General features: G+C 64.2%; 55 protein-coding genes and 3 tRNA genes (1 of these 58 cut by a window edge). 33 read left to right on the forward strand and 25 right to left on the reverse strand.

Features of this window, described 5'->3' with window-relative positions; genetic code table 11:
• Positions 1–89: 89 nt before the first annotated feature.
• From IEV62_RS08785 to secA, 3 genes are all read left to right on the forward strand, one after another.
• Positions 90–713 (forward strand): energy transducer TonB, encoded by a 624-nt coding sequence (locus IEV62_RS08785; protein WP_188446598.1) that lies wholly within the window; start codon positions 90–92, stop codon positions 711–713.
• A gap of 60 nt (positions 714–773) precedes the next feature.
• Complete coding sequence (locus tag IEV62_RS08790) at positions 774–1,034, forward strand: hypothetical protein (RefSeq protein ID WP_188446600.1); 261 nt, start codon at positions 774–776, stop codon at positions 1,032–1,034.
• Between the two features lie 87 nt (positions 1,035–1,121).
• On the forward strand, positions 1,122–3,854 hold the full coding sequence (gene secA / locus IEV62_RS08795) for a preprotein translocase subunit SecA (protein WP_188446602.1): 2,733 nt from the start codon (positions 1,122–1,124) through the stop codon (positions 3,852–3,854).
• Positions 3,855–3,902: 48 nt separating this feature from the next.
• Here secA and IEV62_RS08800 read toward each other — a convergent pair whose 3' ends face one another.
• Positions 3,903–4,310, reverse strand: coding sequence for a hypothetical protein (locus IEV62_RS08800; protein WP_188446604.1), 408 nt, complete (start codon positions 4,308–4,310; stop codon positions 3,903–3,905).
• Positions 4,311–4,424: 114 nt separating this feature from the next.
• On the opposite strand from IEV62_RS08800, the gene IEV62_RS08805 reads away from it, so the two are divergent.
• Positions 4,425–5,303: a LysR family transcriptional regulator gene (locus IEV62_RS08805; RefSeq protein WP_188446606.1), complete on the forward strand. Its 879-nt coding sequence runs from the start codon at positions 4,425–4,427 to the stop codon at positions 5,301–5,303.
• 22 nt (positions 5,304–5,325) lie between these two features.
• Here the strand turns inward: IEV62_RS08805 and IEV62_RS08810 are convergent, their stop codons facing one another.
• Positions 5,326–5,937: a CC0125/CC1285 family lipoprotein gene (locus tag IEV62_RS08810; protein ID WP_188446608.1), complete on the reverse strand. Its 612-nt coding sequence runs from the start codon at positions 5,935–5,937 to the stop codon at positions 5,326–5,328.
• Between the two features lie 240 nt (positions 5,938–6,177).
• Here IEV62_RS08810 and IEV62_RS08815 point away from each other — a divergent pair.
• Positions 6,178–6,252, forward strand: a tRNA-Asn gene (locus IEV62_RS08815).
• 21 nt (positions 6,253–6,273) lie between these two features.
• Here IEV62_RS08815 and IEV62_RS08820 read toward each other — a convergent pair.
• Both IEV62_RS08820 and moaA read right to left on the reverse strand, forming a co-directional pair.
• Positions 6,274–7,053, reverse strand: a complete 780-nt coding sequence (locus tag IEV62_RS08820) for an NAD kinase (RefSeq protein ID WP_188446609.1) — start codon at positions 7,051–7,053, stop codon at positions 6,274–6,276.
• The gene (gene moaA, locus IEV62_RS08825) at positions 7,050–8,045 is read right to left on the reverse strand and encodes a GTP 3',8-cyclase MoaA (RefSeq protein ID WP_188446611.1); all 996 of its coding nucleotides are present in this window, start codon (positions 8,043–8,045) and stop codon (positions 7,050–7,052) included. Before moaA ends, IEV62_RS08820 begins: the two co-directional genes overlap by 4 nt.
• A 115-nt stretch (positions 8,046–8,160) precedes the next feature.
• Between moaA and IEV62_RS08830 the strand changes: the two genes are divergently transcribed.
• Both IEV62_RS08830 and IEV62_RS08835 read left to right on the forward strand, forming a co-directional pair.
• Positions 8,161–10,149 (forward strand): putative bifunctional diguanylate cyclase/phosphodiesterase, encoded by a 1,989-nt coding sequence (locus IEV62_RS08830; protein ID WP_188446613.1) that lies wholly within the window; start codon positions 8,161–8,163, stop codon positions 10,147–10,149.
• Between the two features lie 220 nt (positions 10,150–10,369).
• The gene (locus IEV62_RS08835; protein ID WP_188446615.1) at positions 10,370–10,717 is read left to right on the forward strand and encodes a hypothetical protein; all 348 of its coding nucleotides are present in this window, start codon (positions 10,370–10,372) and stop codon (positions 10,715–10,717) included.
• Positions 10,718–10,730: 13 nt separating this feature from the next.
• Here the strand turns inward: IEV62_RS08835 and mfd are convergent, their stop codons facing one another.
• Both mfd and IEV62_RS08845 read right to left on the reverse strand, forming a co-directional pair.
• Positions 10,731–14,183: a transcription-repair coupling factor gene (mfd, locus tag IEV62_RS08840; RefSeq protein ID WP_188446617.1), complete on the reverse strand. Its 3,453-nt coding sequence runs from the start codon at positions 14,181–14,183 to the stop codon at positions 10,731–10,733.
• 137 nt (positions 14,184–14,320) lie between these two features.
• A complete protein-coding gene (locus IEV62_RS08845; protein WP_188446619.1) occupies positions 14,321–14,587 on the reverse strand; it encodes an FAD assembly factor SdhE in 267 nt (88 codons plus the stop codon).
• A gap of 72 nt (positions 14,588–14,659) precedes the next feature.
• On the opposite strand from IEV62_RS08845, the gene recG reads away from it, so the two are divergent.
• Positions 14,660–16,720 (forward strand): ATP-dependent DNA helicase RecG, encoded by a 2,061-nt coding sequence (gene recG / locus IEV62_RS08850; RefSeq protein ID WP_188446621.1) that lies wholly within the window; start codon positions 14,660–14,662, stop codon positions 16,718–16,720.
• Positions 16,721–16,780: 60 nt separating this feature from the next.
• Here the strand turns inward: recG and IEV62_RS08855 are convergent, their stop codons facing one another.
• The 6 genes from IEV62_RS08855 to IEV62_RS18235 form a co-directional block, all read right to left on the reverse strand.
• The gene (locus IEV62_RS08855) at positions 16,781–17,101 is read right to left on the reverse strand and encodes a PilZ domain-containing protein (protein ID WP_188446622.1); all 321 of its coding nucleotides are present in this window, start codon (positions 17,099–17,101) and stop codon (positions 16,781–16,783) included.
• Between the two features lie 125 nt (positions 17,102–17,226).
• Positions 17,227–18,453 (reverse strand): tyrosine--tRNA ligase, encoded by a 1,227-nt coding sequence (gene tyrS / locus IEV62_RS08860; protein ID WP_188446624.1) that lies wholly within the window; start codon positions 18,451–18,453, stop codon positions 17,227–17,229.
• A 120-nt stretch (positions 18,454–18,573) separates the two neighbouring features.
• Complete coding sequence (locus IEV62_RS08865) at positions 18,574–19,683, reverse strand: M23 family metallopeptidase (protein ID WP_188446626.1); 1,110 nt, start codon at positions 19,681–19,683, stop codon at positions 18,574–18,576.
• A gap of 11 nt (positions 19,684–19,694) precedes the next feature.
• Positions 19,695–20,459, reverse strand: coding sequence for a 5'/3'-nucleotidase SurE (gene surE / locus IEV62_RS08870; protein ID WP_188446628.1), 765 nt, complete (start codon positions 20,457–20,459; stop codon positions 19,695–19,697).
• Between the two features lie 124 nt (positions 20,460–20,583).
• Positions 20,584–21,867, reverse strand: coding sequence for a serine--tRNA ligase (gene serS / locus IEV62_RS08875; protein WP_188446630.1), 1,284 nt, complete (start codon positions 21,865–21,867; stop codon positions 20,584–20,586).
• Between the two features lie 107 nt (positions 21,868–21,974).
• On the reverse strand, positions 21,975–22,286 hold the full coding sequence (locus IEV62_RS18235; protein ID WP_229732968.1) for a hypothetical protein: 312 nt from the start codon (positions 22,284–22,286) through the stop codon (positions 21,975–21,977).
• On the opposite strand from IEV62_RS18235, the gene IEV62_RS18240 reads away from it, so the two are divergent.
• The 3 genes from IEV62_RS18240 to IEV62_RS08890 all read left to right on the forward strand — a co-directional run bounded on the left by IEV62_RS18240 (position 22,252) and on the right by IEV62_RS08890 (position 24,507).
• Complete coding sequence (locus IEV62_RS18240) at positions 22,252–22,857, forward strand: hypothetical protein (protein ID WP_229732971.1); 606 nt, start codon at positions 22,252–22,254, stop codon at positions 22,855–22,857. The two genes, IEV62_RS18235 and IEV62_RS18240, sit on opposite strands and share 35 nt — an antisense overlap.
• Before the next feature lie 727 nt (positions 22,858–23,584).
• Entirely contained in the window at positions 23,585–24,046 is a 462-nt protein-coding gene (dksA, locus tag IEV62_RS08885; RefSeq protein ID WP_188446634.1) for an RNA polymerase-binding protein DksA, read from the forward strand.
• 80 nt (positions 24,047–24,126) lie between these two features.
• Positions 24,127–24,507, forward strand: coding sequence for a PilZ domain-containing protein (locus IEV62_RS08890; protein WP_188446636.1), 381 nt, complete (start codon positions 24,127–24,129; stop codon positions 24,505–24,507).
• Between the two features lie 43 nt (positions 24,508–24,550).
• On the opposite strand, the gene IEV62_RS08895 is transcribed toward IEV62_RS08890, so the two are convergent.
• The gene (locus tag IEV62_RS08895) at positions 24,551–24,706 is read right to left on the reverse strand and encodes a YdcH family protein (RefSeq protein ID WP_188446638.1); all 156 of its coding nucleotides are present in this window, start codon (positions 24,704–24,706) and stop codon (positions 24,551–24,553) included.
• 177 nt (positions 24,707–24,883) lie between these two features.
• Here IEV62_RS08895 and IEV62_RS08900 point away from each other — a divergent pair, with 177 nt between their 5' ends.
• Together IEV62_RS08900 and IEV62_RS08905 are read left to right on the forward strand one after the other, a co-directional pair.
• Positions 24,884–25,081, forward strand: coding sequence for a YdcH family protein (locus IEV62_RS08900; protein ID WP_188446640.1), 198 nt, complete (start codon positions 24,884–24,886; stop codon positions 25,079–25,081).
• Positions 25,082–25,204: 123 nt separating this feature from the next.
• Complete coding sequence (locus IEV62_RS08905; protein ID WP_188446642.1) at positions 25,205–25,642, forward strand: DUF1465 family protein; 438 nt, start codon at positions 25,205–25,207, stop codon at positions 25,640–25,642.
• A 25-nt stretch (positions 25,643–25,667) separates the two neighbouring features.
• Here IEV62_RS08905 and IEV62_RS08910 read toward each other — a convergent pair whose 3' ends face one another.
• Positions 25,668–26,627, reverse strand: a complete 960-nt coding sequence (locus tag IEV62_RS08910) for an NAD(P)H-dependent flavin oxidoreductase (protein ID WP_188446643.1) — start codon at positions 26,625–26,627, stop codon at positions 25,668–25,670.
• A 131-nt stretch (positions 26,628–26,758) separates the two neighbouring features.
• On the opposite strand from IEV62_RS08910, the gene IEV62_RS08915 reads away from it, so the two are divergent.
• The gene (locus tag IEV62_RS08915; protein ID WP_188446645.1) at positions 26,759–29,350 is read left to right on the forward strand and encodes a M1 family metallopeptidase; all 2,592 of its coding nucleotides are present in this window, start codon (positions 26,759–26,761) and stop codon (positions 29,348–29,350) included.
• Here the strand turns inward: IEV62_RS08915 and IEV62_RS08920 are convergent.
• A complete protein-coding gene (locus tag IEV62_RS08920; protein ID WP_188446647.1) occupies positions 29,347–29,871 on the reverse strand; it encodes a gamma carbonic anhydrase family protein in 525 nt (174 codons plus the stop codon). The two genes, IEV62_RS08915 and IEV62_RS08920, sit on opposite strands and share 4 nt — an antisense overlap.
• A gap of 123 nt (positions 29,872–29,994) precedes the next feature.
• On the opposite strand from IEV62_RS08920, the gene IEV62_RS08925 reads away from it, so the two are divergent.
• Together IEV62_RS08925 and IEV62_RS08930 are read left to right on the forward strand one after the other, a co-directional pair.
• Positions 29,995–30,447: a YaiI/YqxD family protein gene (locus IEV62_RS08925; RefSeq protein ID WP_188446650.1), complete on the forward strand. Its 453-nt coding sequence runs from the start codon at positions 29,995–29,997 to the stop codon at positions 30,445–30,447.
• Positions 30,448–30,565: 118 nt separating this feature from the next.
• A tRNA-Val gene (locus tag IEV62_RS08930) sits at positions 30,566–30,640 on the forward strand.
• A gap of 96 nt (positions 30,641–30,736) precedes the next feature.
• On the opposite strand, the gene IEV62_RS08935 is transcribed toward IEV62_RS08930, so the two are convergent.
• The 3 genes from IEV62_RS08935 to IEV62_RS08945 all read right to left on the reverse strand — a co-directional run bounded on the left by IEV62_RS08935 (position 30,737) and on the right by IEV62_RS08945 (position 36,169).
• Positions 30,737–33,499, reverse strand: coding sequence for a TonB-dependent receptor domain-containing protein (locus IEV62_RS08935; RefSeq protein ID WP_188446652.1), 2,763 nt, complete (start codon positions 33,497–33,499; stop codon positions 30,737–30,739).
• Positions 33,500–33,577: 78 nt separating this feature from the next.
• Positions 33,578–35,311 carry a beta-helix domain-containing protein gene (locus IEV62_RS08940; protein ID WP_188446654.1) on the reverse strand — a complete coding sequence of 578 codons (1,734 nt, stop codon included), beginning with the start codon at positions 35,309–35,311 and terminating at the stop codon, positions 33,578–33,580.
• A 192-nt stretch (positions 35,312–35,503) separates the two neighbouring features.
• A complete protein-coding gene (locus IEV62_RS08945) occupies positions 35,504–36,169 on the reverse strand; it encodes a prolyl hydroxylase family protein (RefSeq protein ID WP_188446655.1) in 666 nt (221 codons plus the stop codon).
• Positions 36,170–36,306: 137 nt separating this feature from the next.
• Here IEV62_RS08945 and IEV62_RS08950 point away from each other — a divergent pair, with 137 nt between their 5' ends.
• The 14 genes from IEV62_RS08950 (at position 36,307) to IEV62_RS09015 (ending at position 48,738) form a co-directional block, all read left to right on the forward strand.
• Positions 36,307–37,173: a type II secretion system protein N gene (locus IEV62_RS08950; RefSeq protein ID WP_188446656.1), complete on the forward strand. Its 867-nt coding sequence runs from the start codon at positions 36,307–36,309 to the stop codon at positions 37,171–37,173.
• Positions 37,170–39,395 (forward strand): type II secretion system secretin GspD, encoded by a 2,226-nt coding sequence (gene gspD, locus IEV62_RS08955; RefSeq protein WP_188446657.1) that lies wholly within the window; start codon positions 37,170–37,172, stop codon positions 39,393–39,395. Before IEV62_RS08950 ends, gspD begins: the two co-directional genes overlap by 4 nt.
• 164 nt (positions 39,396–39,559) lie before the next feature.
• On the forward strand, positions 39,560–41,113 hold the full coding sequence (gene gspE / locus IEV62_RS08960; RefSeq protein WP_188446794.1) for a type II secretion system ATPase GspE: 1,554 nt from the start codon (positions 39,560–39,562) through the stop codon (positions 41,111–41,113).
• The gene (gene gspF, locus IEV62_RS08965) at positions 41,106–42,332 is read left to right on the forward strand and encodes a type II secretion system inner membrane protein GspF (protein ID WP_188446658.1); all 1,227 of its coding nucleotides are present in this window, start codon (positions 41,106–41,108) and stop codon (positions 42,330–42,332) included. Before gspE ends, gspF begins: the two co-directional genes overlap by 8 nt.
• An 8-nt stretch (positions 42,333–42,340) precedes the next feature.
• Positions 42,341–42,787 (forward strand): type II secretion system major pseudopilin GspG, encoded by a 447-nt coding sequence (gene gspG / locus IEV62_RS08970; protein WP_188446659.1) that lies wholly within the window; start codon positions 42,341–42,343, stop codon positions 42,785–42,787.
• Positions 42,762–43,259 (forward strand): GspH/FimT family pseudopilin, encoded by a 498-nt coding sequence (locus IEV62_RS08975; RefSeq protein ID WP_188446660.1) that lies wholly within the window; start codon positions 42,762–42,764, stop codon positions 43,257–43,259. The genes gspG and IEV62_RS08975 overlap by 26 nt, the downstream gene beginning before the upstream one ends.
• Positions 43,222–43,632, forward strand: a complete 411-nt coding sequence (gene gspI / locus IEV62_RS08980; RefSeq protein WP_188446661.1) for a type II secretion system minor pseudopilin GspI — start codon at positions 43,222–43,224, stop codon at positions 43,630–43,632. Before IEV62_RS08975 ends, gspI begins: the two co-directional genes overlap by 38 nt.
• Positions 43,629–44,267: a type II secretion system minor pseudopilin GspJ gene (gene gspJ / locus IEV62_RS08985; RefSeq protein ID WP_229732972.1), complete on the forward strand. Its 639-nt coding sequence runs from the start codon at positions 43,629–43,631 to the stop codon at positions 44,265–44,267. Before gspI ends, gspJ begins: the two co-directional genes overlap by 4 nt.
• Entirely contained in the window at positions 44,251–45,240 is a 990-nt protein-coding gene (gene gspK / locus IEV62_RS08990) for a type II secretion system minor pseudopilin GspK (protein WP_188446662.1), read from the forward strand. The genes gspJ and gspK overlap by 17 nt, the downstream gene beginning before the upstream one ends.
• On the forward strand, positions 45,237–46,334 hold the full coding sequence (gene gspL / locus IEV62_RS08995; protein WP_188446663.1) for a type II secretion system protein GspL: 1,098 nt from the start codon (positions 45,237–45,239) through the stop codon (positions 46,332–46,334). Before gspK ends, gspL begins: the two co-directional genes overlap by 4 nt.
• On the forward strand, positions 46,331–46,807 hold the full coding sequence (locus tag IEV62_RS09000) for a type II secretion system protein M (RefSeq protein WP_188446664.1): 477 nt from the start codon (positions 46,331–46,333) through the stop codon (positions 46,805–46,807). Before gspL ends, IEV62_RS09000 begins: the two co-directional genes overlap by 4 nt.
• Positions 46,804–47,529, forward strand: coding sequence for a type II secretion system protein N (gspN, locus tag IEV62_RS09005; protein WP_188446665.1), 726 nt, complete (start codon positions 46,804–46,806; stop codon positions 47,527–47,529). The genes IEV62_RS09000 and gspN overlap by 4 nt, the downstream gene beginning before the upstream one ends.
• 53 nt (positions 47,530–47,582) lie before the next feature.
• Positions 47,583–47,659: transfer RNA gene (locus IEV62_RS09010), tRNA-His, on the forward strand.
• Positions 47,660–47,688: 29 nt separating this feature from the next.
• Positions 47,689–48,738, forward strand: coding sequence for a Glu/Leu/Phe/Val family dehydrogenase (locus IEV62_RS09015; RefSeq protein WP_188446666.1), 1,050 nt, complete (start codon positions 47,689–47,691; stop codon positions 48,736–48,738).
• Here the strand turns inward: IEV62_RS09015 and IEV62_RS09020 are convergent.
• Positions 48,735–49,487, reverse strand: a complete 753-nt coding sequence (locus IEV62_RS09020) for an HAD-IIB family hydrolase (RefSeq protein WP_188446667.1) — start codon at positions 49,485–49,487, stop codon at positions 48,735–48,737. The two genes, IEV62_RS09015 and IEV62_RS09020, sit on opposite strands and share 4 nt — an antisense overlap.
• A gap of 115 nt (positions 49,488–49,602) precedes the next feature.
• Between IEV62_RS09020 and IEV62_RS09025 the strand changes: the two genes are divergently transcribed.
• A complete protein-coding gene (locus IEV62_RS09025; RefSeq protein ID WP_188446668.1) occupies positions 49,603–50,220 on the forward strand; it encodes a tetratricopeptide repeat protein in 618 nt (205 codons plus the stop codon).
• 76 nt (positions 50,221–50,296) lie between these two features.
• On the opposite strand, the gene IEV62_RS09030 is transcribed toward IEV62_RS09025, so the two are convergent.
• From IEV62_RS09030 to IEV62_RS09045, 4 genes are all read right to left on the reverse strand, one after another.
• Positions 50,297–50,566, reverse strand: coding sequence for a hypothetical protein (locus IEV62_RS09030; RefSeq protein ID WP_188446669.1), 270 nt, complete (start codon positions 50,564–50,566; stop codon positions 50,297–50,299).
• A gap of 156 nt (positions 50,567–50,722) precedes the next feature.
• Positions 50,723–52,135, reverse strand: a complete 1,413-nt coding sequence (locus IEV62_RS09035) for a M20/M25/M40 family metallo-hydrolase (RefSeq protein WP_188446670.1) — start codon at positions 52,133–52,135, stop codon at positions 50,723–50,725.
• A complete protein-coding gene (locus IEV62_RS09040) occupies positions 52,132–52,575 on the reverse strand; it encodes a type II toxin-antitoxin system VapC family toxin (protein ID WP_188446671.1) in 444 nt (147 codons plus the stop codon). The genes IEV62_RS09035 and IEV62_RS09040 overlap by 4 nt, the downstream gene beginning before the upstream one ends.
• Positions 52,572–52,826 (reverse strand): type II toxin-antitoxin system prevent-host-death family antitoxin, encoded by a 255-nt coding sequence (locus IEV62_RS09045; protein ID WP_188446673.1) that lies wholly within the window; start codon positions 52,824–52,826, stop codon positions 52,572–52,574. The genes IEV62_RS09040 and IEV62_RS09045 overlap by 4 nt, the downstream gene beginning before the upstream one ends.
• A 103-nt stretch (positions 52,827–52,929) precedes the next feature.
• On the opposite strand from IEV62_RS09045, the gene ettA reads away from it, so the two are divergent.
• On the forward strand, positions 52,930–54,609 hold the full coding sequence (gene ettA / locus IEV62_RS09050) for an energy-dependent translational throttle protein EttA (protein WP_188446675.1): 1,680 nt from the start codon (positions 52,930–52,932) through the stop codon (positions 54,607–54,609).
• 4 nt (positions 54,610–54,613) lie between these two features.
• Here ettA and IEV62_RS09055 read toward each other — a convergent pair whose 3' ends face one another.
• Entirely contained in the window at positions 54,614–54,985 is a 372-nt protein-coding gene (locus IEV62_RS09055; RefSeq protein WP_188446677.1) for a VOC family protein, read from the reverse strand.
• Positions 54,982–55,560, reverse strand: a complete 579-nt coding sequence (locus IEV62_RS09060; protein WP_188446678.1) for a Uma2 family endonuclease — start codon at positions 55,558–55,560, stop codon at positions 54,982–54,984. Before IEV62_RS09060 ends, IEV62_RS09055 begins: the two co-directional genes overlap by 4 nt.
• A gap of 92 nt (positions 55,561–55,652) precedes the next feature.
• On the opposite strand from IEV62_RS09060, the gene IEV62_RS09065 reads away from it, so the two are divergent.
• Positions 55,653–55,873: the 5' portion of a hypothetical protein gene (locus IEV62_RS09065; protein WP_188446680.1), read on the forward strand. The gene runs 64 nt beyond the window's last position; the window shows 221 of its 285 coding nt (coding positions 1–221); the start codon lies at positions 55,653–55,655; its stop codon lies beyond the right edge, outside the window.

The following is a 55,873-nucleotide window of genomic DNA, read 5'->3' on the forward strand; positions in this document are numbered from 1 at the left end:
TGAATCGCTTCTCCGAAATAGGAACACCGGTGACCGTCCGCCTCTCATAACATCTTCAAGTAAAAGCGCGGTTATGCTCTCGCGACGTTATGCAACAAAGCCGTCTTTCGCAAGTCTTGGTCGCGCCGCTCAGCGCGAGCGGGCTTTGTGTGATCCACCGTCGCTTCGTTGCGCTTGTGCGGAACCGGCTCATGCTCGGTGAGGGCAAGCGCCGCGAGGCGTTGATGTTGATGATCTGCGCCGGGTTGGGCATGGCCGCGATCGTCTTGCTGTCGATCGGAATCGCGACGGAGTCGGAATCGCTCGGCAGAATGATCGCACAGGCGCGTCAGGCGATGTCACGCCCGAACCCGACGCCTGCTCCCTTCACTTCGGTCCCGGCCTCGACAGCCGACTCGCTGCCGCAAGTCCCACTCTCCGTTCCGCACGGCCCGATCGCTCGCGATGTGGCGGCGTGGATCACGTCGGACGACTATCCGGTGGCAGCGCTCAACACCGGGCAGCACGGCACCGTTGCGATGAAACTCCAGATCGATGCGAGCGGCACGGTCATCGGATGTTTTGTGACCAAAAGTAGCGGCGTCGCAGAGCTCGACCAGGCGACCTGTCGTCTCGGCCTGACCCGGGCGCGCTTTTTCCCGGCCCGTAATGCCGCCGGGGTCGCGCTGCCGTCGACGTGGCGACGGAGGATTGTCTGGCAATTGCCGGAGTGAGCAAAGGGTTGCGTCGACCGCTAGACGCGGGCCCAGTTAGTCCCTAGATCACAGACAGTCATGCCGTTCCTTCTGCTCCTCTCCGCGTTGCTGACCGCCCTAACCGGCGCGGTCGTCGGCGTGCGGCCGGCAGATGTACAGATCGCGCGGCGCGCGCACGCGACCCCCATTCAGCGTGCGACCGTCGTCGTAGCTTTACGCTCGGCAGGTCATGCACATTTGCTTGGTGCGTTCGGCATCGTTTCGCGTTTCGCAGCGTTGGATGTCCCGGCGATCTTGGTTGCTGCCCCACGCCTCTACCTGGATCGCCTGCGGGCTTGATCGGGCGGCGCTAACCGCGCTTCCATCCTCGATTCCTTCGGCACCGCGCTGCGCGCGGGCCACAGCTCTTTATTTCAGGAAATCCTTATGCTCGGCGGCATTGCCAAATCGCTTTTCGGGTCGTCGAACGACCGGTATGTCAAATCGCTCGGCACGATCGTCGACAAGGTCGGGGCGTTCGAACCGACGATGCAAGCGATGTCCGACGCGGAGCTTGCCGCGCAGACGGTGAAATTCCGCGCGCGGCTCGCCGAAGACGAAACGCTCGACGCTTTGCTGCCCGAGGCGTTCGCGACGGTGCGCGAGGCTGCTAAACGCGTGCTCGGCCAGCGGCATTACGATGTGCAGATGGTCGGCGGGATCGTGCTCCACCGCGGCGAAATCGCCGAGATGCGCACCGGCGAGGGCAAGACGCTGGTCGCGACGCTTGCGGTCTATCTCAATGCGCTGCCGGGCAAGGGCGTCCACGTCATCACGGTAAACGATTATCTCGCCGCGCGCGATGCCGGGTGGATGGGGCAAGTGTACACCTTCCTCGGCATGACGGTGGGCGTGATCGTGCCCAACCTGTCGGACCAGCAGCGCCGCGATGCGTATGCCGCCGACATCACCTACGGCACGAATAACGAATTCGGCTTCGATTACCTGCGCGACAATATGAAGTATGACCGCGAATCGATGGTCCAACGGCCGTTCGCGATGGCGATCGTCGACGAGGTCGATTCGGTGCTGATCGACGAAGCCCGCACTCCGTTGATCATTTCCGGCCCGACCGACGACAAATCCGACCTCTATCGCTCGGTCGATCTCGTCGTGAAGGAGCTCGCGCCTGAGGATTATGAAAAGGACGAGAAGCAAAAGTCGATCATCCTGACCGAGGACGGCACCGAAAAGGTCGAGCGGATGCTCGAGACCGCCGGGCTGCTCGAGGGCGCCAACCTCTATGACTTCGAGAATACACAGGTCGTGCATCACCTCAACCAGGCGTTGCGCGCGAATATGATGTTCCGGGCGGATACCGATTATATCGTCAAGGATGACAAGGTCATCATCATCGACGAATTCACTGGCCGCATGATGGACGGTCGGCGCTGGTCGGACGGCCTGCACCAGGCGATCGAGGCGAAAGAGGGCGTCGAAATCGAGCCCGAGAACCAGACGATGGCGTCGATCACTTTCCAGAATTATTTCCGCATGTACCCCAAACTCAGCGGCATGACCGGTACGGCGGCGACCGAGGCTGCGGAATTCTACGACATTTACAAAATGAACGTGGTCACGATCCCGACCAACGTCGGCGTCAAGCGCGTCGATGAAGAAGACGAATTCTACAAGGACACTGCGGATAAATTCGCCGCCATCGCCAAGAAGATCAAGCATCACGCCGATCTCGGCCAGCCAGTGCTGGTCGGCACGGTATCGATCGAAAAGTCTGAATTGCTGAGCGAGTTCCTCGTCAAGGAAGGCGTCAAGCATGAGGTGCTCAATGCACGCCAGCATGAGCGCGAGGCGCATATTGTCGCGCAGGCCGGCCGCAAGAGCGTCGTTACGATCGCCACCAACATGGCCGGGCGCGGCACCGACATTCAGCTGGGTGGTAACCTCGAATTCATGGTCGAGGATGAGCTGTCCGAAATGCCCGAGGGGCCCGCGCGCGACGCCGAAGTCGCCCGGATCAAGGCGCAGATCGCGGTCGAAAAGGCCGAAGTGCTGGCGGCGGGCGGGCTGTTCGTGCTCGGCACCGAACGGCATGAGAGCCGCCGCATCGATAACCAGCTGCGTGGCCGCTCCGGTCGCCAGGGCGATCCGGGCCTTTCGCGCTTCTACCTCAGCCTCGACGACGATTTGCTGCGCATTTTCGGGCCGGACACGCTGTTCGCAAAGATGATGCGCTCGAACATCGGCGATGGCGAGGCGATCGGCAGCAAGTGGCTGTCCAAGGCGATCGAGACCGCGCAGAAAAAGGTCGAGGCGCGCAACTACGACATCCGCAAACAGGTCGTCGAATATGACGACGTGATGAACGATCAGCGCAAGGTGATCTATGAACAGCGCGCCGATATCATGGATGCCGATACCGTCGGCGACGTGGTCGAGGATATGCGCGCCGAGACGGTCAATACGATCGTCGGTGGTGCGTGCCCGCCGGGAACTTACCCCGAGCAGTGGGACATTGCCGGGATGAAGGCAGGGCTTGCGGAGACGCTCAATATCGAGCCGCAGATCGAAGCGTGGTTGCAGGAAGAAGCGATCGATCCCGAGATCATCGAGGACCGTGTCCAGAAAATGGCCGACGCAATGGTCGGCGAAAAGGCCGCGTCACTCGATCCGGAAACTTGGATTCGCGTCGAAAAGTCGATCCTGCTGCAGAATCTCGATCATCATTGGAAGGAGCATCTCGCGACTCTCGATGCGCTGCGCCAGGTCGTGCATTTGCGCGCTTATGCGCAGAAGACGCCGATTAACGAATATAAGCAGGAAGCGTTTTCGCTGTTCGAACGGATGCTGACCAACATTCGCGAGGATGTTACCCGGACGATCGCCTTCGCACAGTTCCAGATCGAGGAAGCGCCGGCGCTGCCGAGCTTGCCCGATTTCATCACGTCGCACTTCGACCCGTTCAGTGGCGACGACGATACGAATGATCGGGATGCCGGTAGCGGTTTCATCACCACGCGCTTGCCGCCGCTATCGATCCCACAACCCGATGGCAGCGCGATCGGCCAGGACCCGGCGGCGTGGGAAGGCACCGTCAGCCGCAATTCGCCATGCCCATGCGGATCGGGTCGCAAATACAAGCATTGTCACGGCGCGGTATAAGTCCGCGCTTGTAACCGGCACCGCGCGGACGCGGCGCCGGTCGAACGGTTATTTCGCCGCAACGCTTTCCGGCAGCGGCGCATTGTCGAGCGCCACCGGCACGTCGTAATAGCTGACCTTGCCGGTGCTGCCATAGGTCTTGGCGACGCGCGCGAACCACGCGTCGTTGAACCAAGCTTGCGCGGCGGCGCGCGTGCGGAACAGGTACATCCCGCCAAAGCCGCCATCGTCGCCGATCGTGAACAGCTTGCGCACCAAGCCGGGCACCGCACGATATTGCGGCACCGCCTTTGCCATGCCGTCTGCGATCGCCGTGCGCGGCACGCCTGCCGGGATCGGAATCGAGACGAGAACTGCCACCGGCGTGTCGGCGCTTGGTGCAGGCGGCGGGGCGGTCTGCGCGGCGAGCGGCGATGCGATCAGCGATAGGGCAGCGAACAAGATGATCGGGCGCATTGGGTCTCTCCTGCGGTTGCGACACGAGAGATAGGACGCCGACCGCCCTTGCGTCAGTCGCAAGCTATGCAATTCGACGTTGCGGCTTTCGCAAGGGGAGAGCATGTTAGGGCGATGGACAGCCGAGATCTTCGCTGGTTGCTCGACGTCGTGGACAGCGGCTCCTTTACCGAAGCGGCGCGTCGTCGCGCAGTCGCCGTATCGACCGTCACCCGCCGGATCGACGCGCTCGAGGCGCTGCTCCAGACGCGCTTGATCGACCGCGCCCAGCCGGGCGCACGGCTGACCGCGGCGGGAGAACGAATCGCCACGCTGGCGCGCGCACAAATTGAGGGGGCGGAGCGGATCATGCTCGCCGCGACCGCAGCCCGGCTGCCCGCTGTTCGGGAAACGGTGACCGTTTCTGCGACCGAATTCGTAATTGCGGAACGGCTGGCCCCGGCCTTGGGGCGGCTGTTCGCCACATCACCCTCGGTTAGCGTCGATTTGCAATCCCAGGCACATCTGATCAGCTTGTCCGCGCGCGATGCCGACCTCGCCATTCGGATGTCGCGACCGGAGGGGAACAGCTTGTTGATCCGCAAGATCGGTCAGATCGATCTGGGGTTGTTCGCCAGCGCGGCCTACCTAGCCGGGCGCGCGGTCAGCGCGATCGATCTGTCGCAGGAACGGCTTCTTACGTATGACGACAGCTATGGTCGCATGCCCGAATATTTGTGGGCCGGGCAAGTGGGGCTGGCCCGCGCCGTCGTGCTCCGGACGGGGAGCACGCGCGGCCTGTTGAACGCCGCAATCGCCGGGCTCGGCATCGCGATCTTGCCGCGGCGCGATGCCGTCGCGGTCGGGCTGGTCGAAATGCCATCGCCTTTGGCGTTGGAGCCGCGCAGTGCCTGGCTGGTCGTTCACCGCGACCTGCGACAGGTGCCGCCAATCGCAGCGACCTATGACTGGATCGTGGCGAGCTTTGCCGGTGACCGCCGCTCCGGGGCGTAACCTGGAGCGGCGGCGCGCAGCCTTATTTCGGCAGGACGATCGTTGGTTCGAGGTTCTTGATCACGTCGCGCGCGTCGAAGGCGCGGATGTTATCCTTGGGCTTGGGACCGCGCCCGACGATCAGCTCGGCATTGGCCTCATATTTGTCGATCGTGTCGATATCGACGCCGCGATCGAAGAAGGGGTCACCGAAGAACGGGTCCCAGCTGCGCCAGCCAAAGCCACGGCCGCGATAGCGCCAGCTCGGGCCCCAATAGCCGCCGCCAAAGCCGCCGCCATAGCCAAAGCCTCCGCCAAATCCGCCGCCGAAGCGTGGGGTGGAGTAGGTTCGCGACCGGCGATCGACATCACGGTCCACGAAGACAAAATAGTCGAAGCCGCGCTGCACCGTCAGCTCGGCCGCGCGGTACAGCAGATATTTCTCGACCGTCTCGCGCGAGGTGTAGCTGTTGCCGGAGAAGCTGACCATGAAGCGATTCTCTTCGATCTGGCGATCGCTATAGCCCGATCGTTCGAAACCGCGGCCGACGGCAGGGCGATAGGTTGATTCGGTGGCGCATGCCGAGATCAGCAAGGTCGTCGCGCCAAGAGCGACGGCCAGCGTCTTGCGCAAGGTGGGGGAAGGTAGCGGCATTTCGGTCTCCAATGACTCGGCCTGTGCGGCATACCGTGCCGACAATCCATAAAGCGCAGAACGAACGATCGTGCGCAAGGCTCCGGCGATCGTGATGTACTGGCAAAACAGTATCTCGCCACACATGAACGCAGGGTGACGGGCGGCGGAAATCGTGCGGCCAAGCGTTGATTTCGAAAAGAGAAAAACGGGCCTTGCGCGTTCGCGAAACTCGCTGCTATAGCCCCGCCATCGCCATGGTCCCTGATAGCTCAGCGGTAGAGTAGGTGACTGTTAATCACTTGGTCGTAGGTTCGAATCCTACTCAGGGAGCCACGGCGGAAATCCTCACCGCCCTCAAGCGACGAATTGCTCCATCGTGATGCGATCGTCGAGGGCGTGTTCGGGATCGAACAGCAACGTCAGCTCGCGTGTACGATCGATCACGATCTCCACGAACGCGACATCACGAATTTCGCGCTGATCGGCGACGGCACTGACCGGGCGTTTGGCCGGGTCGAGCACGCGCAAGCTAATCCGCGCCTTGTCGGGCAGGATCGCGCCGCGCCAGCGCCGCGGGCGGAACGGGCTGATCGGCGTCAGGGCCAGCATGTTGGACCCGAGCGGCAGGATCGGGCCTTGCGCCGACAGATTGTACGCGGTCGAGCCGGCCGGGGTCGCCACCAAAATGCCGTCGCACGCCAGTTCGGGCAAGACGATCCGGTCGTTGACGGTGACCTCCAAATGCGCGGTCTGGCGCGTTTCGCGCAGCAGCGAGACTTCGTTGATCGCCGGCAGCGAGACCGTCTCACCGGAAACCGTTACCGCGGTCATTGCCAGCGGGACGACCTTGAACGGCTTGGTGCGTTCGAGCCGCGTATCGAGCCCGTGCGCCCGCCATTCGTTCATCAGAAATCCGACCGTGCCGAGGTTCATCCCGAATACCGGTACGACGGGTTTGCGCCGTTCGAGCATTGCGTGGAGCGTCTGCAGCATGAAACCGTCACCGCCGAGCGCAACGATCAGTTCGGCATCCTGCGGCGCGACCCAGTCATGTGCGTCGGCGAGCATTGCCGCTGCCGCCTGTGCGGGCGGCGTCGGGGAGGCAACCAGCGCGCGGCGTTGCGGCAGAGTCATCCGCCAGTGACGCTCATATGGCGCGCGACGGCGGGTGCCGTTGCCGAGATGTCGAAATCATGCCGCGCCGGCTTGGTCAGCATCGCCGCGTCGAGCGCGGCATCAAGCCCGCCAACACCTTCGCCACGCAGGATCGCTTTCAGATCGACCTGATCGTCATGACCGAGACACGTGTAGAGCACGCCCTCCGTGGTCAGCCGAACGCGGTTGCAAGTGTCACAGAAATTGCCCGTAAGCGGCGAGATAAGTCCGAGCTTCGTCTCCGTCCCCGCAACCCGCCAATAGCGGGCCGGTCCGCCACTGCGATAGGTGTCGCGCATCAACGCGAAGTTGCTTGAGAGATCGTCGAACACCGCGGTCAGCGGCAGGAAGCGGTCGGTGCGATCCTCGTCGATCTGGCCCAGCGGCATCGTTTCGATCAGCGTCAAATCGAGGCCTTCCTCGACGCACCACCGCAGCATTGGGGAGATTTCCTGCTCGTTCAGCCCCTTCAGCGCGACCATGTTGATCTTGACCGCGAGCCCTGCGTCGCGCGCGGCGCGGATGCCGCCGATCACGCGCGCCACATCGCCGTGGCGCGTGATGTAGCGAAACGTATCAGGATCGAGGCTATCCAGGCTGACGTTGATCCGGCGCATCCCCGCCGCCACCAAAGCCGGGGCATGCTCGGTGAGCGCGTTGCCGTTGGTCGTCATCGTCAGTTCGTCGAGCCCGGCGCCGACATGCAGGCCGAGGCGCTTGACCAATTGCCCGACATCGCGCCGCACCAGCGGCTCGCCGCCGCTGAGGCGGATCTTGGTGATGCCGCGCGCGATGAAGCGTTCGGCGATGATCGCGATTTCCTCTAGGCTCAGCACCGCCGCTTTGGGCAGGAACGTCATCTGTTCGGCCATGCAATAACGGCAACGCAAGTCGCAGCGATCCGTCACCGAAATTCGCAAATAGCTGATCGTGCGGCCGTGGCGGTCGATGAGGGCGGGGCCAATGTCCATGCTGTGTGGAGCTAAGCGTTCGTGTCGGCGGTAACAAGGGCCATTAATAGGGCCGATTAACCGGGTCGATTGCGTGCCTCTTCTTTAACGTGCCGTCCCGCATTAGGGTTGCGCCATGACCGCCGCCCCAGCACCGCTGTTCATCCTGTCTTTTCGGCAACGCGATGAGCTGGCGTCGCTGGCGGCGGGCGCCGGATGGCAAGTCGTCGCCGCGCGCCGCATAGGTGGGGCCGAGCGGCGTTTTCTTTCCAGCGGGGCCGCGGTCGCTGTGATCGACGCGCGCGGCGCCCCCGGCGACGGGCTGGCGGCGGCAACGATGCTGGGCGGCGCGGTCGAGGCAAATGGCGGCGCGATGCTTGCTTTGGTCTCCCGGGGGGAGACCGTGACGATTGCGGCCCTGTACGATGCGGGCGCGACGCATTTCCTGGCGAGCCCGTTCAGCGATACGGAGTTGCTCCAGGCGCTGCGCTTCGCGTCGCGGCATGCCGAACGGATGGCGCGCGAATGGCAGGCGGGGCCGGCCTTCGCGCCGCTCGGCTGGCGCTACGATTTGGCCACGCGCCTTTTGATCCTGACGCCGGGGCTGTCGGCCTTGCTCGGGATCGAAGACGAATCCGGTGCGCGCGCCTTGCTGCGCCGGCTCGATCCTGGCGACCGCGCCGCAGCGCTGGCGGCGTTGCGACGGATGACCCCCGCGCGCCCGGCTACGGCATTCGCGCACGATGCCACGGGGATGGGGCGGGTCGTGCAGCATCTGCAACTCGACATGGCGGCACAACACATCGATGCGGTGGTCGAGCCGCTCGGCAGTGCGCCCGAGCCCGCCGCCGAGATGCGCGAGGCGCTGGCCGGCGCGCGCGATGCCGGAAGCGCGCGGCGCTGGCTGACGCGGCGGCTGGCGAATGCGGAGGTGGTGCCGCTGCACGCGATGCTGATCGCGCTCAACCGTTTCGACATGGTCAACACCGCTTATGGCCGCGCGGCGGGCGATGCGCTGCTGCGGTCGGCGCAGAAGCGGATCGACGATGTCGTCCATGAAGTGCTGGGTCGCGATGCCTTGATCGCGCGGATGAGCGGATCGACCTTTGTCGTTGCTGCAACATCGCTGCGCACCCGCATCGACCTTGCGCTCGAGCGGATTGTCGGGGAACTCGCGCGGCCGTTTGTGACGGGCGAATCGATCGCGGTACTCGGCTGCCGGATCGGTCTGGCCGAGGCGCTTGCCGACGACAGCGCGGCCACCCTGCTGCGCCGCGCGAGCGAGGCGTTGGCCGAGGCGCGCGATTCCGACAGCGCGACCATGCGCTTTGCCGATAGCAGGGCGGAAAGCGGGAGTGCGCCGATCGACCGGCTCGCGGTCGATCTCAATCGCGCGATGGAACGCGGCGAAATCGGCATTCTGTTCCAGCCGCAAGTCTCTGTCTCCAGCGGCGCGATCGTTGGTGTGGAGGCGCTGGCCCGCTGGGAACACGGGGTGCTCGGGTCGATCGGGGCGGAGACATTGTTTGCCGCCGCGGCACGCGCCGATCTCGAAATCGGGCTGTCCGACCATATTCAGAAGCTGGTGCTGGCGCAGGCCGCGGCGTGGCCAGCGGCGCTGGCTGGCGTGCGGCTCGCGCTCAATTTGACCGCCGCCGACATTGCGCGACCGGGGTTCGCCGATTTGTTCCTCGACCGGGTCGATGCCAGTGGTTTCCCGCGCAACCGACTGACGCTGGAAATCACCGAGAGTGGGTTGATCGAGGACCTTAGCATCGCCTCGACGCTGTTGTCGGTGCTGCGCGGGACGGGATGCCGGATTGCGATCGACGATTTCGGCACGGGCTATTCGAGCCTCGCGTATCTGAAAGCGCTGCCGCTCGATTATCTGAAGATCGACAAGAAACTGGCGCAGGACATTACCGGATCTCCGCGCGACCGGATCGTGGTGCGCGGCGTGATCGACATGGCGCGCTCGCTCGGGCTGACGGTGATTGCGGAAGGGGTCGAGACCGACGCGCAACTCGAGGCGCTGGCGAAGGAAGGGTGCCAGATCTATCAAGGGTTCTTGTGTTCGGAGGCCGTGACCACAGAAGTACTTTTACGCCTTCTCTTGGAAAAGTAGCCAACATGTCGTGCAACGTGGTGTATACGTGGAGATACGAGTTCTAACGCGATGGTGGCATATGAAAATACCGGTCTTTGTTTCGTACGCAACGACGCTGAACAGTGAGCAAGACGCGCAGAGGCAGCGCATAATCAATCTTTTGGACGAGATGCGACTTGAACCGCGTGCGCTGGGTCGGTAAGACTATCCTACGGATTTTCCTTTGAAGGAAGTGGCGGTGATCGCCAAACACTGTTCCGGTGGAGTTATCTTAGGATTTGGACAGATAGAAGTCGAAAAGGGAATTATAAAACCTGGAACCGAGAAATCTGCTGAAATTAATATGCAAAACAAGATGCTAATTCCGACAGCATGGAATCATCTTGAGGCGGGGATTCTGTTTGGTCTTAATCTTCCTCTTTTAATATTCAAAGAAACGGGTGTTAGCGGAGGAGTTTTTGATAATGGGGTCACTGATGTTTTCATTCATGAGCTAAAAAAGGAAGTCGACCCGGTCGAGCAGGACGCGTTACGAGAAGTATTTCTCAAGTGGCGCGCGAGGGTGAGTCAGCACTATTATTCCTGACCTCATCGGACGCCTACCCCGCCGCCCTCGCCAGCCCCTTGGACAATTGCAACGCGCCGTGCAGCCGCGCCTTGGGATCGCCCCAACTGCGCGTCACCACCAGCTTGCTGTCGGGCCGCAACCGCGCGACGCCGTCGAGCTTCGCGACCCAGGCGAGCAGACCCTCGATATTCGGCGGGCTGTTGTCGAAGAAGGTGACCAGCGCACCCTTGGGCCCGACATCCATCTTCGCGACCGCCGCCTTCTTGGCGTTGAGCTTGATTTCGATGATGCGGATCAAATTGTCGGTCGGATCGGGCAGTTTCCCAAAGCGATCGATCATTTCCGCGGCAAAGGCCTCGAGCGCGTTCTGGTCCTCGACATCGTTGAGGCGGCGATACAGGCCCATCCGCAAATCGAGATCGGGAACGTAATCCTCCGGGATCAGGATCGGCGCATCGACGGTGATCTGGGGTGAGAAATCCTTCGGGCGCAACCGCTGGCCACCGGCCTTGGCGTCCATGATCGCCTCTTCCAGCATCGACTGGTACAGTTCGTAGCCGACTTCCTTGATATGTCCCGATTGCTCGTCGCCAAGCAGATTGCCCGCTCCACGCTGATCGAGATCGTGGCTGGCGAGCTGGAAGCCCGCGCCGAGCGTGTCGAGATCGGACAGCACCTTGAGCCGCTTCTCGGCGGTTTCGCTCAGGATGCGGTTCTCAGGCGTGGTCAAATAGGCATAAGCCCGCGTCTTCGCGCGCCCGACGCGCCCGCGCAGCTGATAGAGCTGCGCCAGCCCGAAGCGGTCAGCGCGGTGGATGATCATCGTGTTGGCGCTCGGAATATCGAGCCCGGATTCGACGATCGTGGTCGAGACCAAAACCTCGAACTTCTTGTCGTAGAACGCCGACATGCGCTCCTCGACCTCTGTTGGCGCCATTTGCCCGTGCGCGACCACGTAGCGGATTTCGGGCACCTGTTTTGTCAGGAAGTCCTCGATATCGGGGAGATCCTTGATCCGCGGTGTCACGAAGAAGCTTTGCCCGCCGCGATAATGTTCGCGCAGCAACGCCTCGCGCAGCACGATTGGGTCCCACGGCATGATGTAGGTCCGCACCGCGAGTCGATCGACTGGCGGGGTCTGGATCACCGAGAGCTCGCGAATCCCTGACATCGCCATTTGCAGCGTACGCGGGATCGGCGTGGCCGTCAGCGTCAGGACGTGGACGTCGGTCTTCAGGCCCTTCAGCCGCTCCTTGTGGGTGACGCCGAAGCGCTGTTCCTCATCGACCACGACGAGGCCGAGCCGCTTGAACTCGATCCCCTTGGCGAGGATCGCGTGGGTGCCGATGACCACGTCGATCTGGCCGTTGGTCAGGCCCTCCTTGGTCGCTTTCGCCTCCGCCGTCGGCACGAGCCGCGACAAGCGCCCGACATTGAGCGGGAAGCCTTCGAAGCGCGCGGTGAAATTGTTGAAATGCTGGCGCGCAAGCAACGTCGTCGGGCACACGATCGCGACTTGCTGGCCCGACATGGCGGCGGCAAAGGCGGCACGAAGCGCCACTTCGGTTTTGCCGAAGCCGACATCGCCGACGACGAGCCGGTCCATCGGAGTACCCTTGGCCAGATCGGCCATCACATCCTCGATCGCGCGATCCTGATCCTCGGTTTCCTCATACGGGAAGCGGTCAACGAACGCCGAATAGCCACTGTCACGTTCGATCGTCTCGGCCGGGCGCAGCGCGCGTTCGGCGGCGGTCGCAATCAGCTCACCGGCGATTTCTCGGATGCGCTCCTTCATCTTCGCTCTGCGGCGCTGCCACGCTTCGCCGCCTAATCGGTCGAGGCTCGCGCCATCGCTGTCCGAGCCGTAGCGGGTCAGCACTTCAAGATTTTCGACCGGCACGAACAGTTTGTCGCCACCGGCATAGGTCAGCGCGACGCAATCGTGCGGCGCGTGACCGACCGGGATCGAGGTCAGTCCCTCATAGCGGCCGATGCCGTGATCGGCATGGACGACGAGATCGCCCGGGGTGAGCATCGCCAGCTCGGCCAGGAACGCATCGGCCGATTTCTTGCGTTTTGCGCGCCGCACCAGCCGGTCGCCGAGCATGTCCTGCTCGGTCAGCAGCGCGACTTGCGGGCTGGAGAAGCCGTGGTCGAGCGGCAGGACGAGGAGCGCGACGCTGCGTTCACCCGCACCCAGCGCTTGCTGCCACGTGTCGACCAGTTTGAGGTTCGTCGCGCCGTGATCGCCCAGCAAGCCCGCCAGCCGCTCGCGCGCGCCGGTCGAATAGCTGGCGAGCACCGCTTTGCGCCCGTCGCGCTGAATCGTCTTGAGGTGATGGACCACCGCTTCATAGACGTTTACGCTGTTCGCGCGCTCCGCGCCGAAATCGCGCGGTCCGTCGACGCCGAAATCGAGCACCGTCGCGCTTTCAGGTTCGTGGAAGGCGGTGATGCGGTGCGCGGGCGCACGCTCGAGCCGGTCGGCCAGATCGGTCGCGGTCAGATACAGTGCGTCGGCGGGGAGCGGGCGGTAGCTGCCGGGGTCGCTCGACTGCGCCTTGACGCGGTTGCCGTGATAATCAGTGATCGCTTCGAACCGCGCCTCGGCCGCCGCGACCGCGCCCGCATCGCGCAGCATCACCGCGTCATCGCCCAGATGATCGAACAACGTCGAGAGCTTGTCCTCGAACAGCGGGAGCCAATGCTCCATCCCCGCCAGCCGTCGCCCGTCGCTGATCGCCTGATAGAGCGGGTCGCCAGTCGCGGTCGCGCCGAATCGTTCACGATAGCGCGCGCGGAAGCGCTTGATGCTGTCCTCGTCGATCAGCGTTTCGGACGCTGGCAGCAGCACGAAGCCGTCGATCCGCCCGGTGGTGCGTTGATCGGCCGGGTCGAAGGTGCGGACACTTTCAATTTCGTCGCCGAAGAAATCGAGCCGGAGCGCTTGCTCCTCGCCGCTCGGAAACAGATCGACCAGCCCGCCGCGCACCGCAAATTCGCCCGCATCGGCGACGGTCTCGACTCGGACATAGCCGTTCGCCTGCAATTGCGCGGCAAGCCGGTCGCGCCCGATTCGCTCTTTGGGGGCGAGGCGCGCGACGAGCTGACGGATGCGAAACGGGGTAAGCGTGCGCTGCGCGACGGCATTGACCGTGGTGAGCAGGAGCTGCGGGCCTTTCGGCACCTGCTGCAAGCGGTGCAGCGTGGCCATGCGTTCAGCCATCACGCGAAGCGTCGGGGAGGCGCGATCGTACGGCAGACAGTCCCAGGCGGGAAATGTCAGCACTTCCAGTTCGGGCGCGAAGGTCGGCGCGGTGGAGGCGATTGCGCGCATCGCGGCTTCGTCGGGCGCGATGAACACGGCGCGGGTCTTGGCGGCGCGCGCCAGATCGGCGAGCAGCCACGGCTCGAACCCGGCGGGGACACCGGCGAGGGTCAGGGGGGTCTTGGCGGTAAGGATCTTGTTGAGGTCGGGCATTCTTGATTTCCCTCTCCCCGCTTGCGGGGAGAGGGCAAGCGAGCGAAGCGAAGCGCGGGAGAGGGGCAGTCATGGAAGGGCGTGCGCGTTACTGCCCCTCTCCCCGGCCCTCTCCCCGGAGGGGAGAGGGAGTTTGGTTACTCCGCGATCGGCACGTAGTTCAGCGTCTTCAACGCCGCGACGATCGAGCCGACATAGCGTTCGGGCGGGACCGCCGTCCCGATTGCCCACGCCATGATGTCGACGTCCTGTTCCTCGAGCAGCTCCTCGACCAACGTAATCTCGGCCTCGCTCCACCCCGCTGAGCGCGCATCGAAAAACCCGCCGATCAGCAAATCGGCTTCCTTGGTGCCACGGTGCCAGGCGCGGAAGCGGAGGCGTTTCAGGCGGATTTCGCGGTCCATATATTTCCAACGACAATTGGCCGGCGGCGCTTGGAGCAACCGTCGGCTGGGGCTATTGCTCCCCAGATAGTCATGCGACCCGATATCCTCAATCCATTGTTCGCCGAAGTGACGGCGCTAAAGGGCATCGGGCCTGGCCTTGCCAAGCCGCTCGATCGGCTCGGGCTGTCGCGCGTCGTCGACGTGGCGTTCCATTTGCCGACCGGCTGGGTCGATCGCGTGCCACGCGAGGAGCTCGATATGGCCGATGCGGGCCGCATCATCGCGATTACCCTTACCGCGCAATCGTATCGCTCCAGCAACGGGCGCGGGCCGACGCGGGTGCAGGCGACCGACACATTCGGCAATTATGTCAGCTTGGTCTATTTCGGCGGGCATGCGGGCTGGGCGAAGAAGCTCGCGCCGATCGGCGAGCCGCGCCGTGTCTCGGGACGCCTCGAACACTACGGCCAGGAATTGCAGATCGTGCATCCTGACTATGTCCTGCCGCTCGAGGAAGCGGGCGACACGCCCGAACGCGAGGCGATCTATCCGCTGTCGGAGGGACTTACCTCCAAACGCATGGCCCAGCTCGCCGCGCAAGCGATCGAGCGTGCGCCGTCGCTCGCCGAGTGGATCGAGCCGGGGCTGCTTGCCAAGCAGCAATGGCCGGCGTGGCGCGAGGCGCTGGCGCGGATTCATGCCGATCCCTCCGACACGGTCGCGCGCGAACGCCTCGCCTATGACGAGATTTTCGCCAATCAGCTTGCGCTGATGCTGGTGCGACAATCGTCGCGCGCGCGGCGCGGCAGGGCGCTCGCGGCGACGGGCAAGCTGCGCGAGGCGTTGCGGCTGCCCTATGCGCTGACCGGTGCGCAAGCGCGGACGGTGCGCGAGATCGAGGGCGATCTGGCACAGGCACAGCCGATGCTGCGGCTACTGCAAGGCGATGTCGGATCGGGCAAGACGCTGGTTGCGACGCTGGCGATGTTGACCGCGGTCGAGGCGGGCGCACAGGCGGCGTTGCTCGCCCCGACCGAAATTCTTGCGCGCCAGCATTACGAATCGCTGCGGCGGATGCTGGCGGGGCTGCCGGTCGAAATCGCGGTGCTGACCGGGCGCGACAAGGGCAAGGTGCGCGAGGCGACGCTGATGGGGCTCGCGGCGGGGACGATCGATATCCTGATCGGCACGCACGCGATCTTTCAGGAGGCGGTCGGATACAAGGACCTCGGGCTGGTCGTGGTCGACGAGCAGCACCGTTTCGGTGTCGCGCAACGCATGATGCTGCAAGCCAAGGCCAAGGCCGCACCGCATCTGCTGGCGATGACTGCGACGCCGATCCCGCGCACGCTGACGCTCGCAAATTACGGCGAGATGGATGTGAGCCAGCTCGACGAAATGCCGCCCGGCCGCCAGCCGATCGAGACGCGCGTCATTTCCGAAGACCGGCTCGGCGATGTCGTCGATGCCCTTGGGCGGCACCTGTCCGATGAGGGCCAGGCCTATTGGGTCTGCCCGCTCGTTGAGGAAAGCGAGAAAAGCGACATGGCCGCCGCCGAGGCACGCGCCGAGACGCTGCGCGCGCGCTTTGGCAATCGCGTCGGGCTGGTCCACGGCCGCATGAAGCCCGCCGAAAAGGACGCGGTGATGATGGCGTTCGCTGCTGGCCAGATCGGCGTGCTGGTCGCCACGACAGTGATTGAGGTCGGCGTCGATGTTCCTAATGCTACCCTGATCGTGATTGAACATGCCGATCGTTTCGGGCTGGCGCAGCTCCACCAATTGCGCGGGCGCGTCGGGCGCGGCTCGGGCAAGTCGAATTGCCTGCTGATCCGGGGCGGGGCCTTGAGCGAGACGTCGCGCGCGCGGCTTGCGCTGATGCGGGAGACAACCGACGGCTTCCGCATTGCGGAGGAGGATTTGCGGCTGCGCGGGGCGGGCGAATTGCTCGGGACGCGGCAATCGGGCGAAGCGGGGTTCCGGCTTGCGACGCCCGAGATGCTCGGCACGCTGCTGCCCGTCGCGACCGACGATGCGCGGCTGCTGATTGACCGCGACGGCGGCCTGGAGGGACCACGCGGCCAAGCGGCGCGAACCGCGCTCTATCTGTTCGAGCGCGATGCCGGGGTTGCGTTGTTGCGCTCGGGGTGAGCGGGACGGGCCGAAGGCCAAAAAAAGATCATTCTTCTTCAAGACCGCCTCGCGGGAAGATCACCGCGCCTTCAGCATCACCGCCAGCACATCGTAATAATCGGCGAGATCGATTGGCTGGTCGAGTTCGCAGCCGATCCGCCCGCCGAGCGACCAACGCAGTTCAGCGATGACGACCCCGACCACCGGCAAGGTGATGCGCAACCGTTCGCCCACCGCATAGGCAACGTCCGCGCGGGCCATCAGCCCCATCGCCGAGAGATTGACGATCAGCAGCGACACCGGACGCGCATCGGGCCCGAACGCCCGTGCGCGGTAATGAACTTCGTCTCGCGCCAGCGCACGGTTGTCCGTGACCGGCAAAGCCAGTGCCATTGCCATTGTCAGACCCCTCTGTTCGGCCATCCAAAAGTACGACAGGGGTATGAAGCAGCTCGCAACGAAGCCGCTTAACAAGGGGTTACCGCGCTCTACTTTCTGAGATTTTCAAAAAGAATGTTCGAGGGTTAGTCGCGAACGAGCAATCCGTGGTGTTTCTTCCCCGCGGAGAGGCGGACGGGATCGTCGCCGACCACGATCATCATCGTTTCGTCGCTCACCTTGGCTGCCCCGATCCGCGCGCCCCCACCCTTGATCAGCCGCTTGGCATCGCCCTTGGACGCGGCGAAGCCGAGGCCGATCAGAGCATCGACAATGCCGATGCTGCCCGAAACCGCGAAGGTCGGGAGCGCATCGCCGGCGGCGCCTTCCTCAAAGGTGCGCCGCGCGGTTTCCGCCGCGTCCCGCGCCGCCGCATCGCCGCGGCACAACGCCGTCGCTTCATTGGCGAGCACAACCTTTGCGGCGTTGATCTCGGCACCCGGCAGCGCCTCCAGCCTGGCAATCTCGTCGAGCGGCAGATCGGTGAACAGCCGCAGGAAACGCCCGACATCGCGATCATCGGTGTTGCGCCAGAATTGCCAGTAATCGTAGCTCGATAGCTGGTCTTCGTTGAGCCACACCGCACCGCTGGCGGTCTTGCCCATCTTCGCGCCATCGGCGGTGGTGATCAGCGGCGTGGTCAGCCCGAACACTTCGACGCCGTCGATCCGACGGGTGAGTTCAATCCCGTTGACGATATTGCCCCATTGGTCCGATCCGCCCATCTGCAACCGGCATTCGACGCGGCGCGACAATTCGAGAAAATCATAGGCTTGCAGGATCATATAGTTGAATTCGAGGAAGGTCAGCGCTTGTTCGCGCTCCAGCCGGAGCTTGACCGAATCGAACGCCAGCATCCGGTTGATCGTGAAATGCCGCCCGACATCGCGCAGGAATGGGATGTATTCGAGCGTGTCGAGCCACTCGGCATTATCGATCAGGATCGCATCGGTCGGCTCGTCGCCAAAAGTCAGGAAGCGTTCGAACACGCGGCGGATCGACGCGATGTTCGCGGCGATCCCGGCATCGTCGAGCAATTTGCGCGACTCGTCCTTGCCCGACGGATCGCCGACCTTTGTCGTGCCGCCGCCCATCACCACAATCGGCTTGTGCCCGGCCTGCTGCAGGCGGCGCAGCATCATGATCTGGACGAGGCTGCCAATGTGCAGCGACGGCGCGGTCGCATCGAAGCCGATATAACCGGGCACCACTTGCTTGAGGGCGAGCGCATCGAGGGCGGCACCATCGGTCAGTTGATGGATGTAGCCGCGCTCGGACAGGAGGCGGAGGAGATCGGAGGTGTGCTCGGTCATGATATCTTCTCCCCCTCCCGCTTGCGGGAGGGGTTAGGGGAGGGCTGTCTTGCTCGCCCCTCACATGCCCTCCCCCAGCCCCTCCCGCAAGCGGGAGGGGAGTCACAAGCGGAATGAGCGTTAAATCCCCGGCAATTGCCGCTGCGGGTCGACCGGCAAACGCCCTTTGCGCATTTCGAAATGCACCTCGGGCCGGTCCGCCACGCCCGAATCGCCCGATAGCGCGATCGTCTGACCGCGCCGGACCGATTGTCCGCGCTGAACGAGCAACTGGCTGGCATGGCCGTAGACGGTGGTCCAGCCATCGCCATGCTTGACGATCACCAGCCCGCCGAGATTGGGCACGCCTGATCCGGCATAAGCGACCACGCCGTCGGCCGCCGCCAGGATCGGCGTGCCGAGCGGCACCGCAATCTTCACGCCGTTATATTTTTCGCCGGTCGCCCCACTCGGCCCGAAGCGCGCGACGATGCGGCCGTGCACTGGCCAGGCAAAGCCGCTGGTCAAGCGGCTCGGCTCGGTAATCGCTTGCGTGGCGGACAGCACGCGGCGCGGCGACGCGCTCGGCTTGACCGGGCGATCGTTCGCCGCGAGCGCGGGCTCGCCGCCCGTCACGATGTCGTCGATATCGAGCCGGAAGGCGGCGGCGCGTTCCGCCGCGCTGCTGCCGCCCACGCTGCCCGGAATGAGCACGCGCATCCCGACGCGTAGGATATAGGGCTCGGCAAGATCGTTCGCAGCCACGATCCGCGACCAGTCGACACCGTAGGCGCGCGCAATCGCGATCCCGGTCTGTCCGGCGCGGACGAGGTGATAGCGCCCGCCGGGAATCTCCAGCCGCTGGCCGGCGCGGATCACGAACGGGGCGGGGAGCGCGTTGGCGCGGGCGATCGCTTCCGATCCGGCGCCGGTGCGGTCGCCGACCGCGCGCAGCGTGTCGCCCGGGCGCACGACATAGCTGCTGGCGCCGATCGTCTCGGCGTCGGGCGTGACCGGGCGCGCTTGCCAGGCCGGTGGCGGGGCGGGGAGGGCGGAGACGCCATCGTCGATCCGGCGCGGTTCATACGGGTCTTGCGGCGCATCGTAGGGCCGCCCGCCCGCCGGTTCATAGGGCCGCTGGTCGTCGCGCGGATCATAGCCGCGTTGCGGTCGATCGGGATTGGGAATGCAGCCGCCGAGCGTCAGGATCAGGAGGAAAAAACCAAAAATCGTCCTGCTCCGCTCGTCCATGCCCGTCCCCCTCACCCGTATAATGCCCCCAGCATAGCGAGCGACGGGCGATGTGTCAGGTCGAGATGCAGCGGGGTCACCGCGACATAGCCATCGGCCACCGCCTCGAGATCGGTCGAATGCGCCGGTGTCTCGACCGTCGGCCCGAGCGCGAACCAGTGATAGTCATAGCCGCGCGGATCGCGATTGGTGACGATCTGCAATCGCCCGTAATCGCGCAAGCCTTGCTGCGCGATCCGCACGCCCTTGACCGCATCTGCCGCGACTGCCGGAAAGTTGATGTTGACGAGCGTGCGCGGTTCGAGCGGCGCAGCAATCAGCGGGCGCAACACGCGTTCACCCCACGCGGTGGCGGCGTCGAAGGGAACGGTGTCGCCCAGCCCCTCGCGATTGTACGCTTGGCTCAGCGCGATCGAGCGCACACCCGCCAGCGCCCCCTCCATCGCGGCCGAGACGGTGCCCGAATAGGTCACGTCCTCGGCGAGGTTCGCGCCGCGATTGACGCCCGACAGGATCAAATCGGGCGTGTGATCCTGCATGATCTTGGCGAGCGCCATCATCACCGCATCGGTCGGTGTGCCGGCGACGGCGAAACGCTTCTCGGCATGTTTGCGCACGCGGATCGGGCGGCTGAGCGTCAGCGAATGCCCTGCACCCGATTGCTCCTCGGCCGGCGCGACGATCCACACATCGTCGGAGAATTGCGCGGCAATTGCTTCGAGGATTTTGAGGCCCGGCGCGTGATAGCCGTCGTCGTTGGTGAGCAGGATGCGCATCGGTCTTATCCTTTCGTCACCCCGGCCTTGTGCTGGGGTCCACCGGGAGGCAAGCGAACGGGCTTGGGGCGGGCGGTTTTGCTTGAGGCACCGTGGACCCCGGCACAGGGCCGGGGTGACGGCGTTACTTGTTGATCGGTTCCAGCCGGTCGATACCGCCCATATAGGACATCAATGCCTCCGGTACGGTGACACTGCCGTCTTCACTCTGATAATTCTCAAGCACCGCCACCAGAGTGCGCCCAACCGCGAGGCCGGAGCCGTTGAGCGTGTGGACGAACTCGGTCTTCTTCTCAGCCGCGACACGGTAGCGCGTGTTCATCCGCCGCGCCTGGAACGCGCCGGTGTTCGAGCACGAGCTGATTTCGCGATACGCGCTTTGTCCCGGCAGCCAGACCTCCAGATCATAGGTCTTGCGCGCGCCAAAGCCCATGTCGCCGGTGCACAGCAGCAGCTTGCGATAGGGCAGGTTGAGACGTTCGAGGATCGTCTCGGCGGCGCGAACCATGCGCTGGTGCTCGGCCTCGCTATCCTCGGGCCGGACGATGCTGACCAGCTCGCATTTCTCGAACTGGTGCTGGCGGATAAAGCCGCGCGTGTCGCGCCCCGCCGCACCCGCCTCGGAGCGGAAGCACAAGGTGAGTGCGGTGAGCCGTAGCGGGAGCGCGCTTTCGTCGAGCAGCTCGCCCATGACGCTGGCGGTGAGCGAGACTTCGCTGGTGGGGATGAGCCAGCGGTCGTCGGTCGTGCGAAAGCTGTCCTCGGCAAACTTCGGCAGTTTGTCGGTGCCGTACATCGCTTCGTCCCGAACCAGCACCGGCGGGTTGCACTCGGTATAGCCATGCTCGCGCGTCTGCACGTCAAGCATGAACTGGCCGAGCGCGCGGTGCAGCCGCGCCATGTCGCCGCGCAGGAACGTAAACCGCGCGCCGGAAAGCCGCGTGCCGGTCTCGAAATCCATGCCGAGCGCCGGGGCGAGGTCGGCATGTTCCTTGGGTGAAAAATCGAAAGCGCGCGGCGTGCCCCAGCGCGCGACTTCGACATTGTCTTCCTCGCCCGCGCCGCCCGGCACATCGTCGGCGGGCAGATTGGGGATGAGGTTCAGCGCGGCCTTGAGCTGCGCCGCAACATCCTTCTCCTCAGCCTCAATCGCGGGGAGCCGTTCCTTGAGCGTTGCGACTTCGGCCATCAGCGGCGCCGCGGTCGCTTCATCCTTCGCTGCCTTTGCCGCGCCGATCGCCTTGGAGGCTTCGTTGCGCCGCGCCTGGGCGACTTGCGCCTCGGTCGACAGCGCGCGGCGGCGCTCGTCGAGGTCGACCAATTCGGCGGCGATCGCGGGGAGCCCGCGTCGCGCGAGAGCAGCGTCGAAAGCGGCGGGATTTTCGCGGATGAAGCGGATGTCGTGCATGACCGGGCTATGCCGTTGCGCTGGCCGACGTGCAACCCGGTGTACTCAACGCAAGACCGGCCCCCGTGCTGCCGCGCGGGAGCCGGTCGAGAAGCGTGTGACGCCGATCAGGCGTTGACGGTGGTCGGCTTGGCAAAGCGCTTGCGCGCGACCAGCGCGGCTGCTGCCGCGCCGAACAGCAGCACCATCGGTGGTGCCGGGACCGGGGCAGGCGGGCCGCCGCTCGACCCGGTGCTGCCCGAGCTGCCATTATGACCACTTGAGCCATAGCCGCCGTTCGAGCTCCACCCACCGGTCGACGAGCCATAGCTGCTCGACCCATAGCTGCTCGAACTGGCCGAGGAGCTGGTGCTCGATCCGTTGGAGGAACTGGCCGAGGAGACATTGCCGCTCGACGAGGTCGATGCCGAGGACGACACATTGCCGCTGGAGCTCGAACTGGTCGAAGAGGCTGACGACACATTCCCGCTCGACGCCGACGAGGACGACACATTCCCGCTCGACGACGATGATACGTTGCCGCTGCTGCCGCCCGATGCCGAAGAGACATTGCCGCTCGATCCGCCCGAGGCCGAGGAGGACCCACCGGTCGAGGATGTGCTCGATACGGTCGCGCCGCCAGTGCTGGTCGACGATCCACCGCTTCCGCCCGATGACGAGGTGCTGCTCACCGATCCGCTCGACGATCCGCCGGTCGAGGTCGAGGAGCCACCGGTCGAGGTCGATCCGCCGCTGGTCGAGGACCCGCCCGTCGAGGTCGAAGTGCTAGATCCGCCCGAAGAAATGTTGATTACCGTGCCGCTCGATCCCGAGCTCGACCCGGACCCCGAACCGCTCGACGACCCGGTCGAGGTCGACGAGATCACGATGCTGCCACCGCCCGATCCGCCGCCGCCGCCGAAAAAGCCGCCCGCGAAAAAGCCGCCGCCGCCGCCGAACCCGCCGCCGCCGACAACCGCCGCACCGCCACCGCCGCCACCGCCCGAATAACCGCCCGAGGGCACGAAGGCGGGTGGAAGCGGGATCGGTGCGCCTTGGGTGGTGACCACCACCACCTGCGGTTGTGCCGCCGTGCGAGTCTGCGTCACGACTCGGCGAACGCGCACGCCGGTTGCGCCGCGTGCGGCCACCGTTGTCGTCCGTCGAACGATTCGCTTGGTTGCTTTGTGCGTGTAGCCGCTGCGCGCCTTGGCACCGTCTGCGACATGCACGGCGCCACCGCCGATGACGGCCCCGCCGCACGCGCAGGCACAAAGTTTGGCTAAGGCCATCCGCACCGACATAAGTTTACTCTCTCGCTACTGCCGCCGTTTCAGGCAAAGCCCCGATTACTTCGGCCATTCCGCCGCTATCCGCCAAAGTGCCCAACAAATCATTAAGTGCAAGTGCATTAACCAAACTTTAGAGATACTTCGCTGGTTTCCCCGATTGGTCCCGATCCTTGGTAAGGTTAACGTTTCATTATGATACAGCGGTTCAGGGACGGCTTTGCACCTAGGCCCCCCATGTGTTGTCCCCCGGATGGCATGTGGCGAGCGTGCTCGAAGAATCGACAGGGCGCCAGCACGGCTGCGGTCCATCGAAAGTGATGCAATAAGGCGTCAGGATTGCTTGTGGAGCGCGGATCGCATGGCTATAGGCCCGCTCGTCAGGGAGTTGGCACCGGGGGCGGTCCAGAGGCGCGCAAAGCGTCGCGCGACCGATGGGAGATAGTGGGATGGCAACGGTCTTGAATCGATTGGAAGAATCCGAGAAGTTTCCGATGCCGCCGGTTGGCGACGATGGCTACCGGCCAAGCGCGGACGAAGACTTTATGGGCCCGCGGCAGCAGGCCTATTTCCGCGCCAAGCTGCAGGCGTGGAAAGAAGCGATCCTGCGCGAGGCGGCGGGGACGCTGTCGCAATTGCAAGTCGATACGCTGCGCGAAGCCGACCTGACCGATCGCGCATCGAGCGAGACCGACTGGTCGATCGAGTTGCGCACGCGCGATCGCCAGCGAAAATTGATTTCCAAGATCGAGGCGGCGATTCGCCGCATCGACGAAGGCGAATATGGCTATTGCGAAGTCACCGGCGAACCGATTTCGCTCGCCCGTCTGGAGGCGCGCCCGATCGCGACGATGACGGTCGAAGCGCAGGAACGCCACGAGCGCCACGAAAAAATTTCGCGCGAGGACTGAAGTGCGCACCGTGCCTTAAGCAGTTCGACACGATTGGGCTGTTATGGGAAGCCGGAACGGAGACCGGTAAGATTCACGCGATGGACCAATTTCCGAACGATCCTTTTGACTCCGCGATCGAGAACGCGGCACACAACCGTCAGGTCGCGCGCGACAGCCTGTTTTTGATGGCGGATCTTCGTGTCTGTGGTGAAACCGACGCTCGGCCGGTGCGTGTCCGGAACCTGTCGCAAGGCGGGTTGATGGCGGAATTTCCCGACGGCCTCGCCCAGGGACAGCGCGTCGAAGTCGACGTGCGGGGTATTGGTTGGGTTTGCGGCCAAATCGCCTGGTCGGCGGCGGGTCGTATCGGGGTAGCGTTCGATCGTCAGATCGATCCAATGCTTGCGCGCAAGCCAGTCGGGCAGGGGGCGCATACGCCAACGTTCGTCAAACCGATCTTCACGCGCACGCAGCGCTGACGGCTTCGGCCCGGGCGCAATGCGCCCGGACCTGCGCGATCCGCTAAATCTGCATCAATTCCTGTTTGAGTCGAAGCTTCTGCTTCTTCAGTTCTGCAAGCGTCACGGCGTCGGGCAGCGGACGCTGCGTTTCGACTGCGATCTGGCGATCGAGGACTGCATGCTTGGCCGTCAGGGCCGATTGATGCGCGGTCTGCATGGAATGCGTACCTCCTTCATGTACTGCTTGGGGGAGTGAGTAGAACACGCTTGCGGTTAATTGTCTCCCCCCGATTCGCCGACACGCGACATGCCAGCGCAATCGTGCGACGGGCCGATTTTATGCGGTTTCAACCTCCGTGTTTTGCTATGGGCCGGCGCATCGAGTGGGGACCTTATGGACGACAGCCTGATTGCCAAACGCCTGGAGGTATTGCGGGTGGAACATCGCGATCTCGATTCGGCGATCGCGGCGCTGATCGAGGCGGGATCGCCCGACCAGCTCCAGCTCGCGCGGTTCAAGAAACGCAAATTGCGGTTACGCGATGAAATCGCGATGTTCGAGGATCAGCTGATCCCCGACATCATCGCTTAAACCGGATGCCGATATGCATCGGATTGGGACAGTTTTCTGCTGTTGGTCGCTGAGACGGCTATACCGTTAGCGCTGTGTTTGTGGGACGTAACCAGAATGAGGGGCCAACGCTACGATTCACGGATGCAACGACGCGTCATCGACACGCTCTACATCGACGCGATGGTGCTGGCCGATGAGGCGCGGAGCTATTTCGACGAAGGCGGGCGCAGCGATCGCGAGGCGCTCGATCCACTTGTGCGCGTCGCGTTCAGCTGCGAATCGCTGAAGGTGACGACGCGGCTGATGCACGTCATCGCCTGGCTGCTGACGCAACGCGCGGTCGACGCGGGTGAGATGGCGCCGCGCGAGGCGCTCGACCCGTCACGACGGCTCGGGTCTGCCCCGCTTAGCGAGCCTGCAGCACTTTCGGCGATGCCCGCTGCGGCGCGCCAGTTGATCGAAGCGAGTGCCGATCTTCACCGCCGCGTCGCGCGGCTCGACGATGCGCAAGCCGACGAGGCAGAAGCGTTCGTCAGCCCCGTGCGATCGATGCACGACCGCTTGGCGATGGCCTTCTAAGGCCGCTGCGCCGACGCCCGAACGATCAGAGCTTCAGCCGCGCCCGCGCCGCGAGATATTGCCGCTCCAGCCGATCGACCATGTCGGCGACCGGCTCGATCCGGTCGATCACGCCGATGCCCTGGCCCGATCCCCAGATTTCCTTCCACGCCTTGGGCTTCGCTGCGTTGCCCGTGCCGAAATCCATCGTCTTCAGGTCACCCTCGGGCAGGTTGTCGGGGTCCATCCCGGCCGCGGCGATCGATCCGCGCAGATAATTGCCGTGTACGCCGGTGAACAAGTTGGAATAGACGATGTCGGCGGCCTTGCCCTCGACGATGCCCTGTTTGTACGCGGCCTCGGCATTGGCCTCGACGCTCGCGATGAAGGGCGATCCGATATAGCCGAAATCCGCGCCCATCGCTTGCGCGGCGAGCACCGCATCGCCGGTCGCGATGGAGCCAGACAAAGCGAGCGGCCCGTCGAACCACTGCCGGATTTCCTGGATGATCGCGAAGGGCGACAAGCGACCGGCATGGCCACCGGCACCGGCCGCCACCGCGATCAGTCCGTCGGCACCCTTCTCGACCGCTTTGCGCGCAAAACGGTCGTCGATTACGTCGTGCAGCGTGATGCCGCCCCAGCTGTGGACCGCGGTGTTGAGGTCTTCGCGTGCGCCGAGTGACGTAATTACGATCGGCACTTGCCACTTGGCGCAGGTCGCCAGATCGGCCTCGAGCCGTTCGTTCGAGCGATGCACGATCTGATTGACCGCAAAGGGTGCTGCGGGGCGATCGGGATTGTCGCGGTTATGGGCGGCCAATTCCTCGGTAATACGGTGCAGCCATTCGTCGAGCATCGCTTGAGGGCGCGCATTAAGCGCAGGGAACGACCCAACGATCCCGGCCTTGCACTGGGCGATGACCAGCTCGGGTCCGGAAATGATGAACAGCGGCGAGCCAATGACGGGGAGCCGCAAGCGATCGAACAGGGGGGGAATGCTCATGTCGGTTTCATAGCGCAACCGAAAGGACTGTCCAGCCGCAGTTCGATTGCCACCTCTCGTTTGCCCCCAGTCGATTGCCAAGCCGCTTGAAAGCGCTAAGGGCGAAATCTGATTGTTGCCGGAGTAACCAAGTGAAGCTTTCCCTCGCCACCGCCCTGCTGCTCGGAACCGCAACGCCTGCCTTTGCGGTCGGGCAATTGCCCGCTGGCGTCGCGCCTGTTTCCTACGACATCACGGTGCGCCCCGATGCGAAAGCGATGACCTTTTCGGGCGAGGAAGACGTCACGATCACGGTGGCACGTGCGACCAAGACGATCGTTCTCAACGCCGCCGATCTGAAGATCGCTACCGCCACGCTCGATGGGCAAGCGATGCCGTTCACGCTCGATGCCACGAAGCAGCAATTGACGCTGACCTCGCCCGCCTTCGTCGCCGCGGGCGAGCATAAGCTGCATTTCGCTTGGACCGGCACGATCAACACCTCGGCCGCTGGCTTCTTCGCGATCGATTATACCAATCCGGACGGCGCGGCCGCGCGCATGCTGGTGACGCAGTTCGAGGCACCCGACGCCCGCCGTTTCGCCCCGATGTGGGATGAACCAGCCTATAAGGCCACCTTCGCGCTCAGCACCGTCGCCCCGGGCGGCCAGACCGCTTTCTCGAACATGCCAACCAGCAGCGTCACCAAGCAGGGCGACGGCACCACGCTGTACCGTTTTGCCGAAACCCCGAAAATGTCGAGCTATCTGCTGTTCCTCGGCATGGGCGATGTCGAGCGCAAGACAGTGATGGCGGGCAAGACCGAGATCGGCATCATCACCCGGCGCGGGGTGGTCGATCAGGGTGATTATGCATTGGCGCAGGCCAAGCGCCTGCTGACCTATTACAATGACTATTTCGGTCAGCCCTATCCGCTGCCCAAGCTCGACATGATTGCCGGGCCGGGCTCCTCGCAATTTTTCGGCGCGATGGAAAATTGGGGCGCGATTTTCTATTTCGAGCCCGAATTGCTGTACGACCAGAAGCGCGCGACGCAAAGCGGCAAGCAGCGCATCTACACCGTCGTCGCGCATGAAATGGCGCACCAATGGTTCGGCGATCTCGTCACGATGCGGTGGTGGGACGATCTCTGGCTGAACGAAGGCTTTGCCTCGTGGATGGAAAATAAGAGCAGCGTCGATCTCAACCCCGAATGGTACGCCGCTGCCACTGCGGTCGCGCAGGACCGCGAAGGCGCGCTGCAGGCGGACGCGACCGCCGCGACTCACCCGATCATCCGCAAGATCGAAACCGTCGATCAGATCGGCGAAGCGTTCGATGGCATCACCTATTTGAAGGGCCAGGCCGTGATCGGCATGATGGAGGCGACGCTCGGCCCCGACACGTTCCGCGACGGCATTCGCCGCTATATGGCGAAGTACAAATATTCGAACACCGCGACCGACCAGCTCTGGGCCGAATTGTCGGCGGCGGCGGACAAGCCCGTTGCGCCGGTCGCGCACGATTTCACGCTGCAACCCGGCGTTCCGCTCGTCACGATGACGGGTGCGCGCTGCATCGCCGGCAGCACGCGCGTGACGCTCACCCAAAGCCGCTTCGGCTATGACGCGACCGCGAAACAGGTGCAGAATTGGCGCGTGCCGCTGACGCTCGGTATGGTCGGTCGGCCGACCACCAGCGTCACCGTACGCGGTGCGGCCGCGACACCGGTCACCGTGGCGGGCTGCGGGACGCTCGTGCTCAACCGCGACAAGCAAAGCTATGTCCGTGTGTCGTATAGCGCGGCGGGCCATGCCGCGATCGTGCGCGATTTCAACACCCTCGCGCTGACCGATCAGCTCGGCACGCTCGGCGACGATTTCGCGCTGGCCAAGGGCGGCAACCAGAAGCTCGACCGCTATTTCGCGGATGTGGCTGCGGTCGGAGCCGACGCCAATCCGCTGCTGTGGCAGACGATTGCGGGTCAGCTCGCCGATCTCAGCCGCCGCGTACCCAAGGGCCCCGCGCGCGCGGCGATGTACGGTCGGGTGGCGGCGACGCTGGCCCCGGTTATGCAGCGCGTCGGCTTTGCCGCGGGCAAGGACGAATCGCCATTGGTGTCGACACTGCGCGAAACGTTGATCGCGGTGCTTGGCGATGTCGGCAATGCCGATGTCGCGGCCAAGGCGCGTACTTATGTCGCGGCGCTCGCGAGCGATCCACAGGCGATTCCGGCAGCGATCCGCGCGCCGATCCTGGGCACTTATGCGAGCAACGCGACCTCGGGCGAATGGGACGCGCTGTTGGCGCTGGCGCTTGCCGAGAAAAACCCAGTGGTGAAAAACGGCTATGTGCGCTTGCTTGGCGCGGCTGATGACGATGCGTTGGCCAAGCGGGCGCTGAGCCTGCTCGAAAGCGAGCGCCTCAGCACGCCGCAAAAGGCGAGTTTGCTCCACGCAATTGCCAACGGGCACCCCGATCTGGCGTTCGATTTCGCGGTCTCGCACATGGCGCTGATCAACACGCTGGTCGAAACCAGCAACCGTGCCGGCTTCGTGACCAGCCTTGGCGGCGGGTCCGACGATCCCGCGATGCCGGGCAAGATCACCGCGTTTGCCACGGCGAATTTGCCCGTCGCGGCGCGGGGCAGCGCGAAGGCGACAGTGGCGTCGATGGCGGCGCGGCGCATGGTCAACGCCCGCATTCGCGCCGACATCGCAAAATGGGCAACGAGCGGGTCTTAATCGACCCGCTTCAACCCCGTCGCATAGGTGCGGGCATTGGCGACATAATGATCGGCTGACGCTTGCAGCATCGCCTTGGCGGTCTCGTCCAGCGTGCGGACGGCCCGCGCGGGCGAGCCGATGATCAGGCTGTTCGGCGGGAAGGCCTTGCCCTCGGTCACCAACGCGCCCGCGCCGACGATGCAGCCGTCGCCGATCGTCGCGTGGTTGAGCACGATCGCCCCCATGCCGATCAGGACGCGGTCGCCGATCGTGCAGCCGTGCAGGATCGCGTGGTGGCCGATCGTGCAATCGGTCCCGATTGTCAGCGGCGCGTCGTGATCGGAATGGCACATCGCGCCTTCCTGGATGTTGCTGCGGTCGCCGACGATCATCGGGGTATTGTCGCCGCGGATCACGGCACCGAACCAGATGCCGACATCGTTGCCAAGCTGAACATCGCCGATCAGATCGGCGCTGGGCGCGACCCATGCCCGTTCGCCGAGTGTCGGGCGCTTCCCGTCGATTTCGTAAAGCGGCATGGTGCGTCGCGTCCTTCCCGAGCGTGTCGAAGGACCGGTCTTGGCGCAGCCTCGCCAAGAAGAACAGCCTTCGCGCGAAGCGTCTTGCTCGCTCCGCCCGCGCTTTTGCTCTAGCATCGCGCGATGCCGCTCCACATTTACGTCGATGCCGACGCCTGCCCGGTCAAGGATGAGATCTACAAGGTCGCTTTGCGCCGCGAAGTCGCCGTAACGATCGTCAGCAACAGCCCGATCCGGATTCCGATTCATCCGTTGCTGGCGCGGATCGTGGTCGGGGCCGGGTTCGACGAAGCCGATGACTGGATCGCCGAGCGCGCCGACGTGGCAAGTGTGGTGGTGACGGGCGACATCCTGCTGGCGGATCGCTGCCTCAAGGCGGGGGCGGCGGTGCTCGCCCCCACTGGCAAGCCTTTCACCGCTGCCTCGATCGGCAATGCGATTGCGGTGCGCGCGATCATGGCCGATCTGCGCGCCGGCGGTGATGCGATCGGCGGTCCGCCACCCTTTGCCAAGACCGACCGTTCGCGCTTCCTCTCGGCGCTTGACGAAACGCTCGGGCGGCTGCTGCGGCGATAGCGCCGGACACACGCAGCGTTGGACTAGACAAGGCCGTATGCATCGCTTTAAGGGCGTGGTCATCGAACGGTGGTTAGCCGGTTCTGATCCGTTTCCCCTGGCATCGACGCCGGGCAGCGGGCGCGTAGCTCAGTGGTAGAGCACACCCTTCACACGGGTGGGGTCGCAGGTTCAATCCCTGCCGCGCCCACCATTACCGAAAAGGCCCGCCGCTCCGGATTGGAGCGGCGGGCCTTTTCGTAGCCGACCATCGCCCCGCCTTGCGGCGGAACGAGGGAGTATTAGGCGATCAGAAGTTCACGCTCAGGCCGAGGTTGAAAATCGTGCCGACGTTGTTGCGGTTATAGTACACGCGGTTGTCGCCGCTTTCCTGATATTCCTGGTATTTCGTACCGAGGATGTTGCGCACCTCGAACTTCATTTCGGTCTCCACCCCAGCGATCCTGACGCCCTGGCGCGCGACGAAATCGAGGTGGATGCCGGGTTCTTCGTAAATATCCGGCTGGCCCGACGGACCGCGCCGCGTCACGCGCTTGCTGGCATAGGATAGCAGGAACGTCTGCTGCGAAAGGTGATCCTTTTCCTCCAGCCCGAGTTGGAGGTTGACCAGATGGTCTGACTGTCCGGTCAGCGGGGTGCCGTTGCGGAACAGTTGGTTGGCATTGGTCAGCGACAGCGGATAGGCATTGATCGGGTCGTTCGGCCCGACCAGGATCTTCGACTTGGTGTAGGTATAGTTGGCGATCGTCAGCAAGCGCCGCTTGGTGAAAAAATCCCCATTCGACAGCCAATTCAGCGGGAAGTATTTCTGCGTCTCGATTTCGGCGCCGTAAAGATCGGCCTTGGGCGCGTTGGCAAAGCGGTTGGTCAGCGTGTTGCCATTGTCGTCGGCATACACCTCGATCGGCTTGTCGATCCGCTTGTAAAAACCGGCGAGCGAAATCCGCTGGTCGCGGGCGAAATACCATTCGTAGCGCGCTTCGGCATTGTACAATTGACTGTCGACCAGCAGCGGGTTGCCCTGCACCGCGGTATTCTGTTCGGGATCGAAATAGGTCTGGAACACGAGTTCGCGGAACTGCGGACGCGCGATCGTCTTCGATCCGCTGACGCGCACCTGCATGTCGGGTGCGAGCTGATAGGTGAGCGTCGCGGCCGGCAGCCAGTAATTGCGGTTGAGGTTGGTCGCCGGCGGCAGGATCGGCGTGACCGTATAGACCTGGACCGGTACAACGGTTTGCTTGGCGGTTTCGTAGCGCACGCCGAGCGTGGCGCTCAATTTCGACGTGATCTGCGCTTGCACCTGGCCGTAGGCGCCATGGATCCGCAGCTTGGCATCAAAGGTCGGGTTGCCGCCGAGATTGTCCTCGAGCCGCACATAAAAATCTTTCCCCGGAAACGCCGTGATTACCGTGGACCCGAGCAGCAGATCGGGACGCAGCAACGTCACCGCTTGCGGGATCTGGCCGTTCTGTCGGAACGCAAACTCGCGCACCTCGGTGCGGCGCTTGGTATCGGTATAGGCATAGCCGATCGTCGCGGTGATCTCGGGGATGATCTTATACCCGAGGTCGATACCGCCGGCGAACAGATCTTCGTTCAGGTTGGAAAAGCCGATCGTCGCGCCATTCGGGCGCGCGCCGACACCGAGCGAATTGGCGTAGCATCCGTTAATGCTGGTGTTGTCACAGGCGAAGTTTGCGTCACGCGCATAGGTCAGGCCGATCTCGTTGGGCGACTCACGTTGCGTGTTGGCATAGCTGCCGCGCACATCGAGCGAGAGATCGGGATTGAGCTTGAACTCGCCGACCAATTGCGTGTCGATCAACTGCCGCTCGAACCAGGCGGTATCCTGCTCTTGCACGACGATATTGGATCCGAAGTTGCGCACCGTCGTGCCCACGCCGAGGCGCGTCTGCTTGAGCGTGTCGCGGATGTAGAGCGTGGTCTCGCGGATCTTGTTCGGCCCGAATTCGAGGCTGAGGCCGAGCAAGCCGTTCACCACCACCCGATCGTCGGTGATAACGCGCTCGAAATTTCGGTCGAGCTGCGACAGATCGGTCGCGTTCGCGGTCTGCTGGGTGGTGTCGCGGGTGCGCCACTTGTTGCTATAGCCTGCGGTCGCGATCACGCCGAAGGTCGTCGTGCCGAGATCGAACGATTTGCCACCGGTGATATTGCCGCTCCAATTTGGCGGCAGCGCCTTGTTACGCTGAATGACGGCGTTGCGGCCATCGATCAGCTGCGCGGCAATGGCCGTGTTGGCGGCGTTCGACAAATCGGCGATCTGCGCGCCGCTCTTCAGGAACGCGCCGAGGAGTGGCGCGGTGTTGCGCTGGCCATTGTCGAACCCGGTCCAGTCGCTCGAGCTGCCGAAATAGGTGTAGCCAAGTTGTCCGGTGGTGACAGTGTCTAACCCGATCCCCGCGCCGATGGTCAGGAATGGCTTTTTCGGGACAGATTTGGTCGTCAAATTGATGACGCCGCCGCCGAATTCACCTGGGAAATTGACCGAATAGCTTTTCTGGACGAGCGAGGAGGCGATCACGCTGGTGGGAAAGATATCGAGCGGGACAACGCGCTTGAGCGGCTCGGGGCTGGGCAAGGGCGAGCCGTTGAGCAAAGCGAGCGAATAGCGATCACCGAGCCCGCGGACATAGACGAAGCCGTTGCCGACGACGCTAAGCCCGGTGACGCGCGACAGCGATCCGGCAATGTCGCCCTCGCCGGTACGCGCAATGTCCGCACTCGACAGCACCGAGACGACTTGCGGCGCGGTGCGCGCGATATTGCGGTTGCGCGATCCGGTCACGACGATGTCGGTATTGCCACCGGGGACCGAAACCTCGGGAGCGGGCGGTTCGGGAGCCTGTTCCGGCGCCGTCGCGGGTATTCCCGGGGCCGAGGTCTGGTCGACGGTGTCGGCGGGCGATGATGGGGCTGGCGTGGCCGAAGTCGGCGCGCTCGGCGACGTCTGCGCCCGCGCGACCGACGGCGCGATCAGCGCGGATGAAAATAGCAACAGGCTCGCAAAGCGCACTGGCTTCGACATCGTCAACCCCCTCTTATAGTCCGAAAAGGGGCGGAGCGCCGCATTTGCGACTCTCCGCCCCATGTCACGCAGCCTCGATCAGATCGTCGGCAGCGTGGTGCAGTTGCCCGACAGGCTGGTGCCGAGCGCCGCAGTCGTGCTGTTGCAGGTCCAACCCTGATACCAGGTGTCGCTCGCGCCGCTGACCGCACCGATATACGTCGTCCGGTCGAAGAAACCGGCTGGCGTGATCGTGATGCCGTTGAACACCCGACCGTTCAGCGTCGTCTGGTCGAACGCGGTGACGGCGGTTTCATTGGCGCCGTTGATGAACAGATTCGTCAGCGTCGGCGTATAGGTCGTCGCATTATTGTTGTTGCTGCCAGAACCGAAAATGGCAGCGACATCGGCATCGGTCAGCGTCTGGCCGCTGAGCGGCGAGCCGATGAACGGACGCGTGGTCAGGCACTGCATGACCACCGAGCGGAACACGGGGGCGCCGTTCTCGTCGGTCGTCGCATCGACGGTCGCGCCTGCGGTGCGCGAGTCGCTGATCCGCAAGCAGGAGTGCGACGGGTTGGTCGTCAGGATCGAATTGACCAGCGTATAGTCGGTCGCGCCACGCAGCAGGATCGCTGCCTGATCGGCATTGCCCGGGCCGGTGCGATCGAGGAAGGTCGCGTTCGACACCGTGGTGTTCTGGCGCGGATTGTCGAGCACCGAATTGTTGTCGGTATCGGCCTCGATCATCGCATCGGCACCCTGAGCGAGGCTGCCCGCGCGCTGTGCGACGATGACGTATTGGAAGTTCGCCTTCGTGCCCACGTCGGTATCGAGATTGTCGTCCTCGGCACCGATCGAGACGTAATATTTCATCGCGACATGGCCGCCGAAGAATTCGGCACCGTCATCCGAGCTGTTGAACGACTGGATATGGTCGATGACCGTACCTTCGCCGACGCCTTGCGTGGTCAGCGACTGCAATTCGGTCGCGGCCGACAGGACGAAGCCCGAATAGCGGATCTGCGCGTAGCTGATGCGGCCGCTGTTATCGAGGTTGTTCGCGCCGCCATACAGCGCCGGATCCACTGCGCCTTCGGTCTGGCGCTCGCACGCGGTGGTGCCGGCATTGGGCGAGCTGCCATTTGCAAGCGCCGGTGTGCCCGGAACCGCGCAATCGGTGATCTGCGCACGGCCCGAAAGCACGACGCCGCCCCATTGACCCGACGAACTGTCGGTGTTGAGGCCGAGCACATTGTCGCGGCTGGTGAAGACGATCGGCGCGGTCGCGGTGCCGACGGCATTGATGCGGTTGCCGCGGTTGACGTTGAGCCAGGTTGCCCCCGACGCGGCATAGATCACCACGCCCGGCTGGATCGTCAGCGTGACGTTCGAATCGGCGGTCAGCGTGCGGCTGGTGCCATCGGGCTGCGTTACGACGCGGGTGTTGGTCGAGCTCAGCGGCGTCGGGCCATTGTCATAGCCGACATCGACCCGGCCCGGTAGGAAATACAGCAGGCCCGGGATGCGCGTAAGGTTGATGCTGGAGACGATCCGCGCCGGCAAGGCGCAGACGCGGTACGTACCGGTCGGGCCGGTGATCGTGCCGCGGTCGCTCAGCCCCTGTGCGTCGGCGATCGTCGGGCAACCCGTGGCTGGGGTGACGAGCGACACCGTCGGGGTCGGCGTGGGTGCCGGGGTCGGCGCGGGGTTGTTGATAATGCTGATATTGCCGCCGGTACCGGGCGATGCGATGTCGTTCGCGCCGCAGCCACCGAGCGCGGCGATCGATACGGTCGCAATCAACATGCGACGCAGATTCGAAGTGGTCATGTTCCCTGTCTCCAGCTCGCTGAACCGCCTGGTTGGCGGCTTTGATCAGACGATGCAGTCGCGAGTCGGCTCGCCCCCTCGCATCCTCATCGAGGTCGCTCTAGAAAAGGGATGTGACGCGCTAAGTGTATTTTCGTGACAGAAACGTATCAGTTAAATGACGAAAATAAGACGTGTCCCGAAGCCGCGCGGTCAGGTCGCCCAACCCCACGGGCGTTCGCGAAACCACTTTGTTACTACATACTTGGTGCCCGCACGGACCTTCATGCCGTGGTGCAGCGTAGCTGGATTGAGCGTGCCGTCAGGGCGGCGGTTGTTCCACGCGAGCAATTTACCCATCTCGGGGTGAACGATCTTGTCGATCGCTTTGAAGCGCGTCGCACCCCCTGCATCGGGCGTGTTGAGATAGATCATCACGGTCCATGTCCGGTTGCCGGCAACGCCGCAGAATTTTTCGAAATCCTGCCCCATCGGCTCGAAATAATCGGTGTGCTGCTTGAATTCCTGGCCGACCGCATAGCGCTGCCCCTGGATCGGCTCGCCATGCACCGGATCAAGGCCGGTAAAGGCCGTAATCTTGGCGTTGAGCGCAATCGTCAGCGGGTCTTCGGGGGCAAGGTCGCAGGTCTCGCTCGTACGATAGGTGGGGTCGCCGTTGAAATCCGATACCGTCGACGGTCGCCGGGTCGCGTCGACCGCGGCGCAGACCGCCGCGCACGTCGCGGCATCCAAAAAGCTGCGACGGATGAAAAGGGTAAGCTTTGGGCTCGGCACGCGTTGCACGCCCGCCTGCGCGATGATGTGCGCGACCACCGCCTCAGAAGGGTGACCCGAGCCGAGATTGAGCGAGTGCGTCATCGCCGCCTCTTGCCAAAGCGGTCGCGACTTTTCCAGTCGCTTGCGTCGTCGCGGTATATGGCGAACAGCTTCACACGAATGACGCAGGACTGTAACACTCCCCGCCTAGCAGGGTCACGATCGAGGATGAGTGCCGCATGCGGTTGGTATTGGATGCGCGGGCGCGGGCCTTCTTGCGACGCGTACCCGTCACAAAAGTCTATTCTGTCGTCGAGCTGCTGCTGATCGCGCTGCTCGCGGTGCAGTGCGCGCGCCTTGTCTGGGCGGTGCTGACGCCGGTCGGACCGGTCGGCGTTTGGCGGCCCGAGCAGGGCAATATCACCGGATCGCCGCAGACGATTCTGCGCGGTTTCGATCCGTTCTTCCTCATCAGCGGCGGGGATGCGGCGGGGCCGAGCGTGGTGACCACGCTCCAGCTCACGCTGTTCGGCACGCGGCTCGATGAGGCGCAGGGCGGGGGCTCGGCGATCATTGCCGGGCCCGATGGCATCCAGCAAAGCATCGGCGTGGGTCAGGAAATCATGCCCGGCGTCCGGCTGAAAGCGGTCGCGTTCGATCATGTCACGATCGACCGCGGCGGCGCCTCCGAGGACCTATTCCTCGTTCAGCCTGATCAGGCCCCGACCGCGGCGCCTTTACCCAATGGTCCGCCATTGATCGGCGGCAGCGGTGCCGCGTCGCCGGGTGGCGTACCGGCACCCAGCGCGATCGGCGCGCAAGGGGTTACCTTTGCGCAGCTCAAATCCGATGTTGGCTTTATCCCGCGGATCGACAATGGCCGCGTTAACGGCCTAACGGTGCGATCGCAGGGCGCCGGTGCGGGCTTTCGCGCCGCAGGGTTGCGCGATGGCGACGTCGTGACGCAAATCGGCGGACGACCCGTCGGCGGCCAAGCCGATATCGAGCGTATCGGCGCACAATATGCCAAAGGCGGCACGCTCTCGATCACGGTCGAGCGCGCCGGCGACACTGTTCCACTTGCCATCACGATTGCGGGGCCATGAAGAAACTGATCCCAAGACTTTTCTGTGCCCCGTTGCTGGCCCTGACCTGTGTCGGCCCTGCGCTTGCGCAAACGTCGATGAACGTTCGCGATGCCGATATTCGCGCCTTCATCGCAGATGCGGCGCGCGTCACCGGTCGCACCTTCATCATCGATGCGCGCGTGACCGGCAAGGTGACCGTCGTCACCGATCATCCGGTTTCGAAATCCGAATATTTCGAGATCTTTCTGTCGACACTGCGCTCGAACGGCTTGATCGCGGTGCCAACGGGCAACGGTGCCTTCCGCATCCAGCCGACCGACAGTGCCGCGTCGCAGCCAAGCCGCGTCGGCGCGCGCGGAGTGGCCGGGAACAGCTTTGTCACCGAAGTGGTGCGCTTGCGCTCGATCGAGGCCTCGACCGCAGTCGATACCGTGCGCGGGCTGGTCTCGCCGCAAGGCTCGGTCACCGCGAACCGCGGCGGCAATAGCCTCGTCATCGTCGATTTCGCCGACAATATCCGCCGCGTCCGCGAAGTGCTGCGCCGGATCGACGCCGATACCTCAGCGACGCGCGTCGTCGCGCTGAAGAATGCCGGGGCGCGCGAAATCGCGACCGCGCTCCAAGCCTTGACCGGGCAGGGCGGTGGCGGCGGGGCAGGGGGTGCGGGCGCCCCGGCAGGTGTCAGCATCGTCGCGATCACCAGTTCCAATTCGGTCGCGATTCGCGGTGACGCCAATTCGGTCGCGCGCCTCGCCGCGGTCGCCGAGGATCTCGATCGGCGCGCGAAGAACGGGACCGAGATCAAGGTTATCTTTCTTGAAAACGCCGATGCCGAGCAGCTCTTGCCCGTGCTCCAGCAACTTGTCGGGCAAACGCCGTCGCCGATCACCAATCAGCAGCTTTCCGCGTCGAATTTCGGCAGTAGCGGCAACCAGCAGGGGGGGGGCAGCGGATTCCAGCCAAGTTCGCGTTCCGCCAACACCCCGGCCGTGCAACAGGATGTCGGTGGCGGTGGCGGTGGCCAGCAAGGTCAGGCGGCGATCACGGCGGGCGGTCGCTCGGCCTCGGTCGTCACGCGCTTCGTCGGGGCCAACGCCATCGTTATCGCAGCGCCCGCCGAGGTGCAGCGCCAGCTTGCCGATGTCGTACGGCAGCTCGATACAAGGCGCGAACAGGTGCTGGTCGAGGCGATCGTTGCCGAAGTGTCGGATCAGACCGCGAGCCAGCTCGGCGCACAATTCGCCATCGCCAATATCAAGGGCGGGGTGTTCGCCGCCTCCAGTTTCAAAAACACTGCGCCGAGCCTGCTGACGATCGCGGGCGCGATCGGTGCGCGGCAGCTCAACACGCAAACCACCGTCATCAACGGCAGCACCGTCACCACCAGCTCGAACAGTTCCGCCAGCGATTCGCTGCAGCAATCGGCGCTGCAGTCGATCCTCGGCGCGAGCGGCGGCTTTGGCGGCTGGGCAGGGAAGATCGGCGACACGGTGTTCGGATCGATCATCAACGCGGTGAAAAGCGACACGACCTCCAATCTGCTGCAAGTTCCGCATCTCGTGATGCTCGACAATCAGGAAGCGCACAGCCTGGTCGGACAGGAAATCCCGATCACCACTGGGCAAGCGCTGTCGACCAATTTCGACAATGCCTTCCGCACCACGCAGCGCGAGAATGTCGGGATCGAGCTGACGGTGCGCCCGCAAGTCAATTCGAGCGGCACGGTAAAGCTCAATTTGCGGCTTGAGGTCAGCTCGATCGCGGGGCCGGTGTCCAGCGACAATAGCGATTTGATCCTCAACAAGCGCGAAGTCGAAACCGTCCGCACCGTCGACGATGGCGACATTGCCGTGATCAGCGGACTGCTCGACGACAATGAGCGCCGCACGATCGAGAAAATCCCGTTGCTCGGCGATATTCCGGGGCTCGGCAATCTGTTCCGATCGAAGGCGAAGTCGCGCACCAAGACGAACCTGATGATCTTCATCCGCCCGACGATCCTGCGCAGCGCCGATGACAGCCGCAAGCTGACCGAGCAACGCTACGGCTATTTGCGCCTGCAGCAGGGCTTGGCGACTCCCAATGAGGAACCGTCGATCGACCAGCTCGTCCGCGACTATCTCGGCGCGACCCCGCCGATCCCGAGTGCGCCTGTTCCGGGGAATATCGAGGATCCGCGTATTTCGGTGCCGATCCAACGTAGCTCGAGCAGCGTGATTAAAACCAAGCGGAGTCGATGAGTGCGCGGTCGCTGTCTTGATTCTTCCCCGGCGAAGGCCGGGGCCCAGTTGCGAAGGCTGTGGAATTCGAGCGCAGCGCCCGGGAACGTTGCGCCGCAAGACTGGGCCCCGGCCTTCGCCGGGGAAGGAATAAAGCTATGAGCGATCTTCGCCAAACGCTCGCCATGGGCGATCCAACAGCCGACGCCGCGGTAGCCATCCCCAACATCACCATTCCTTACGCCTTCGCCCGCCGCTTCGGCGTGGTGCTCGATCCCGGCAGCGACTCGCACTTTGCCGTCGCCATGCGCGAAGGCGCCGATCCGAAGGTCCTGCTCGAACTGCGGCGCCATCTTGCGCGCCCGTTCGACGTCGGATTCGTTTCGGCAAGCGAGTTCGACCGTCTGCTGTCCGAAGCCTATGCGATGGACGGTCAGGCCGCAGCGATGGCCGCAGGCACGCTCGGTCTGGGCGACGAGCTCGACATGCTGGCGGATCATCTGCCCACCGCCGACGATTTGCTCGACACCGCCGACGATGCCCCTGCGATTCGCCTGATCAACGGCATCATCGCCGATGCCGCGCGCAACGGCGTGTCCGACATCCATATCGAGCCGTACGAAACCGGCCTGGTCGTGCGGATGCGGATCGACGGCGTGCTGCGCGAGACGCTGCGGATGCCGCCGCATGTCGCGCCCGTGGTCGTCAGCCGCGTGAAGGTGATGGCACGGCTCGACATCGCCGAGCGGCGCGTGCCGCAGGATGGTCGTATCGGCCTGACGCTGGGCGGCAAATTGCTCGACGTGCGCGTCTCCACGCTGCCATCCCGAGCGGGCGAACGCGTCGTGCTGCGTATCCTCGACAAGGAGAATGCCGGGATCACGCTCGACGTGCTCGGCATGACGGCGGCGATCAACCAGTTGCTGAAAGAGGCGATCACCGAGCCCAACGGCATCATCCTCGTCACCGGGCCGACCGGATCGGGCAAGACCACCACGCTCTACGCCGCGATGCGATTGCTCAACGATGGCAGCCGTAATATCCTGACGGTCGAGGATCCGGTCGAATATGCGATGGACGGGATCGGCCAGACGCAAGTCAATCCCAAAGTCGGGCTGACCTTTGCGGCCGGCTTGCGCGCGATCCTGCGGCAGGATCCCGATGTCGTGATGGTCGGCGAAATTCGCGACCGCGAGACCGCCGAGATTGCGGTGCAGGCTTCGCTCACCGGGCATTTGGTGCTCTCGACCGTCCACACCAACGACGCAGTCGGCGCGATTACGCGGATGCGCGACATGAAGGTCGAACCGTTCCTGCTCGCCTCGACGCTCCGCGCGGTCATCGCGCAGCGGCTGGTCCGGCGGCTCTGCGAAAATTGCCGCAAGCCGGTGCAGGCCGAGGGTTCGGTGTCGGCGCTGCTCGGGTTCGATGCGGGCACGATCGTCTATGAAGCGGTCGGCTGCGAGCTTTGCCAGGGAACCGGCTATAAGGGGCGCGTCGGCGTGTATGAAGCGATCCGCATCGACGAGACCGTCCGCCGCATGATCAACGACGGCGGCGACGAGGCGCTGATCGCGCGCCACGCCTTCCTCCATGCGCCCACGCTTGGATCGGCTGCACGCCAGTTGGTTCGCGACGGTGTCACTACGCCTGAAGAAGCGGTGCGCGTCTCACGCCGCGACATGGCCGATGCCGAGGCGCCGCTGGTGGCGCCGGAACCCGAAGCGGCAAATGGCTGATTTCGACTATCTCGTGATCGACACCAAAGGCCGCGAAGTGCGCGGGCATATTGCCGCGCCGTCGATCGATGACGCGCGCGAACTGCTCGATCGGCGGCGGCTCTATGTCGTCAAGGTTGAACCGGGCTCGGGTCGCCCCGCCAAAGGCAAGCCGTTGCTGTCCGACCTGCGGATTGGTCGCGCGAAGATGAACACCAAGCAGCTGACGCTCTTCACGCGTCAGCTTGCGACGCTCAACCGCGTCTCGCCGCTCGAGGAGTCGCTCCGCACGATCAGCCGCCAGACCGAGCAGGAACATGTCCGTGCGATCGTCGATTCAGTCCATTCGGGCGTGATGGAGGGGCGGCGCCTGCACGAGGCGATGGCGCGCGAGGCAAAGAGCTTTCCGGCTTTGTACCGTGCGATGGTCTCGGCCGGCGAAACCTCGGGCTCGCTGCCGGTCATCCTCGAACGCCTGTCGGTGCTGCTCGAACGGCAGGCCGAAATGAACGGTAAGATCCTGACCACGATCGCTTACCCATCGGTGCTGGCGGTGGTGGCGATGGCGGTGGTGACAGCGTTGATGGTGTTCGTCGTGCCGCAAGTGGTCGAGCAATTCGACACCGTCGGGCAGCAATTGCCGTTTCTCACGCGCGCGGTGATGGGGGTGTCAAGTTTCCTTGTTAGTTATTGGTGGTTGTTGGTTTTATGCCTAACCTTAGTAACCTTTGGGACGTGGCGCGCGCTCAGGAACCCGCGCATCAAGCTCGCCTTTGACACCCGCATCCTCAAGCTCCCGCTGCTTGGACGCCTGCTGCGCGATCTCCACGCCGCGCGGATGGCGCGGACGCTGGCGACCATGGTCGCGAGTCGCCTGCCGCTGCTCGAAGGGCTTACGCTGACCGGCGGCACGATCCATAACCTTCGGCTGAAACAAGCCTCGGACGAGATCATCGAATCGATACGGGGCGGCGGCAGCCTGTCGGCGGCGATGCGGCGGACTGGGGTGTTCCCACCGCTGCTGACCTATCTCGCCGCGTCAGGCGAGACCGCCGGGCAGCTCGACGACATGCTGGAGCGCGCTGCCGACTATCTCGAGCGCGAGTTCGACCGCTTCACCACCACCGCTTTGTCGCTGCTTGAGCCGCTGATTATCGTCGTGATGGGGGGCGTCGTCGCGACGATCGTGCTATCGATCCTGCTCCCGATCCTGCAACTCAACACGCTGGCCGGACAATGAGGTCTGTTATGTCTGATTCCCCCGCTACTCTCCGGGTTCGCCCATCCGAACAGGGCTTTACGCTGATCGAATTGATGGTCGTAATCGTTATTCTCGGCTTGCTCGCCGCGATCGTGACGTTCAACGTCCTGCCGCTCGGCGATCGCGGCAAGATCACCAAGGCCAAGGCCGATATCGCGACGATCGAAAGCGCGCTCGATCTCTACAAGCTGCAGAACGATGGCTATCCGACCACCACAGACGGCCTGCAAGCGCTCGTCTCGCCGCCGGCCGATGTCGACGCGTCAAAGTATCAGCGTGGCGGCTATATCAAGAAATTGCCTAACGATCCGTGGGGCCGCCCCTATCTCTACGCCGCGCCGGGCCAGCATGGCGAGGTCGATGTCTGGACACTTGGCGCCGATAAGAAAGAGGGCGGCGAGGGCCCCAATGCCGATATCGGCAGTTGGCAATAGCCCGTTCTTGACCCGATTTCGCGCCTCGATCGACGAACACGGTTTCACGCTGATCGAGCTGATGATCGTCGTTACGATCATCGGCCTGGCCAGCGCGGCGGTTGTGCTTGCCTTGCCCGATCCGCGCGGGCGGCTGACCGACGAGGCAGAGCGCTTCGCTGCACGCACCCGCGCCGCGCACGATCTTGCGATCGTTGGCGCGCAGCCGATCAGCGTGTGGGTGTCGGCGGGCGGCTATGGTTTCGACGAACGCCGCGACGGCGCGTGGGTCGCGATGGCCGAGCGTCCGCTCCGCGTGACGCAATGGAGCAAGGGCACCAGCGCCCAGCCAAGCGGGGAAAATAGCCGCGACCGTGTGTTGTTCGATCCGACCGGCATCGCCGACCGCCCGCTCGACGTTACGCTGGAGCGCTCGGATCAGACGATCGTCGTCCATGTCGGCACCGACGGCAAGGTGCGGATTGGTGGGTAAGCCGTCGCGCCCGGAATACGGCTTCACGCTGATCGAAATGATGGTCGCGCTCGCGGTGTTCAGCCTTGCCGCGCTCGCGCTGATCCGGCTCGAGGGCGCGACGATCCGCGGGGCGGGGACGCTCAATTCTACGCTGATGGCGCAGATCGTCGCGCGCAATATCGCGATCGAAGCGCTGACCGATGCGCGCGCGCCGACGATCGGCAGCGCGACCGGGGTCGAACAGAATGGTGGTCGCGCGTGGAGCTGGACCCGCGTGACGCAGCCGACCGGCGATAGCCGTATCCTGCGCATCGACGTGTCGGTGATGGATGCGAGCGGGCGCAACGCCGGGCACCTGACGGTGGTGCGCGACGGGGTGACGAAGCAGTGAGCGCTTTGCCCGCCCGAACTACCTGCGAAAGTGGCTTCACGCTGATCGAAGTGATGATCTCGCTGCTGATCTTCGGGCTGCTTGCGGCCGCGGGTGTTTCGCTCCTGTCCTTTGCCGTCCGCGCGCAAGGCGCGACGGGGGCGAAGCTCGAGCAGATCTCGGCGATGAACCGGCTGTCGTCGATCCTCACCGCCGATCTGGCGCAGGCCGCGATCCGGCAGACGCGCGGGATGGGCGGCGAAGTGCTGCCCGTCTTTACCGGCGAATCGGGTGCTAATGGCAGTACGCTGCTCAGCTTCGTTCGTGCTGGCTGGAGCAATCTCGACGGAACGCGGCGCGCGTCCGAGCAGAAGGTCGAATACGCGATCATCGACGGTGCGCTGGTGCGGATTGCCTATCCGATGCTCGACGGGGCAACCCCGCTGCCGCCGACCGCGATGCTCGACCATGTCCGGCAAGTGGCGCTGCGATATCGCATCGACGGCGCGTGGAGTGATCGCTGGACCAGCACGCCGCAATTCCCGGTCCCCGCGGCGATCGAGTTGCGCGTGCAACGCGATACTGGCGTCGAGACACGCCAGCTGTTCCTCGTCGGCACCGGGTACGGAAAGCGCGTCGATGCCCAAGCGCGCTGATCGTCCCTCCGAGCGCGGGGCCGCGCTGCTTACGGTGCTGCTGCTCGTCGCGGTGATCGCGGTGTTGGCCGGGACCGCGCTCGAAAAGCTGCGGCTGGCAACAAGGCTCGGCGGCAATGCGGTCGCGCTCGATCAGGCGCGCGCTTACTCCTTCGCCGCCGAAACGCTGGCGGTCGTCAAAGTGACCGACCTATTGCTGAAGGCCGAGAATCGGGTCACGCTGCAAGGCGGATGGAGCGGCAAACCGATCCCGTTGCCAATCCCCAACGGCACCGCGACTGCGATGGTCGTCGATGGCGGGAATTGCTTCAACCTCAACAGCCTGGTCGTCGAGACCGGGCCCGGCGTGTATGCATCATTTACCCCCGCGCGCGTGCAGTTCGCGCGGCTGATCCGCCTAGTCGATCCGGCTGCGCGCTCCCCCGACGCGATTGCGGCCGCCGCCTCTGACTGGATCGACAGCGACAGCGATGCGATCCAGGACGGCGCGGAGGACGGCGCTTATGGCGGCGGCAAGCAAGGGTATCGCACTGGCAACACGCTGATGAGCGACCCGAGTGAGTTGCGCGCGGTCGCTGGGGTATCGCGCGTCGACTATGACAAGCTCCGCCCATGGATCTGCGCCTTGCCCAAGGCCGCGCCATCGAAGATCAACGTCAACACGATCCTGCCCGAGCAAGCACCGTTGCTGGCGATGCTCCGCCCGAATCTTTCGATAGAGGCGGTTCGGCAAGGATTGCTGCGCCGTCCCCCGCAGGGGTTCAACACGACCAGCGCCTTCTGGTCACAGGCCATCATCACCGGAGCAGGCTCGTCGGATGATGCAGCGGGGCAGACCGACATCAAGACCGTGTGGTTCTCGCTGCAAGTCGATGTCGCGCTGAACGGGGCGATCCTGCAACAAACCGGGCTGATCGATGCATCGGCCCTTCCCGCGCGGCTCGTATCGCGGCAATGGGGCGAGCGAACATGAGCGATACTCTCGTCCTCTTTCTGCCGACGCACGATGTGCCGTGGCGCTGGCTGCGCATCGCCGACAATGTCGTGGCTGCGCGTGGCGAGGGATTCCCGACTTTGCCTGCGGAAAGCGAGGATTCGCACGTTGCGGTCGTGCCCGCTGATGCGGTGACGTTGCACTGGGCCGAACTGCCCGATCGCTCGCTCGCGCAATCGGTGACGGCGGCACGGATGCTCGCCGCCGACGCCAGCGCGACCCCGATCGGCGAGCTCCACGTCGCGGTCGGGCGTGAGGGCACCAATCTGGAACGCCCGATCGGCGTGGTCGCCACCACCCAGATGCAAGCGTGGCTCGCCGAGCTTGCCGCCAATGGCATCGATCCCGAACTTGTGCTGCCCGCCCCGATGCTGCTCCCGCGCCCCGACTCCGGCTATCTTCGCGCCGATCTTGGCGGGGAAGGCGTGGTGCGCGGGCCGACCAGCGGTTTTGCCGATGAAGCGCGGCTGACCGAACTCATCACCGGCGGGGCAGCACCAGAGGTGATGCCGCGCGAGGCGCTGGAGGCAGCGATCGTCGCCGCCGTCGCCACGCCGTCGCTTGATTTACGGCAGGGCGCCTTCGCGCGACGCACCTCTATCGGCGTCGATTGGGGGCTGATTCGTCGGCTCGGCTGGTTGAGCGTGGCGATCTTCGCAGTCACCCTTCTCATCACGTTGGTGCAGGTACTGATCTATTCCAGTGCCGCAGACGAACTCGAACGCCGCGCCGACCTCCTCGCGCGCACCGGCATTTCGCGCGGTGAGGCAGTCAGCGATGCCGACCGGCAATTGACCGCGCGGATCGAGCGGCTGCGCGGTGGCGGCATGGGCTTCAGCCGCACTGCCGCCGCCGTGTTTGGGGCGATCCGCGCGACGCCAGGAACCGAGGTACGCACGCTCTCCTTCGATCCGGCGGGCGCGATGCGCGTGACGGTCGGGGTGCAGAACGAAGGGCAGATCCTGCAGCTTCAGCGCAGCCTCGACGCCGCTGGTTTTGACGCAACGCCGATGGGACAATTCCAGTCGAGCAGCGGCCGCCTCTCCGGGGATATCATGGTGAAGCCACGATGACCGAGCAACTTCTGAGCTGGTACCGCGCGCGGTCCCAACGTGAGCAATATATGGTGCTGGGGGGAGGCGTCGCGGTCCTTCTGGCCTTCGCGTATTTTCTGATCGTGCCGCTCAGCGACGCGCTCGCCTCAGCCAAGGCGCGGCATGCCGATGCGGTGATCGCGCTGGGCGAAACGCAAGTCCGCGTCGATGCGGTCAAGCAGATGCAGGCCGACCGCGCCGCGCCGCTCGAGGGACCGTTCGAATCGGTAATCCGCGCGCGCGCTAACGATGCCGGTTTCGCGCTGACCAACGTCACCCCGCAGGGCAGCGACCGCGTCGCGATTGCGATCGCTTCGGCGCGCCCCGGCGCGCTGATCGGCTGGATCGCGGGACTCGAATCGTCGGGCGTGCTGATCGACCAGCTCGCCACGACCGACAATGGCGACCGCACCGTCGCGGTGCAGATGACCGTGAAGGCGCAAGGCCAATGACACGCTTTCGCCTCGCGACGGGTCCGCTTGCGTTGTTCGGCGCGGTTTTCGTGATCGCGCTCATTGTCTTGTTGCCGCTCAGGCTGGTGCTCGGCCAATTCGATCTCGCCCGCACCGGCTTCGCCGCGCGCGAGGCGACCGGCAGCGTGTGGTTCGGCGCAGTGCGTGAAGCGGGGGTCGGCAGCATCGCGCTGGGTGATCTCGGCGCGGCGCTGTCGCCCTGGCCGCTGTTCGTGGGACGCGCGCGAGTCGATCTTGCGGGGCATTCGACCAGCACGACGCGCGCGGTGCATGGCGCGGTCAGCGTGTCGCGGCACAGCATCGGCGTGGACGACATGACGGCGGTGTTGACGGGCGGAGCGGTGTTCGCGCGCTTCCCGGTCAGCGGGCTCGATCTCGACGATGTCAGCGTACGCTTCACCGATGGCAATTGCGACATGGCCGAGGGGCGCGTGAAAGCGACATTGGGGCGCGACATTGCCGGAATCAACCTCGCGCAGGGCCTGTCGGGTACGGCGCGCTGCGATGGTGGTGCGCTGCTCTTGCCGCTCGCCAGCCAGTCGGGAACCGAACAGGCGCTGGTGCGACTCTGGCAAACGGGACGTTTCCGTGCGGAACTGACCGTCAGGCCGACCGACCCCACCGCGGTGCAACAATTGGAGCTGAGCGGATTTCAACCAACGGCGCGCGGCCACGTCCTCACCGTCGAAGGCAAATTCTGACGCTCCATTCTTGACGCTGGCCCCTGCGGACGGCTAGGGGCGCATGCTCTGCGGCGATCGTAGTTCAATTGGTTAGAGCGTCGGCTTGTGATGCCGGATGTTGCGGGTTCAAGTCCCGTCGGTCGCCCCACTTCTTTTTCAGCCAGGACATCAAACATCGTGACGACCGGATGGGGCTTCGCCGATTTCGACGATCATGAGGGCGTGCACCTCTTCACCGACCCGTCCTCGGGTCTGCGCGCTGTCATCGCAATCCACTCGACCAAGCTCGGGCCGGCGGCGGGCGGCGTGCGTTTCTGGCATTATGCCGATAGCGACCGCGCGATCACCGATGCGCTGCGCCTGTCGCGCGGGATGAGCTTCAAGAATGCGATGGCGGGTCTACCGATGGGCGGCGGCAAAGGGGTCGTGCTGGCAGCGAACCCCGGCGACGCGATTACCCCGGCGCAACTCGAAGCGTTCGGCCGCGCGGTCGAATCGCTTGGCGGGCGCTATGTGACGGCCGAGGATGTCGGCATGTCCGAAGCGAGCATGAAGACGATTGCGACGATGACCAAGCATGTGTCGGGCCTGCCCGTGGCGGCGGGCAGTGCAGGTGGCGATCCAGGGCCTTCGACGTCGATGGGCGTCTACCTCGGCGTCAAGGCGGCGGCGCAGCGCGGGCTGGGCGCGAGCGACATGAAAGGCGTGCATGTCGCGATCCAGGGCGTCGGCAGCGTTGGTGGTGGTTTGGCACGCTTGCTTGCGAAAGACGGCGCGCGCTTGACGCTGGCGGACGTCAATGCCGACCGCGCGCGGGCGCTGGCCGACGAACTCGGCGCGGAGACGGTTGCGGCTGATGCGATTCTCGGGATCGCGGCCGATGTGGTCAGCCCCAACGCGCTCGGCGCGATCCTGACGCCCGATTCGATCGCGGCGCTGCGTACGACGGTCGTGGCGGGTGGCGCCAACAATCAGCTCGAAACCACGGCGGAGGGTGCAGCGCTGCAAGCATGCGGGATCCTCTATGCGCCCGATTACGTCATCAACGCCGGCGGCATCATCAATGTCGGTCTGGAATATCTGGGTCTTGGCGACCGCGCCGAAGTCGAGGCGCGGATCGCGCGCATCCCCGAGCGGCTGATCGAAGTGTGGGACGAAAGCGACCGCACCGGTGCGCCCGCGTCCGACGTCGCCGATTCGATCGCCCGTCGCCTGATCGGGCGTTAACGCACCGCTAGACACGCGACCATCGCGCTAACCGCGGTGATCGTCTCCTCGACATCGCGCACCTTCAGCGTGTCCATGCCGGCCGCGCGCACCGCATCGTCATTGCCGCCGGGGTAAATCGCGTCGCCGAGAAACATCATGTCGGCGGTGCCAATGCCCGAATGTTCGGACAGCCGACGCATCGCATAAGCCTTGTCGATGCCAGCATGGGTGATGTCGAGCGAGGTCGAGCCGCCGATATTGACCGATAGATCGGGCAAGGCGGCGCGCAGCGACACTTGCAGCGCCTTGCGCTTGGCGAAATCCGGGTCCCACGCCTTCTTGGCATCGAGCGGCGCTTCCTGGCCAAGGCCAGAGAAGGTGATCTGGCTGCCGCGATCTTCGACGCGTTCGCCCCAGATCCGTTCATCGGCGAGCCCCGCCGTCTGCAGCGCTTTGTCGATCGCGTGCAGGATGTGATCGCGCTCGGCGGGTTCGAAGATCTCGGCGTAGATCGCGTGCCAGCGATCCGCTTCGAACCGGTACAATTTGGTTCCGGTCGTTGGCATGATGAACAGATACTCGACCGGAGCGCCCGGCGGGATCGCCGCGATCACCTGCTTTTCGAATTGCGGCCAGTCGCCGCCTGAAATGACCGCCACGGCTACCCGATCGAGCAATTTGCCGAGCAGCCCCGCCATGTCGGCGCCGATCTTCTGCTTGCTCTCGGCCAGCGTTCCGTCGAGGTCGAAGGCGATCAGCTTCTTCATGTGCGGTTCCCAAATAAACGTTTCGCTGCCAACGCGCCGGACGTGCGACGGTTGCACTTATGCCCGTCGACAAAATCGCTTACGGTGTTTCGATGTTCGTACCGTCCCTCGCGCCATGAGCGGCTGGATATCACTGGCGCTGATCGCGCTTCTCGCCGCCTTCGGCTTGTGGTGCGCCGGAGTCGCGCGACCGTTGTGGGGCTTTGTCGCGGCGGCAGTGTTGCTCGGCGCGAGCGGCTATGCGCTCCAGCAGCATGCCAACCTGACGGGCCATTCGGCTGTCGCCGGACGCGAGCCGGTCGTGATCGACCCGGCATCGACGGCGTTGCGCGCGGCGATGCTCGGGCAATTTACCGGCGACGGCGCGTTTCTCGTCGCGTCCGATGCGCTGATGCGCAGCGGCAGTCGTACCAGCGGGACCAAGGTCGTACTGCTGGGCCTCAACACCTATCCGCGCAGCCTGACGCTATGGACCGGCGCGGGCACCGCGCTCGCGCAGCATGACGGCGAGGTTTCGCCCGCTGCGCGCTTCGCCTTTGATCAGGCGACGCGGCTCGCACCCGAACATCCCGCGCCACCTTACTTTCGCGGGCTTGCCTATGCCGAGACCGGAGATTTTCTTAAGGCGCGACGCTATTGGGCGCGCGCGCTTGCGCTATCGCCGCGCGAGGCTGGGTATCGCCGCGATATTGCCGAGCAACTCGCGACGCTCGACGCCATGACGGCCGAGTAGCGTCACGAAAAAGGGCGCTCCCCGCATGGGAAGCGCCCGATTTGGTCAGGGCAGGGCACAACGCCCCACGACTGGCTTACTTGGTAACGTTGTCGGCCTTGGCCTCGCCCGCATCACGGACGTTGTCGGCGGTGTCGCGCATCGCGTCAGCCTTATTTTCCATCATGTCAGACGCCATCGCGTTGGACGAATTGTCGGCCATTTGGTCCATCGCCGACGCGCTGTTGTCGATCCCGTCGGCCATCATGTCGGCGTTGTTTTCGATGGCGGCAGCTTCAGGGTTCTTGTTGCACGCGGCGAGTGAAACCAGGCCAGCGGCGACGAGAACAAGAACGATCTTCTTCATGCAATTGCTCCCAAGCAATAGATAGGGTTCGAAGCAGTCCACTGCCGCCGCGAAGTTCGGTGGCATAGCGTCCTGCTTGGGTGCGTCAATCACCAAACCGCCGCAAAGTTCCCAATTCGCCACGGTTTCGCCGTATTTGCGACGGGGTGAGTTTGATCACTTTTTCGGCGTGACCGGCCCCATCGTCTCGGGCGCGTCGGCGACAAGAGCGAGCATCGTCGTCCACGCCGCCACATTTTGCCGCAGTTGTTCGGGATCGATGCGGTCGAGCGTATCCTCTGGCGTGTGGTGCCAATCGAAGTATCGCAGACCCGATTGGTTGAGGTCGATCGCGGGCACCCCGGTCCTGAGCATCGGCCCGACATCGGTCCCGTCACCGCCCACACCGCTGCCGCGCACGATTCCGATCGGGGCGAGCGCGACCGCAAGGCGATCCGCGAGAGATTTTGCCGTTTCAGGCAAATTGGTTTCGAAGCGCCACACGCGGTCCGCCCCGAAATCCGATTCCGCGGCCAGCGCGTGCACTTCGCCCGCATGCGCCTTGGCATAGGCAATGCCGCCGAAGCCCCCGGTTTCCTCATCCCCGAACCACACGACGCGAATTGTCCGGCGGTGTTTGCCTGCATCCATCAGCCGCTTGGCGGCGGCAGTCGTAATCGCGACCCCCGACGCGTCGTCGATCGCGCCCGTCCCAAGATCCCAGCTGTCGAGATGCCCGCCGATCAGGATCGTGCCCGCCGCCGGATCGGTCCCGGGCACTTCGGCCACAACATTGCCCGACAGGCGCGTCGGCGCGACGGTCGGGGTGAGTGTCAGATGCAGCGTGACGGGCTTTCCAAGCTTGACCATCCGCTCGAGATTCTCGGCATCCGCCACCGACAGTGCTGCCGCCGGGATCGGCGTCACGCCGGGCGCGAAATTGGTGTTCCCGGCATGCGGCCCACGCCCGTGATCGGTGCCGATCGAGCGGATCACGATCGCCGCCGCCCCCTTGGTCGCCGCGATGTTTGGCCCGACGAAGCGGGCGGCACCTTGCGAGCCGTAGCTCGAGCCGTCCTGCGTTGGCTGCATTGCATTGGAGACGAACGCAATCTTCCCCGTCAGGCTGCCGGCGGGGGCAAGCAGCAAATCGTTGAAGCTCGCGAAATAGGCGACCGGCAGCGTCAGGCCCTCGGGCGGCGTTGCACCCGAATTGCCGAGCGCGGTCAGGCGCAGCGGCTGGGGGTAGGGGGACAGGATCTCGGCGGTCTCGGCGCCGCGCACCCAGACGTTCTGCAATGCATAAGGCTCGATCCGCACGTTCTTGAAGCCCAGCGCCTTGAGCTTCGCGACCGCCCACTGCCGCGCACGTTCCTCTGCCGGGGATCCGTCCGGGCGCGGGCCGATCTCGGTCGTCAGCCCTTCGACGATGTCATAGGCGACATCGTCGGTGAGCGCCGCGTCGCGCAGCTTCGCGATCGCGGGATCGACTACCGCCGCCGCTGGGGCCGTGCGCTGTGCAAAGGCGGGCGCGGCAAGGAGCGTCGAGGCGAGCAGGAGCGAAGGGGCGAGGGCACGAAGCTTGGTCAAGAGTGGGTCCCGTCTGTGTGCAAGGGGTTGATGGCAGCGATACCGAGCGTTGCAGCAGCCCGGACTTGGCGGATGTCGGTTGATACCAGTGTAAGCCCGAGGCGTTGCGCGACAGCAATGTGAATCGCATCGGGCAAGCGTAAGCCGAGCGAAAAATCGGCAACCATATGCGTGGCGTCGTCGATATCGGCGCTGGTAACGCGTACGAACGTCCATCGGACGGCATAGGCTTTGAACTCGGCAATGAGGCCGTGCACATATTCCGCGGTGAATTCACCGCTCCTGACGCGGTTTCCCAATGCCGACTGCACCTCACCCCAACAAAAGTCGCTATAGGATGCGGCGGGATCGTCGGCGATCAACCAATCCGATATCGCAGTCCATCCGACATCGCTAGCGATCATCGCCACGATTGCGCTGGCGTCGAAAGAGATCTTCAACAATCGTCCTCGTCGCGCATTTCGCGGATCAGCGCACCGGCGTCCCCGATGCGCAACGGATATTTCGCACGCAGCGCCTCCAGACCCGCCATATCGAACCGTCGTGGCTCGGAGACGACCGTAGGCGGGGTCGGTGCGATGACAGCCGCCACGACCACGCCATCGCGCACGATCACCACCTCGTCGCCGCGCTCTACCGCTTCGACCAGATCGGCCACGCGCCGGTCGTCCGAGATGTCGATCCGTTCCATGCGAGCAAGCTACCGCACCGCGCCCACGTTGCCAACGCCCCCGCGCATCGCTATCTGCCGCCTCGACATTTCCACCCATTCTCTATCCCGGAGCCCGCAGCCGATGGCCGTGCAGTACAGCTATGTGATGAAGGGCCTGACCAAGACCTTCCCCGGTGCCCCCAAGCCGGTGCTCAACAACATTTCGCTCCAGTTCCTGCCCGACGCGAAGATCGCGATCATCGGGCCGAACGGGTCAGGCAAATCCACGCTGATGAAGATCATGGGCGGGATCGACCCCGATTTCACCGGCGAGGCCTGGGCCGCCGACGGCATCAAGGTCGGCTATCTGCCGCAGGAGCCAAAACTCGACGAGACCAAAGACGTGATCGGCAACGTTCGCGCCGGTGCCGGCCCGATCGGCGGAATGGTCGATCGCTATAACGAGATCGTCGCCATCATGGGCGATCCGCCCGAGGATTGCGATTTCGACGGCTTGCTCGCCGAAATGGGCGAGTTGCAGGAAAAGATCGACGCGGTCGACGGCTGGAGCCTCGACAACCAGCTCGAAATCGCGATGGAGGCTTTGCGCTGCCCACCCGGCGACAGTTCCGTCACCAATCTGTCAGGCGGTGAAAAGCGCCGGGTCGCTTTGTGCAAGCTGCTGCTCGAAAAGCCCAACATCCTGCTGCTCGACGAGCCGACCAACCATCTCGACGCCGAAAGCGTCGCGTGGCTTGAAAACTATCTGCGCGATTATGTCGGCAACGTGATCCTCGTTACCCACGATCGCTACTTCCTCGACAATGTCGTCAATTGGGTGCTCGAGCTCGATCGCGGCCGTTACTACACCTATGAATCGAACTATTCGGGCTATCTTGAAAAGAAGGTCAAGCGGCTCGAGCAGGAAGATCGCGAGGAGCAGGGCAAGGCCAAGGCGATCTCGGACGAGCTCGCCTGGATGCGTCAAACCCCCAAGGCGCGCCAGACCAAGTCAAAGGCTCGTATCCGCGCGTTCGACGAATTGATGGAGAAGCAGGAAAACCGCGCGGTCGGCAAGGCGCAGATCCTGATCCAGCTGCCCGAGCGGCTTGGCGGCAAGGTGATCGAGGCCAAGGGCCTGACCAAGGCGTATGGCGACAAACTGCTGTTCGACAATCTCGACTTCGTCCTGCCGCCGGGCGGGATCGTCGGTGTGATCGGCCCGAACGGCGCGGGCAAGTCGACCTTATTCAAGCTGATCACCGGGCAAGAACAGCCCGATGGCGGGTCGATCGAAGTCGGCCAGACGGTCAAGCTCGGTTATGTCGATCAGTCGCGCGACGATCTGACCCCGACCAACACGGTGTGGGAAGAGATTTCGGACAAGCTCGAAATTTTCCGCTTCGGCAAGCAGGAACTCGGCACGCGCGCTTATGTTGGCGCGTTCAACTTCAAGGGCCAGGACCAGCAGAAAAAGGTTGGTCAGTTGTCGGGCGGTGAGCGCAACCGCGTCCATCTGGCAAAAATGCTCAAGGAGGGTGGCAACGTCCTCCTGCTCGACGAACCGACCAACGATCTCGACGTCGAAACGCTGCGCGCGCTGGAAGAGGCGCTCGAGTCGTTCGCGGGTTGCGCCGTGGTGATCAGCCACGATCGCTTCTTCCTCGATCGCCTCGCAACGCATATCCTGGCGTTTGAGGGTGACAGCCATGTCGAGTGGTTCGAAGGCAATTTCGAGAGCTACGAAGCCGACAAGCGCCGCCGCCTGGGCGATGCGGCGGACCGACCGACCCGGCTGGCGTATAAGAAGCTGACGCGGTGACGGCTCAGCCGGGCAGCCGACAAACGGCTTCGATATTGTTACCATCGGGGTCGAGCACGAAGGCACCATAGTGATTGCTGTCGTACTGCGGGCGGAGTCCGGGCGCGCCATTGTCGCGCCCGCCCGCCGCGCACGCGGCCGCATGAAATGCCTCGACCATCAGGCGTGATCGTGCGCTCAACGCCAGATGCAGTTTCCCGCGCGTCGGATCTTCACCAACAATCCAGAACCACGGCCGATCGTCGCCATAGGCTGCGACGTCCGCCCGATCCCGAACGTTCACGAGCCGCGCGATTCCGAGCGGTGCGAAGGCCGCATCATAAAATGCGCACGATTGCGCGAAATCCGACACGCCGAACGTGACGTGATCGATCACAATATTCCGGTATTGACCGTCAGGCCGGCAACCGTTGCCGCCTCAATGCGCTCCCCGAAAGCAACCGTGCGCCGTTCTGCATAGCGCTCGGCTACCGGTCCCCACATCTGATGGATCACGCGCCCTTCGACATCGACCACCCAATATTCTGCGATACCTGCGTTCGCGTATAGCGGCGTCTTCACGTTCAGGTCATTACGCAACGACGTGTCGGCAATCTCGATCATCAATCGTACGGTGGATAAGGGCACTGCACCCTTGTCCGGCAAGGTGTCGGCAATAAATATGTCGGGTTGTGGCATACTGAATTCGGCAAGATCGATCGACCCATCGATCCATGCTTTCGGACCGTCCGCGATCGCATCGCAAGCGTCTGCCAACGCTCGAAACAAGGTAGATTGGACGCGAATGTGGGGGGCGTGTTGCGCGTTCACGGCAACGATTTTCCCCTCGATCAATTCGGTCTTCGCATATCGGACGAAAGCGCCCGATTCATCCAACAGCTTGTAGTCGCGCTGCGTGACCCGATAAGGTTCGGGGGCGGTCGACACACTGATGCGTTCTTGCAGCGTCATGGGACATGTTTATCACGAGCAACAATCGGCATCAAATCTGGGGGAGAAGGTTTCCCCCATGTGCTTGGGTCTTGCGCTTTTCGCGGGCTTGCTTGCCGTGTATCGCGACGCGGCAGCCTGTGGCGGCGGACTTTTCCGATCAGGCCACCGCATTCGCACAGTTCGACGATGCGACGTCCGCGATACCCCATGCTGCCCGCGCCGAACTTGCCGGACGCATCGCGCAGGCGATCTGCTTCGTGCGCAAACGGCTCGATTCGACGCGCGACCGGTATTACGCCGCCCGTTCCTCGGATCGGCAAAGCAGGGGAAT

This window comes from Sphingomonas psychrolutea, assembly GCF_014636175.1.
Lineage (GTDB): Bacteria > Pseudomonadota > Alphaproteobacteria > Sphingomonadales > Sphingomonadaceae > Sphingomonas > Sphingomonas psychrolutea.

Bases quoted from the DNA above. Each gene is read 5' to 3' on its own strand.
- IEV62_RS08785 (WP_188446598.1), top strand. From the start codon at position 90: ATGCAACAAAGCCGTCTTTCGCAAGTCTTGGTCGCGCCGCTCAGCGCG.
- IEV62_RS08790 (WP_188446600.1), top strand. From the start codon at position 774: ATGCCGTTCCTTCTGCTCCTCTCCGCGTTGCTGACCGCCCTAACCGGC.
- secA (WP_188446602.1), top strand. From the start codon at position 1,122: ATGCTCGGCGGCATTGCCAAATCGCTTTTCGGGTCGTCGAACGACCGG.
- IEV62_RS08800 (WP_188446604.1), bottom strand. From the start codon at position 4,310: ATGCGCCCGATCATCTTGTTCGCTGCCCTATCGCTGATCGCATCGCCG.
- IEV62_RS08805 (WP_188446606.1), top strand. From the start codon at position 4,425: ATGGACAGCCGAGATCTTCGCTGGTTGCTCGACGTCGTGGACAGCGGC.
- IEV62_RS08810 (WP_188446608.1), bottom strand. From the start codon at position 5,937: ATGCCGCTACCTTCCCCCACCTTGCGCAAGACGCTGGCCGTCGCTCTT.
- IEV62_RS08820 (WP_188446609.1), bottom strand. From the start codon at position 7,053: ATGACTCTGCCGCAACGCCGCGCGCTGGTTGCCTCCCCGACGCCGCCC.
- moaA (WP_188446611.1), bottom strand. From the start codon at position 8,045: ATGGACATTGGCCCCGCCCTCATCGACCGCCACGGCCGCACGATCAGC.
- IEV62_RS08830 (WP_188446613.1), top strand. From the start codon at position 8,161: ATGACCGCCGCCCCAGCACCGCTGTTCATCCTGTCTTTTCGGCAACGC.
- mfd (WP_188446617.1), bottom strand. From the start codon at position 14,183: ATGCCCGACCTCAACAAGATCCTTACCGCCAAGACCCCCCTGACCCTC.
- IEV62_RS08845 (WP_188446619.1), bottom strand. From the start codon at position 14,587: ATGGACCGCGAAATCCGCCTGAAACGCCTCCGCTTCCGCGCCTGGCAC.
- recG (WP_188446621.1), top strand. From the start codon at position 14,660: ATGCGACCCGATATCCTCAATCCATTGTTCGCCGAAGTGACGGCGCTA.
- IEV62_RS08855 (WP_188446622.1), bottom strand. From the start codon at position 17,101: ATGGCAATGGCACTGGCTTTGCCGGTCACGGACAACCGTGCGCTGGCG.
- tyrS (WP_188446624.1), bottom strand. From the start codon at position 18,453: ATGACCGAGCACACCTCCGATCTCCTCCGCCTCCTGTCCGAGCGCGGC.
- IEV62_RS08865 (WP_188446626.1), bottom strand. From the start codon at position 19,683: ATGGACGAGCGGAGCAGGACGATTTTTGGTTTTTTCCTCCTGATCCTG.
- surE (WP_188446628.1), bottom strand. From the start codon at position 20,459: ATGCGCATCCTGCTCACCAACGACGACGGCTATCACGCGCCGGGCCTC.
- serS (WP_188446630.1), bottom strand. From the start codon at position 21,867: ATGCACGACATCCGCTTCATCCGCGAAAATCCCGCCGCTTTCGACGCT.
- dksA (WP_188446634.1), top strand. From the start codon at position 23,585: ATGGCAACGGTCTTGAATCGATTGGAAGAATCCGAGAAGTTTCCGATG.
- IEV62_RS08890 (WP_188446636.1), top strand. From the start codon at position 24,127: ATGGACCAATTTCCGAACGATCCTTTTGACTCCGCGATCGAGAACGCG.
- IEV62_RS08895 (WP_188446638.1), bottom strand. From the start codon at position 24,706: ATGCAGACCGCGCATCAATCGGCCCTGACGGCCAAGCATGCAGTCCTC.
- IEV62_RS08900 (WP_188446640.1), top strand. From the start codon at position 24,884: ATGGACGACAGCCTGATTGCCAAACGCCTGGAGGTATTGCGGGTGGAA.
- IEV62_RS08905 (WP_188446642.1), top strand. From the start codon at position 25,205: ATGCAACGACGCGTCATCGACACGCTCTACATCGACGCGATGGTGCTG.
- IEV62_RS08910 (WP_188446643.1), bottom strand. From the start codon at position 26,627: ATGAGCATTCCCCCCCTGTTCGATCGCTTGCGGCTCCCCGTCATTGGC.
- IEV62_RS08920 (WP_188446647.1), bottom strand. From the start codon at position 29,871: ATGCCGCTTTACGAAATCGACGGGAAGCGCCCGACACTCGGCGAACGG.
- IEV62_RS08925 (WP_188446650.1), top strand. From the start codon at position 29,995: ATGCCGCTCCACATTTACGTCGATGCCGACGCCTGCCCGGTCAAGGAT.
- IEV62_RS08935 (WP_188446652.1), bottom strand. From the start codon at position 33,499: ATGTCGAAGCCAGTGCGCTTTGCGAGCCTGTTGCTATTTTCATCCGCG.
- IEV62_RS08940 (WP_188446654.1), bottom strand. From the start codon at position 35,311: ATGACCACTTCGAATCTGCGTCGCATGTTGATTGCGACCGTATCGATC.
- IEV62_RS08945 (WP_188446655.1), bottom strand. From the start codon at position 36,169: ATGACGCACTCGCTCAATCTCGGCTCGGGTCACCCTTCTGAGGCGGTG.
- IEV62_RS08950 (WP_188446656.1), top strand. From the start codon at position 36,307: ATGCGGTTGGTATTGGATGCGCGGGCGCGGGCCTTCTTGCGACGCGTA.
- gspD (WP_188446657.1), top strand. From the start codon at position 37,170: ATGAAGAAACTGATCCCAAGACTTTTCTGTGCCCCGTTGCTGGCCCTG.
- gspE (WP_188446794.1), top strand. From the start codon at position 39,560: ATGGGCGATCCAACAGCCGACGCCGCGGTAGCCATCCCCAACATCACC.
- gspF (WP_188446658.1), top strand. From the start codon at position 41,106: ATGGCTGATTTCGACTATCTCGTGATCGACACCAAAGGCCGCGAAGTG.
- gspG (WP_188446659.1), top strand. From the start codon at position 42,341: ATGTCTGATTCCCCCGCTACTCTCCGGGTTCGCCCATCCGAACAGGGC.
- IEV62_RS08975 (WP_188446660.1), top strand. From the start codon at position 42,762: ATGCCGATATCGGCAGTTGGCAATAGCCCGTTCTTGACCCGATTTCGC.
- gspI (WP_188446661.1), top strand. From the start codon at position 43,222: ATGTCGGCACCGACGGCAAGGTGCGGATTGGTGGGTAAGCCGTCGCGC.
- gspK (WP_188446662.1), top strand. From the start codon at position 44,251: ATGCCCAAGCGCGCTGATCGTCCCTCCGAGCGCGGGGCCGCGCTGCTT.
- gspL (WP_188446663.1), top strand. From the start codon at position 45,237: ATGAGCGATACTCTCGTCCTCTTTCTGCCGACGCACGATGTGCCGTGG.
- IEV62_RS09000 (WP_188446664.1), top strand. From the start codon at position 46,331: ATGACCGAGCAACTTCTGAGCTGGTACCGCGCGCGGTCCCAACGTGAG.
- gspN (WP_188446665.1), top strand. From the start codon at position 46,804: ATGACACGCTTTCGCCTCGCGACGGGTCCGCTTGCGTTGTTCGGCGCG.
- IEV62_RS09020 (WP_188446667.1), bottom strand. From the start codon at position 49,487: ATGAAGAAGCTGATCGCCTTCGACCTCGACGGAACGCTGGCCGAGAGC.
- IEV62_RS09025 (WP_188446668.1), top strand. From the start codon at position 49,603: ATGAGCGGCTGGATATCACTGGCGCTGATCGCGCTTCTCGCCGCCTTC.
- IEV62_RS09030 (WP_188446669.1), bottom strand. From the start codon at position 50,566: ATGAAGAAGATCGTTCTTGTTCTCGTCGCCGCTGGCCTGGTTTCACTC.
- IEV62_RS09045 (WP_188446673.1), bottom strand. From the start codon at position 52,826: ATGGAACGGATCGACATCTCGGACGACCGGCGCGTGGCCGATCTGGTC.
- ettA (WP_188446675.1), top strand. From the start codon at position 52,930: ATGGCCGTGCAGTACAGCTATGTGATGAAGGGCCTGACCAAGACCTTC.
- IEV62_RS09060 (WP_188446678.1), bottom strand. From the start codon at position 55,560: ATGACGCTGCAAGAACGCATCAGTGTGTCGACCGCCCCCGAACCTTAT.